Below are 57,671 nucleotides of genomic sequence, written 5' to 3' on the forward strand. Positions count from 1 at the left end.
ATGACAAAGCTGATTATTCACCTAGTTTCAGACTCTTCTGTTCAAACTGCAAAGAGTGCAGCTCATTCTGCTCTTGCTCAATTTACTTCTTTGAAACCAAAATTATATCATTGGCCAATGATTAGAAATTCAGAATTATTAAAAGAAGTATTGAGTAAGATAGAATCAAAGCATGGTATTGTATTATACACAATTGCGGATCAAGAACTAAGGAAGACTCTGACAAAATTTTGTTATGAATTAAAAATTCCTTGTATTTCGGTAATAAGTAAAATTATTAAAGAAATGTCAGTTTTTTCAGGAATTGAGATAGAAAAAGAGCAAAATTATAATTATAAATTCGATAAAACTTATTTTGATACTCTTAATGCTATTGATTATGCTATAAGACATGATGATGGACAGCTGCTTAATGAGTTACAGTTTGCAGATATTATATTAATAGGTCCATCTAGAACTTCTAAGACCCCTACTTCCGTATTTTTAGCATATAATGGGCTAAAAACGGCAAATATTCCTTACGTTTATAATTGCCCGTTCCCTGATTTTATAGAAAAAGATATAGATCAATTAGTAGTAGGGCTTGTAATTAATCCAAATAGATTAATAGAAATAAGAGAAACTAGGCTGAATTTGCTACAAATTAATGAAAATAGAAATTATACAGATTTTAATATAGTACAAAAAGAATGTTTAGAAGTTAAGAAAATTTGTGAATTAAGAAATTGGCCAGTAATAGATGTATCGACAAAATCAATAGAAGAAACAGCTGCTTTAATAATGCGGATATATTATAATAAAAAAAATAAGTATAAAAAATAAAAATTTTCATTATTTACAAGTATAGTTTGGTAATTTATAATTTTACTTGTAAAAAATATAGAGGACATATGGCAAGTAATGTAACAGATAAATCTTTTGAAGAGGAAGTACTAAAATCAGATTTACCTGTATTAGTAGATTTTTGGGCTGAGTGGTGCAGTCCATGCAGAATGTTAACACCAATAATAGAAGAAATAAGTAAAGATTTAGAAAGTAAAGTGAAAGTACTTAAAATGAATATTGATGAAAATCCAGAAATTCCTTCAAAATATGGCATTCGTAGTATCCCAACAGTAATGTTATTTAAAAATGGTGAACAGAAAGATACTAAAGTAGGATTGCATCAGAAAAATTCGCTTATAGAATGGATTAACAATAATATATAAGTATTAATTTTATGTCTTTTAATCATTCTAAAGTATTTATAGAGATAAAAAACGCTTACGTTGAAGGTATAGATACCCACAAAAGAGCACAAGGATTAAAGCATTTCTTTCTTAACAGAGGGACTTCTTTTTCGCCAAATATACCTATATTAAAAAAAATTAACTTTTCTTGTTATGAAGGGGAAAAAGTAGCTTTTGTAGGTAGTAATGGTTCAGGAAAAAGTTCACTTTTAAAAATGATAGCAGGAATTTATCCGCCAATAAAAGGGACAATAAACGTTTGTGGCGAGATTGCACCAATAATAGATATGGGTGTTGGTTTTGAACAAGAACAAACAGGTCGCGATAACATCAAAATGTTGATGCTTTATAACAATATGTTAGACAAGTATAATAAAGAAACAGAACAGGAAATTATAGATTTTTCGGAATTAGGTAAAAAAATTGATTTGCCTATAAAAAATTATAGTTCAGGAATGCTAGCACGACTTGCCTTTTCTACATCAATATTTCAAAACCCTCAGATACTTTTACTTGATGAAGTTTTTGCTACAGGAGATAATTATTTTGTAGAAAAATCTTTAAATTTAATGAAAAATAAGTTTAGAAACACACCTATTTCAATAATAGTAACTCATCAAGAAAATATAGTAAAAGAAAATTGTACTAGATGTATTTTATTGAGAGATGGTAATATTGTTGGAGATGGTAAACCTTCAGAAATATTCAAAATTTATACGAGAAGAAAAAGAAAATGATAAAGTATTTTTTGTCTAAAAAATATTGGGAATCAGTAATATTATTAGTCAAAGCATCTATAATAAGACAAAATAAAGATTCTTTTTTAGGTTCTTTATGGAGTCTAATTCAGCCATTTGTTAATATATTAGTAATTTCATATTTTTTTGGTTTTTTACTACATCAACCAAGAGAATTTTTGATAATGAATCTAGTTGGAGGAATGCCTTTATGGACTTTTATAGTAAGTAGTTTAACAATTTCTTCAAATTCTTTAGTGACACGCGACCAAGTAATAAAAAAAGTTAGAATTTCTAAGACTTTTTTCCCAGTTGCAGATAGCTTAGCACAGCTATATAACTTGTTTTGTTCATTTTTGGCAATGTATTGTGCTTTTATTTTGTTATTTCCAGAAAAGTTTACATGGCAAATAATATTTATGCCAATATTAATTTTACCGCTAATAGTTTGTATAATTAGTGGATCTATTGTGATGGCTTTTCTAACACCTTATATTCGTGATATTCCACAAATATTAAATGTTGTTTTAGGAGTCATTTATTGGAGCATACCGATAATTTATCCATATTCTTTAATTCCTGAGTCTAAAAGAAAATTCTTTGAGCTTAACCCGTTCTTTATAATTATAAGACCTGCACAATCATTGGTAATTAATGGGGCATTACCGGACTTAATATCAATAGGTAAATCTGTATTAGTAGCGTTTATCACTGTTTGTATAAGCTACTTAGTATATAAACGCTTTTCAAAAAGAGTTATTTATTACCTATGAAGCTTGGTTTTAATCTAGATTTTAAAAAATTAGATTTAACCGGTCTTAAAAAATTAGATCAAATATTTTTAGATTATCTCTTTAAAGCCAACAAATCGCTTTATGATAGTATATTATTATTTAGATCTAATCCTTATTCTATTCTCTCTCAAGATTATTCCGAATTTTTATTAAATATATCTCCTTACTTGGATGATTTTCTAGCAGAATTATTTTGTATTTCAAACGAAATTACAAGTTTGAGATTACAGCATAAAGATTTTGATATTATTTATGAGTGCAAAAGAAAATTTGTCCAGCGTTATGCCATCAAGAAATATTCACAAGAAAAAATAAAAGATATAGATTTTGAGGATATATACTTAAAATTAGTTGATTTAATAGGTAAAAATTTTACTTCTAGAGATTTCGCTAAACAAGTAATTATATGGCAACAAGCAGAAGAGAGTTTTGTAAAAGAATTAGATATAGCCGCACAATATGCTGCTTATAGGGTGTCATCTCGTGGCTTTATTGATGGTGTCATCCCGTGGTCCCGCCACGGGATCCAGAAAAAACAAATAGATTCCGCAATCAAGTTGCGGAATGACATCTTGTTTGACCTCCCACAAAAGCTAGACAAAGAAAACCTAATAGATGATAAAAAAATATCTAAATATCAAAAAAATGAAAGGTTAAATTTTGATTATACAGATTCCTTTTTAAATCTGGATGAAGCTTTAAACCACTCTCATTATTGTATTTATTGCCATAAGCAAGATAAAGATAGTTGTTCTAAGGGTCAAAATGTCATTCCTACAGAAGCTTTTTCATACAGCTCAAATCTGTCATCCCGTGGCTTGGGAACTAGATCCAGTAATAAAAAATACAACTGTAAAAAGCTCGATTTCTCTCGCTTTATACTGGATCTAGTTCCCAAGCCACGGGATGACACCGAACGCATTTTTCGATCCATACAACAACTCCAATCAAGCCAGGGGATGAAAGGTTGCCCCCTAAAACAAAAAATTTCCGAGATGAATTACGTTAAAGCTCAAGGCTTTAATTTAAGTGCTCTTGCGATTATTGTTATAGATAACCCAATGGTTGCGGCTACCGGTCATAGGATTTGTAATGATTGCTCAAAAGCCTGTATTTATCAAAAGCAAGATCCGGTAAATATACCGCTAATAGAGTCAAATATTTTAGAAGAAACGCTTAAGTTACCTTATGGTTTAGAGATATATCTACTTTTAACTCGTTGGAATCCGCTTAATATTTATAACCCGCTGCCAAAAGAATCTACTAACTATAATATTCTGGTTACAGGGCTTGGTCCGGGAGGTTTCAGTCTTAGTTATTATTTATTACGATCTGGTCATAACGTCACGGCTATTGATGGTTTGAAAATTACACCTTTGCCTTTTGATATTCATAAGCCAATAAAATTTTGGCATGAATATAAAAATAAATTATCTGAAAGAGTACCGAAAGGATTTGGTGGAGTAGCGGAATATGGTATTACTGTTCGCTGGGATAAAAACAACCTTGATATATTACGGCTAATACTCGAGAGAAATAGCCAGTTTAAATATTATGATGGGGTGGCTTTAGATTTTAACATAACGAAAGAGCAAGCCTTTGATTTAGGTTTTGATCATATAGCTTTCTGCATTGGAGCTGGTAAGCCAAAAATTTTGGATATAGAGAATTTTGATGTTAAAGGTGTTAAAACAGCTTCAGACTTTTTAATGACTTTGCAAAGCGGTGGAGCGTTTTTAGAAAACTCTAATACTAATATGCTTATTAGGATGCCGATTGCGGTAATTGGTGGCGGTCTTACCTCTCTAGATGCAGCAACGGAAAGCTTATATTATTATAAAAAGCAGGTAAAGAGTTTTGTTAAAGATTACGAGTTTGTTGTTGCCAAATACGGCAAAGATTATACTGAAGAAGATAAGGAAATAGCCGAGGAATTTATTGCTCATGCAAAATTATTTGAGAAAGCTAAGAATAATGAAGAGCTAAAAGAGGTTTTTAAGAAACTGGGCGGAGCTACTATTTATTATCGTGGGAAGCTGCAAGATTCGCCGGCATATAAATTAAATCATGAGGAGCTAATATATGCATTAGCATTAGGAGTTAATTTTGAAGAAAATATGCAGCCTTTGAGAATTAATAATGATAAATATGGGCATGTAGAGTCCGTGGAGTTCAGGAATCAAACCTATTTGATGTCATCCCGTGGCTTGACCACGGGATCCAGTAAATCAACAAACTGTAATGCTGTAGCAGACTTTCTGGATCCCGTGGTCAAGCCACGGATTGACATCATTGTTAAAGCCAAAACCGTGATCATGGCAATTGGTATAGAAAACAATACCGAATTTGATGAAGATAAATATAGCTACTTTGGAGACTGCAACCCTAAATATTCAGGTAGTGTAGTTAAGGCTCTTGCTAATAGTAAAGATGGCTATGAGGCTATTAATAAGAAGTTAGCAAATAATAACCCGAATTTTAAAGGTGATTATAAAAACTTTGTAAAACAGCTAGATGATTTGTTAATTAGCAAGGTTCACAAAATAAACATCTTAGGCGATAAAATTTTTGAGTTAGTAATTCACTCACCGCTTGCTGCTAGGAATTTTAAGCCAGGGCAGTTTTTCCGTTTACAAAATTATTCTAATGATATAACTAAATTAATAGAACCTATAGCCCTAAGCGTTGCGGATATTGATATAGAAAGCGGCTTGATTAGTTTTATAATATATGATATCGGCAAATCAACTAGTTTATGTAAATTATTTTCTGAAGATGAAAAAGTAGTTTTAATGGGACCAAGCGGGATGCCCTTAGAGATACCAAGTAATAAAAGAATAGTAGTTATTGACACTGAACCGAATAATATTTTAATTAAAGCTCTAAAAGATAACAATAACGAAGTTATGTTTTTTACCTATCCTGAAATAAAAACACAAAAGCTAACTTCAGTAGATAGAGTAATAATTAATGCATCACCTGAAATAGCAGAAGAGTTACAAAGCTTAAAAATATTCGGTGAAAGTGCAGAGATAATTGTTAGCGTTAATTCATCTATGCAATGCATGATGAAAGGAATTTGTGGGCAGTGTATACAAAAAGTTGAAGATGAAAGAAAATATATTTTTGCTTGTAGCTGCCAAAATCAAAAAGCAGAAATAGTTGATTTTGAAAGCTTAAAAACCCGCTTGCGTCAGAATTCTTTACAAGAGAAGATGAAGAAATTATAACTTGAATCTTCCTTTAGAAAAATTAAAACTGTTGGATTACGCTTGTGACGACTCCCCAGATATACGTACCATTTTCAATTTTGGTAGGTGGGAAATCTTTATTTTCAGGCATTAAGTAAGCTTCGTCGTTGATAAATTTTAAGCGTTTTACAGTAAATTCATTATTAATAACTGCAATTACTATTTTATTATTGGTAGGGGGTAGAGATTTATCAACTATCAATAAATCATTTTCTCTAATACCGGCATCTATCATAGAATCACCGGTTACTTGAACAAAAAAAGTTGATTTAGGATGCTTAATTAAATGGCTATTCAAATCAAGGCTATTACTCATATATCCGTCAGCAGGCGACGGGTAACCTGCCTGTACTTTCGTGTCAAATAACGGTAACTCACAAGCTTTTTCTACAGAACAAGAAAAAATTTCTTTAATTTGCATGTTAGAATATTCTATATAAATAAACTGAATTTTAACTTTTCTTTATAAGCAAGGCAAGCAAAAACTTTAGTAGTTATATTTTGCCATTAAACATCGTCTAAAAAATCTATTAATTGGTTCAGAATAAAATCTTGAAATCAAATATGAAATTAGCACAGAACAGAATAAAAACATGCTCAGCAATCCGATAGCAGGTAATCCAGAAAGATTTTTTGGCACAATAATGCCTCGTATTAATCCAAGTATGATGATATGAAAAAGGTATAGTTCATAACTAATTTTACCTAAAAAAGAAAGAAGCTTAGAAACAACATTTGACTTAAAAGTTTGGCTGTAAGATGAAATAATAATTAGCCCTGTGCCAAGAGATACTAAAGAAAAGCCAATTGCTTCAAAGCCGTGAATTCCTAGTATAAAATAAACAAATCCTATCAACGAAAATCCAAAGACCCTAATTAGATTCTTTTGAGGAAAATATTTTATATTGCTTTTTAGTAGAGCTGATAATATACCAATGGATATTGCATCAGAACAGGCAAGATAACTATACATAAAAATTATTTCATCATTCCTATTCATGTATCTATATATAGGGGATATAGCAATTATAGAGATTAGTATAAAAATTATAAGTTTCCTATTTCTAAGTATTACACAAGCTAAAGGAAATATTAAATAAAAGAACTCCTCTACAGATAAAGACCAGTAGATATTTATTGCATAATTAAAATATCCATAATAATCCATCATAACATTATGCCAAAAAGTTAGCACTGAAAATATTGTTAAGCCTAATGAAGGATTATTTACACCATCTTTATATACTAAATTTATAAATGATTTCAAATCTAAAGCATAAAACAAACTAATAATTATTAATGCAAAAAATAGTGGTGGTAATATTCTTGCACATCGTAGCAAATAAAAATGCTTGATATCAATAGAGGCTAAATCACCATATCTTTTTAACGCATTTGTACTAATTAAATATCCAGATATTACAAAGAATATTGTAACTCCATAATTTCCATGCATTAAGAAATTAAAATTCCAACTCTCTATTGTATAACTAAGGTGAAAATGTAGTATCAAAACTAAAATAATTGCTATACCACGTAGTACGTCAATTAGTTCATCTCGTTTTTGAACGTGTAATAGAACCAATTTTTGCATGATTTACCTGATTAAAAATGGTATATAACATTAGAAATCTTTAGCAAGCTCTGCTTCTAATTCTTCAATAGTTGGAAGTTCTCCCTTTATCTCTTTAGGTAAATTTTCAGTTATTTTATACTCAGCAAGTCCGATTGGTTTACTCATATCACGCAATGCATACTCTGCTAATACATTATTTTTAGACTTGCATAGAATTAATCCGATAGAAAGGTTGTCATTCGGATGTTTTAAAAGATCATCTATAACTGATAAATAAAAGTTCATTTTACCGGCATATTCTGGCTTAAAATCTTTATCCTTAAGCTCAATTACTACAAAACAACGAAGCTTTAAATGATAAAATAATAAATCAATGTAAAAATCTTGTTCACCTATTTCTAAGTGATATTGTCTGCCAACAAAAGCAAAGCCTGCCCCAAGCTCAAGTAAAAATTTCTCTATGTGCTTAGTTAATTCTTTTTCTACTTCCCTTTCATGTGCTTCTTTACCTACACTTAAAAAATCAAAAATATACGGATCTTTAAGTGTATAATGTGCTAGATCAGATTGGGAAGAAGTTAGTTTATTTTGAAAGTTTGTTATTGCTTGCCCTTGTCTTTTATGTAATTCAAGTTCGATTTGTCTAATTAGTGTGCTACGTGACCAACCATTTTCAATTGTTTTCTTTATGTAAAAAATTCTATGTTGATTGTCTTTTACTTTGTCTAATAGAACTACTATATGAAACCAAGGTAATTGTGCAGCAACCTGCTGCACAAATTCTGTATCCCTATATTCTTCAGCAAAACGCTTCATATATTTAAGGTTTCTGCTACCAAATCCTTTCATTTCAGGGAATGCAGAATGTAGATCACGGCTTAAATTATCTATTACTTTAGCACCCCAACCATACCTTTCTTGTCTATTAAGAATTTCACTGCATATATAATGATAGAGTCTTATTAGTTCACTATTTACTGACCTTGCAGCTTGATAGCGACTTTGAGATACACGAATTTTTAGTTGTTCTAAAAATTCTAAATATTCTGAATTAACAATATTAGTACTCATAAAAATTTTCATTGATTATATTATAAATTAAGTTAGTGCTATACTCTAGCTTGATTATAATACACAGAAAAACAACTTTTGATACTAATAATTTTAATATTTTGGCTAGCAATCCGCAGGATGACGCTCATAAATCTGTTCTATCACGCCGTCAAGACCCATTAAGAAAGTATAAACTTTTAGTTGTGGAAATTTTTCTTTGATTATCTTACGGGCTTTATTTAAAATTTCCGTATGTGCTTCGGTTTCTTTTTCTTTAGTGCTTAAACGTTCTTCGGCTATGAGCTTTTTATATGCCCCACATTCACGATGATCAAGGAAAATGATTTGTTTGATGTTATGTAAGTCTTGTAAAATTTCTATAGTATCTTCTATAGTCTTTCCCCAATGGGTGTATTTCTCATTAACAAGAGCAAGAGAAGCACCAGGAAGTGATACCTTATCGAAATCATCTTCTAAACCTAGTTGTTTCATTAACTTATCTGTTTCATCTATCAATCTAAAATCTACGCAACTTATTAAAAGAGTTGAAGCTTCATTTAGAGTTTTTAAATGTTCTTTACTTACTTCTACTTTTACAATCTTTTTGTCGGCAAGCATATTTAATGAACCTAAAAATTAAAAATATTTCTTACATGCTTTAAAGTAAGAATAACCAGTTATGATTGTTAAAAAAGCTGCAATCCATAAAATTATTTCTCCAACTAAATCAAGATAGATAATATTAGAACCTTTTGAGCCTAATACTAATATTGATAAAGCAAACATCTGTAAAAAGGTTTTAGTTTTTGCAAGTGTTGAGACAGGAACACTAACTTTAACTAATGCTAAAAATTCTCGAAGACCGCTAACTAAAAACTCTCTTGCCAATATCAATAAACAAGGAATTTCATCTACATCACTTTTCTTCAATAACATTATAATAACACAGCCGACTAATAATTTATCCGCAATTGGGTCGAGCATTTTACCAAAACTTGTAACCAAGTTATATTTTCTTGCAATATAACCATCAAAAAAATCCGTAATGCTGGCTAGTACAAATAGTAACGCTCCAAGCATGCGGGCAAGAGGGCTATTAATATAAAATGTTAGTATAATAACTGGAATTGCAGCTATTCGGGCAATGGTCAAATAGTTAGGTAAATTTTCATCAATTTTCATCAATTATATTATAAACACTCCATTTATTTATCTAGCTTATTAATATAATATTGTTGGATTATGGATAAAATGTTGTTCCAAGACCAATATATTAAAAGACCTGCTGGAAAACTACTAAACATTACCAGGAAAACTAAAGGCATAAATTTCATTACTTGAGCTTGTACTGGATCAGCAGGCTCAGGACTCATTCTTTGTTGCAAGAACATAGTAATAGCCATTAAGATAGGCCATGCACCAATCATTAAGAATGAAGGTAGAGAAAAATGCAACAACCCAAATAAGTTAAAGATACTAGTAGGATCAGGAGCGGATAAGTCTTTAATCCAGCCGTAAAATGGTGCTTGACGCATTTCAATAGTAACATAAAGCACTTTATAGATAGAGAAAAATACCGGTATTTGAACAAGTATAGGCAGACAACCAGCTACGGGATTGACCTTTTCCTTTTTATATAAAGCCATAATTTCTTGATTTAGACGAGCTTTATCATCACCATATAGATTTTTTATCCTATTGATTTCAGGCTGTAAATTCTTCATTCTTTTCATTGAACGATAGGATTTATTAGCCAAAGTAAACATCAGTAATTTAATAATAACAGTAACTATTAAGATACTAATACCGAAATTACCGACATATTTATAAAAGAAGTTCATCGCATAGAAAACCGGCTTAGTAATTATATAAAACCAACCGAAATCTATAGCTCTATCAAATAATTTAATGTCATATTGCTTTTCGTATTTGTCTAGCAAATCTACTTTCTTTGCTCCCGCAAAAAGTCTTCCTTTAATAGAAAAATTCTCACCTGGCTTTACTATTTGTACAGGTGAAATAAAATCTACTTGATATCGCTCTACTTCTTGTTTAACTGCATAATTAAAGTTTGAACTATAATTACTTGATTTATCAGGAATTAAAGAAGTAAGCCAATATTTATCAGTAATTCCTATCCAATCAACTTTACTTGCGGAAAATTTCTCACTTTTTTTGTCCTTAATATCATCATATGAATACTCTTTTAGGTTTTCATCTATACATCCAATAGGACCTTGATGTAGTATATTTACGGCTTTTTCTACAGCAGTATATTTACGATTAATCAAGCCGTAAGATTGCACAGGAAGTTCTTGATTGCTATTATTGACGATGGTTTGTTCTATAGTAAATAAATAATTTTCATCTACTGTAATAGCTACTAAAAATTTAACCCCATCCTCATTAACCCAAAATAAATTAACTGGTTTTTCAGGAGTTAATATTTCACTATCACTATTCCATATAGTTTCGTTATTAGGTAGCTTTACACTAGATAAGTTACTCACCCAACCTATTTCTGCAAAATACGCATCTTTAGTATCAGATGGTGAAAATAATACCACTTCAGGGCTATTTTCAGATAAATCTTGCTTATATTTTTTCAAAATTAAATCATCAAATCTAAGTCCTTTTAACGAAATAGAACCAGAAAGTGCATTTGAGTCTATTTTAATACGTGGTGCTTGACTTGCTTCTTGAACAATAACAGGTGTAGCCTCTAATTGTGCAGATTCTTTTTTCTTTAAATCCTTTGCTTTTTGCAACGCTATTTGTTGTTGTTGCTTTTGCTGTTGCGGCTTTACAATAAAATATTGCCAACCAAAAATTATACCTAAAGATAGTACAATGGCTGCTACAAGATTAACTATATTATTATTCATTAGTAAGTACTTAATTTTTTATATTTTAGAGCTTTAAATTTTATAGGATTTAAATAAAATAATCAAGGATATACTCGTTTAATTTGAAAAATTGGCTACGTCGTCCTACAAGTACTGCGGTACTCACGTATTAAGTAACTGCTTCCGTTCCTCGTCTTGTGGACCGATTACTCTTTTCCAAATTAAACTTCGTCTATCTACACTTACTATTAGATTATTTTTTTGGGTATTGTGGTCAAGTCATGGGATGACATCGAGGACGTTTTTCAATCCATGCAACAACCTAACATGCCCTACACTATACCGACATTTTGGAAGATTTTTAATTTAAATTCAGGCAACACAGAAATTATATGTTCAAAAATATCAGCTTGAACTTTTTCGTATCCTATTAAACTTGTTTCTTTAACGAAAATATATATTTCGATAGGTAAGCCATTAACAGTTGGCTGAAGTTGTCTAACTAAAAAAGTAAACCCTTCAGTATAAATAGCAGGATTATTTTTTAGATATTCTTGAACATATAATTTAAATATTTTGATATTTGTTAGATCTTTTTCATCTTTATCAAGAGTGATTTTATTGATTACATCTTTTGATAGATAAGGAGATTTTTTGAGATTTGTTAAAATAGTAGAATCACAAAAATTAATAGTTGCCATATTTATATTAAATTCTCTTTTTACTCTTCTTGCTCCTGTTTCATCAACTCCTTTATAATTTATGACATTAGAACTTAAAACACTAGAAGTAGGAATAGTTGAAATAGATTGATCAAAATTTCTAATTGTCACTACAGAGATAGTAATTTTTTCGACTGTTCCTTCGACTTCACCAATACGCACCCAGTCACCTATTATTGATAATATCTTGACTAGTCAGTTGAAGACTTGCAATTAACCCAAGCATAGTGTCTTTAAAGATGAATGTTAAAAGAGCAGCGGCAGCACCTAAACTTGTTAAAAAGGCACTAAGAGAAATATTTAGCAAATAAGAAATAGTTATCATAGCCGAAATGATCATGACAAATATTTTTAATATTTGAAAATATAAGCTTAGAGGAGCTTTTTTAGCAAAAGTTTTAATTCTATTATGATAAAGGTCAGCACCAGCATCTATAAGGGTTAGCAATAGCATAGTGAAAGATAAACTGACATATAATATGACTATAGTATCTTTAATCCCAAGTAATATATGTGCTTTAAAAGAACTTGGATGAAAGATATTTCCCCAGGATATGAAATAAATCCCTAATAGAGAGTGTAGTAAATAACGAAATATCGGATATTTCTTCAACACTCTTTCATAATCTTCATAATGATGTCTTGTTAAGTAATTTTTTACTGAAAAATTAGTTTTTTAATTAAAAATACTAAAGGTATAATAGATACCAGCATAACAAATAACATTATTATTTCAGTACTTGATGTACGATATAAATCCATTAAATATTGCATATTTTACTTACCATATTATTATGTATAATTATAAATAAATTTAACTAAAAAGAACAAAATAACTTTTTAACTATGACATTCCCGAATATTAATCCTATTATTTTCTCTGTAGGACCACTAGCCGTATCTTGGTACTCTCTTTCATATGTAGTTGGAATTTTGTTTGGCTGGTTTTATGCAAGTAAAATTATAGAAAAATTTCCTACACAAATCACTAAGAAAAATTTAGAAGAGTTTGTTACATACGCTATTATTGGGATAATAGTTGGAGGCAGACTTGGCTATATTTTATTATATAATCCTTATAAATATTTTTCAAATCCAATAGAGATTTTAAAAACATATGAGGGCGGAATGTCCTTTCACGGCGGTGCTATAGGAGTTATTATTGCTGCTTATATATTTTGCAAACGACATAAACTTAATTTCTTAAGTCTTACCGATATTATTGCTCCAGTAGTCCCAATTGGCTTATTTTTCGGCAGAATTGCCAATTTTATTAATGGTGAGTTATATGGGCGTGTTACAAATTCATCTATCGGTGTAATTTTTCCAGATAGCGATTTAAACTTGCGTCATCCTAGTCAATTATATGAAGCTTTCTTTGAAGGATTAGTGTTATTTTGTATTTTGGCTTATGCTGTATTTAAACGTAATACAATTAAAAAGCAAGGTTTAAACTCAGGTCTGTTTTTAATGTTTTATTCTCTTTTTAGAATAATTATTGAGATATTTAGAGAGCCGGATGTGCAAATTGGCTTTATTTTTGATAGTTTAACTATGGGGCAAATTTTATCGATGCCGCTGTTACTTTTAGGTATTTATTTAATAATAAAAACAGAATGTCGATCGATCACAAAATAAGGGAAATAATTGAGCAAAGTGGCTATATCACTTGTGATCGTCTTATGCAGGAAGTTTTACATGTAAGCCCGACTTCTTATTATAGGCAAACGAAATCCTTAGCAGAAGAAGGGGATTTTACTACTGCTCCTGAAGTTTCGCAGCTATTTGGTGAAATTATAGGCTTATGGTGTATAAAAGAATGGCAAAGAATTGGTAGTCCTAAAAATCTTAGCATAGTCGAGCTTGGTCCTGGCAGAGGGTTATTAATGCGGGACTTATTACGCACAGCAAAATTAGTTCCAGAATTTTATAACGCTTTATCAATCAACTTAATTGATATCAATGAAAATTTTATTGTTCAGCAAAAATCTAATCTACAAAACTTTGATTTACCAATTAATTGGTACGCATCTATAGAAGATATCCCCAAAAAACCCGCTCTAATAATAGCTAATGAGTTCTTTGATGCTATGCCGATAAAGCAATATATCAAAGTAAAAGAATCATGGTATGAAAGAATATTTGTAGTGCAGCCGGTAGATGGGAAAATCAAGTATGATAAAATAGCTGTTAGTAAACAATTACAAGAATATTTACAGAAGACACATTTAGATGCGAAAGACGGAGCAGTGCTTGAAGAGTCCTATAAATCTATAGAGATTATGAAATTTATATCCGAGCATATAAAAGAATTGGGCGGAAGCGGTCTTATAATAGATTACGGTTATGATATAAACCCGAATATTAGGACTAGATATCAATATAACTCAACCTTGCAAGCTATAAAAAATCATAAATACTGCCCGATAATTGAGAATTTAGGGGAGGAAGATTTATCAGCCCATGTAGATTTTTATGTGCTCAAAACAGTAGCTCAAAATAGCAAAATAAATGTAATAGATACAATCTCACAACGTGATTTCTTAATAGAAAATGGGATTTTACTACGCAAGCAAACGCTGCAAAACAAACTTAATCCCGAGCAAGCAGAGCTAATAGAGAGACAAGTAAATAGGCTGATATCTCTCAAAGAAATGGGCGGGTTATTTAAGGTATTGCAGGTGATGAAAACACCACCTACTGTGTCACCCCCGTGATCAGCAGGCATTATTGCGTAAATCGAAAATTACTCTCAATGTCATCCCGTGGCTTGTCCACGGGATCCAGAAAATAATAAAAAATACTAATTTTATTAGTATTTTTAACTGGCTCTAGTTCCCAAGCCACGGGGTGGCAGGGGGAAATGATCCACGCTGGCAATGCCGCCACGGGATGACATCGATTTTATAAAATCAAGCCTACCTCTAATATGCAAAGAGCGTTCGGGTAATTCGGTCTTCATTTAATACCTATCTTTATCATCATACACCCCCCAGAGGTCTTTTTTAAGTACCCAGCCAGTGTAATTTTTGCAGGTAATTTGGCAAAACTGTTCTTTGCATTTTTTTAAGCCACAGCGAACTTTAGGCATTAATTTTGCTATTACTCTACTCTCTATATTTGCATATTTAAGTAATTCGATCTCTTGATCAGCAATAATAATTACTGATCTTCTACCTGATAAGACGCTTGAATGTATCCAACCACTTTCGCCATGAATATCACGTACTTGCCGCCACTGTTCATATTCGGCAATTATTTCTACTGGTTCACCTTTTTTAACAAAAACCCACTCTATTGCTGCTTTCGTAGTCGGACCGCTTCGTGCATTAACTTCATTAGATTTTATTGAAACAAATCTCGGAATAGGTAACTTTTTATTATCGGCATTAATTGTTGTTGATAGTATTATTGCAATTAAAGCAAAGAGAATCTTAATCATTATACTCTACTTCCGATAAACTATCCTCTTTCTTTGCTACTATATAATTACCAAGCCTAAATTGTACTTTTATTCTATTGATTTCTTGCTCGCTAATGCCTATGAATTTTAAAACAGTACCGCCAATTTGAAGACCTGTTTCATAACTTTCAGGGATAATAGTTGTTGCTCCTAAATCATAGAACTCTCTGGAATTTTTAAGGCTTTTTAACTTCACGATAACTTGCATATCAGGATAGTTAGCGGTAACTGTTTTAAGCGATTTCTTTATAGTTACTTGATTATTCATAGTAAGTATGATAGCAAGAGCCCTATCTGTACCAAGGGCTTTTAGAGTATCTGCCTGTGATACATCACCTTTAAAAACTGGAAAACCGTCTGTTAAACCTTCCTTAACTCTATCTTCGTCTAAATCTAATATTACATAGCTTGTCCCTTCAGCTTCTAGAACTCTTGCGACCATTTTACCGATATTACCAAGCCCCGCAATAATAATATGATTTGTCAAATCTCTTGCACCAAGCTCTATAATTTGGGTTGGGGTTTTGCCGAGACCTTTATCGACTTTTTCAGCAATTTTTCGTCCTAATGCTGCAAGTAGCGGGGTAAGTGCCATAGTAAAGGTAACAACAAGCAATAATATGTTAGCACTACTTTCTTCTAAAACACCACTTTCTTTACCTAAGCTAAATAATATGAAAGCAAATTCTCCGCCCTGCGATAATAAAAGCCCTGAATAAAAAGCAACACCTTTATTAAACCCAAATAAAATACAAAAAGCTGTTATTATCAAGGTTTTGATACCTATTAAAGCAATAGATAAAGTAAGGATATGAGATAGTTTTTCATACATTTCAAGTGCGTCGATATTCATACCGACAGTCATGAAGAATAGCCCTAAGAACAGACTCTTGAAAGGGTAAATACTCTCTTCTGCTTGTAGTCTAAATTCAGTTTCAGCAACTAATACTCCAGCAACAAAAGCTCCAAGTGCTAGCGATAAGCCGAAAGTTTCAGTAGCCCAAGCAGCAGAAAGCACTATTAACAAAGTCATTGAAATAGGTAGCTCATTAGCACTATTACTTTCGGAAGATATAAATGAAAATATTGGACGAAGCAAAACACGACCAGCAACAAATATAGTAAGTAAAGCAACAATGGCTTTTAAAAATGCAATACCAAGTGCTGTCGCAAGAGAAGCCTGACTATTACCGCTAAGCAGTGGTACTATTACAAGTAAAGGTACTACAGCCAAATCTTGGAGCAGAAGAATTGCTAAAGAAATTCTACCGATTTGTGTTGATTGGCTACGGTTTTCCTCAATGACCTGCATAACAAGGGCTGTAGATGAAAGTGCAAGTCCGCCTCCGGTAATAATAGCAGCACTACTATTGCCGTCTATAAGCACCATCACACCGGCAATTATTATGGCGGTTGTTAGAACTTGTAAAGTACCAAGCCCGAAAACATACCGCCTCATAGCTTTTAATCGTTCGAAAGATAGCTCAAGTCCTATCGCAAATAATAGAAATACTACACCAAGTTCGCCGAGTAACTTAGTCTGGTCATATGTTACAATTTTTAGACCATGATCACCAATTGCAGCTCCAGCAATTAGATAGCCAAGTACCGGACTTAACTTAAATCGCTTAAGTATAGCCACGATAAAGACTGCAGTGCCAAGTAAAACTATAACATTAATAAGTATGTGATCGTTCATTTAAAAATATTTATTTTTTCCAAATTTCTTCAAGTTTAAAATGTGTTCTTGCTTCAGGATAAAAAATATTAACCAAAATAGTACCTGCGTCTATTAGTACCCATTCTGATTTACCAAGCCCCTCTATATTAGTGCTTATACCGGCTTTATTTTTTAGCTCTAATGCCACATATTCAGCTATTGCTCCAACGTTCTTAGTTGACCTACCATTAGCAAATATAATATAATCAGCTATCTTATTTTTACCACTCAAGTCAATTACATCTATATCTTCTGCTTTCTTTTCATTTAGACATTCTAAAATAAATAATTTTAGTTCTTCACTTTCTTTTTTCATATTACTGTAATATATTATTTTAATATTAATTATATTCGCAAGAATCATTATTATCAATAGAACTCTATAGATAATGATATAATTAATAACGTATACATTATATAGGAATTAATAAAATAATGGCAATATCTGTAGAAGAATTAGAAAAAATACTTAAAAAATCTTTTCCAAACGGCGTAATTAAAATTACCGATTTAGTAGGTGATCAAGACCATTATGCACTAGAATTATCAGATATACAGTTTAGAGGACTTACTTTAATTAATCAACATAAACTAGTAAAAAATGCTCTATCTGAGGTATTAAATAAAAAACTTCATGCAATTACGATAAAAACCATTGTGATTTAATAATCAGTACCAAGAGGATTTTGTGGTGCTACTAGGGGGAATTGAACCCCCGACCTCTTCATTACCAATGAAGTGCTCTACCCCTGAGCTATAGTAGCTTAAGCTTTATAAATCTTTTTAAAAATGTTTATAGAGCTTAGAATTTTATTCCAAACTCTTTTTGCCACATATTTATTATTAAATCAAGAAAAATTTTGGAATTTGTTATATTATTCCTCTACTATCCAAAGGCTTTACCACACATATCAACCTCTTTAAAAATATAGAATTCTTCAAAGTGAATAGCAGCATCTTCTGAATTTTTACTGTCAAGATAGGTTTGTAAAAGATTATTTAGCCAATTTTTCAAATAAAACGAGTATATTTATGTACGGTTTTTGTAAAAGAATAATGCTATCAATGCAAGAATACAGCTTAAAATAATATAATAAACTGCAGAGGTAACTTGACCTGTTTTTTGTACTAGATACTCGAAAACAAGTGGAGTAGTGCCGCCAAATATAGTTGTAGCAGTGTTATATGAAAGCGAGAGTGCAGTGTTACGTATTTCAGTAGGATAAAATTCTGCCTGCAAAGCTGGCTCAGGACCAATATAGCTAGCAGCAAGCACTGCGAGTATAAATTGTGAAATAATTACGCCGGTGAAATTACCTGTTTCAAAATTATTAAGTAAAAACGGAGTTGCTATAATAATTACTACAAGATTAATTACAAAAATTTTCCTGCGACCTATAACATCGGATAAATAACCGCTAAGTAATGTTACAGCTATCATAATCACATAACATATGCTGGCTAGGCTGTTTACTTCATTTTCGGTAAAGTTACGACTGATTTTTAAAAATGACACTAAATAAATTGCATGCAAATAGAATATTATCGAACCTGGAGCATTAATAAAAATCGAAATTAATATATCAAACCAATGCTTAGTAATAACTTTTTTTAGCGGCGAATTCTGTATCTTTTTCTGTTCTTTTAAATTTTTAAAATTTGGTGTTTCATGTGTATGGTTCTTAATGTAAAACGCTGCAAAAAGAATAAAGAAACCGAGTAAAAAAGGTATCCTCCAGCCGAAACTATCAAACTGTTCAGCGTTTAAGATATTCTTGACGATATAAGAAACAAAAGAGCCAAGCAATAAACCAGCACATATACTAGACATTGAAATACTGCCAGTAAAGCCTCGATGCTTTGGATGAGTATGCTCAATAACAAATGAGATAGAACCGGTTAAAGCTCCGCCCATTGACAGCCCTTGTAAGATTCTAACAACAATCATTGATATAGTGGCAGTAATACCGATAGTATGGTAGGTCGGTAATATTCCGATTAATACAGTTGGGGCAGACATACAGAATAGAGCACCAGTTAAGGCTGCTTTTCTACCGAATTTATCACCGATAACACCGAAAAATATGCCTCCTAGTGGTCTTGCCAAATACCCTATAGCAAAGACTAAAAAAGCCTGCAATAAAGAAGTATTAGCATCGTCATTCGGGAAAAACTTAGTTCCGATTATCGGTGCAAAGTAACCGAATAGTACATAATCATACCATTCAAAAGTGTTGGCTATGCCGCTTGAAAATACTATTTTTTTTCGATTCATATTTTTTTGCTCATGGCTTTTTTTTCGGAATATATTATAAATAAAGTTGCCGGAATTATTATTACTGCCCCGTGCAATGTACTTTTGTCTGGAAACTCGTTAAATATGAAATATGCTGCTATTGCCGAAATCACAAGCTCTAAATATCTATAAGGAGCGGTGGCGGTAGCATCTACCATAGAAAAAGCTTTAAGTAGCAAGAATAATATTAAACTCCCGCTACTGCCTAAGATAAATAACAACGCTAATTCAAAAAGAGTTGGAGTAAGCCAGTAGTTAGCTGCAGCAGGTATCGATACCACAGCAGTTACTATTGCTGAATAAAATAGCATACTAATCATTGACTCTTTTACCACAAATTTTTTGTTTATAATATCAAGCATGGCAAATGAAATAGCTGCTAAAACAAAATAAAGCATTTCGGGGTTAAAATCCTCAGCATGAGGTTTAAGCGTAATTACTAACCCAACGAATCCTACTATTGTCACTACCCATCTTTGCCAAATGATATTTTCATTAAGAAAAAATACGGCAAGTATTAAAGTAAATAGAGGGATAGAAAAACTTATAACAGTCGCAGTAGTAACAGGTGCAATACTTAAGCCGTAAGTCCATGAAGTCATACCGAAAAACAATAATAATCCTCTTAAAATATGAACAAAAGGACGACTTGTTTTTAAGGTATTTTTACCATAATAAACAACGAAAGGTAATAAAACTATACTACTGAAGAAAAAACGGAAAAAAGCTACTTCAAAGCTATGCAACCTAGTTCCTAAATATTTAGACATTACATCGTTAGCACTACTACTTACTAAACTAAGTAAGAACCAACCTATACCTATTGAATATGTTTTTAATGCATCATTCATTAATATACTCCAGTAATTTCTATAATTTTATTTAAATTTCTTGACTTTTGATATGAAAGAATCTTATCTTCTAAAAAATATAAATACATAACGATGAAAAGCTTATATTATAATATAATAATGAATTTTAAGCAAGTAAAGGATTGTAACTATGATAAGAATGTCTAAAAGGTTAGGAGTAATTTTGTTTGTATCATGCATAAGCATTAATAGCTTTGCTAAAAGCATGGAAGCTGATGTAAATGCTGTACCGGAATATAATTATGATAATATTCCATATTATGAAAATGAAGGAAGTTTACTCGTTAAAATGCGTCTAAACGGAGTTTTTGCACATGCTAAGCAAAAAAACTTACCTGCTCCTACAGTTCCTCAACCTCTTCCAGTAGGTGAGTTTGTAAAAAATGGTTATGGTGGTGATATATCTACTACTATATTCTTCAACAATTATTTTGCTACTGAATTATCTTTAGGTTTTAATGTTTTACGTACTAAAAATTCAGTGCTTAGTAATGTATCTTATAACTATGGCGTTGGAGCAACACCTGGTAAAAGTAAGCCTCTTTATATGATTCCGGCAACAATTACAGGACAATTTCATGTAGCACCTTTCGGTGGTATTAGACCTTATGTAGGGTTAGGTTATCATGGTTCATATATGATCACTCAATCTAGCGGTATTAAGATAAGAAACGGAAATGGTTTTGTAGGACAAATAGGTCTGGATTTCTATGCTAAAGATGATACAGTAATAAATTTAGACATAAAACAATATTATTTAAATCCTAAAATTGTATATAAGCCAAGTTTAGTAGGAAATCAAAATATTACCTCTAGAACTAAGCTTAATCCTTTAGTAGTTTCTATAGGTATAGGATTTAGTTTTTAATTTTAAGTGTCATACTGCGACGATTTTGTTATGTGAGCTGGGAAACATCCTAGGTGTCATCCCGTGGCTTGCTAACTAGATAAAGAAAATAATAAAAAATACAAATACGATAAGTTTTTAAAAATAAAAGCTCGATTTATCTCGCTTTATGCTGGATCTAGTTAGCAAGCCACGGTATTGTAAGAAAAGAAAGTGATATAATATAAGTTATAAATGTAATATAAACATTTATAAGAGAGTGTTAATACCCTATATAATGATATAGGGTATTAAGCGGGCATAAGCGACCGTCACGGTATAGTAGGTTTTATACGACCGGAGTCATCAAGGTACTATAGCCCGACTCTCGAGAAGTTTGAATAGTTGGAAGGGATGCGATAAGCACGCCCGATTACAATCCTAAACAATATAAAATCTCGAGGTACATATGATAAAATATCACAAACATATAGGAATTGATATAGGAAAATATAATTTTGTAGTAGGAATAGAGGGCATAAAAGATACAAAAGAATATGAGAATACAAGTTTCGGTATATTTGAATTTATTAATGATAATAAGGATATTTTAGCAAACTCTCTAACTGTAGTTGAAACAACAGGCGGATATGAACTAGAGTTATTGTATAGCTTATGTGAAAGAGGTTATGTAGTACATAGAGCAGATGCAAGAAAGGTAAAGAATTTTATCAGATCATATGGTAATAGTGCAAAAACAGATAAGTTAGATGCTAAAGCATTAGGATTATATGGTAAGGAGCGAGCAGATAAGCTTGAAGTATTTAAGCCTGAATCAAAACAAAATATACAATTATTTCGGTTAGTACAAAGACGGAATGATTTAAAGCAAATGTTAGTTGCCGAAAAGAATAGATTACAACAAGCAAATACAGATAAGTTTGTTAAAAATAGCTGTATAAATATGATAGATGTTTTAAGTAATCAAATTACAGAGATTACTAATCAGGTAGAAGTGATTATATCATCAGATCAGCTGTTAAAAGCAAAGCATGAGATATTGAAAGAGATAAATGGCATTGGTAATATAGTTGCTTTTGAGTTATTAATATTATTACCGGAGTTAGGGAAGTTAACAAGACGGCAGATTGCTTCTCTTGCAGGGCTTGCTCCAAAAGCTAATGATAGTGGTAAATATCAAGGATATAGAAAGGTAGGACATGGTAGAGCAGGAGTCAAGCCTATACTATTCCTTGCTGCTATGTCAGCCCGTAATAGCAAGACTTCTGGTTTAAGACTCTTTTATGAGCGACTCATTAACAATGGTAAAAAGAAAATGGTCGCTCTTACCGCTTTAATGCGTAAAATTATTGTCATCGCTAATGCTAAATTAAAATCTCTTCTTTTTAATTTAAAACATAGTTGATGACTACCTTAGGGCGTTTTCTGATCCATGCAACAATGCTGCCACGGGATGACAGAAGATATAATTCACGCAAACATATAAATAAAACATATTAACTTATGTCCTTACAGATTATCCAATTATTATATCTCGTAGATGCTATTTGCTTTATTCTATCGCTCAAGTTTTTGTCATCACAGAAGCAAGCACGTTTAGGCAATACTATAGGTATTTTAGGGATGACAATAGCAGTCGGTGTTACTTTCTTTCTGCCTGATTTTGCCCATAAATTACCCATTATAGCTACTATATTAGTTGGGGGCATAATAGGCGGGGTAATTGCTCTTAAAATTTCTATGACGGCAATGCCGCAATTAGTTGCAGGCTTTCACTCTTTTGTTGGTCTTGCTGCGGTATTTGTATCTTATGCTACTGTACTTACACCTGAAAATTTTGCTATAGGTATTGCAGGAAGCTTGCCTATCAGTTCTTTGATAGAGATATCACTAGGTGTATCTATAGGTGCTTTAACTTTTAGCGGTTCAATTATTGCTTTTTTAAAGCTACAAGGCTTAATGAAAAGCAGCCCATTAAAATTTTATGGTCAGCAATATGTATGTTTACTGACAACAATATTATTAGTCGCATTAATAGTGTTATTTATTCGCTCAGAAAATATATTTCTATTTAATCTAATAATATTACTATCCTTACTAATTGGGGTATTGTTAATAATACCGGTAGGTGGTGCTGATATGCCAGTTATAGTATCGATGCTAAATTCTTATTCAGGTTTTGCAGCAGCAGGTATAGGTTTTACCCTTAGTAATAGCTTGTTGATTATTACCGGAGCTTTAGTTGGTAGTAGCGGTGCTATACTTAGCTATATAATGTGTAAGGCAATGAATCGCTCCTTAATCAAAGTTATTTTTGGTGCATTTTTACCAGCTCCTAGCGGTGCTAGTAAAAATATAGATGATGATAAGATAGCAAAAGCAAGCTGCCCTGAAGATGCAGCAAATTTATTGCGTAATGCATCATCTGTTATAATTGTTCCTGGTTATGGTATGGCAGTAGCTCAGTCTCAGCATATTATAAAAGAAATGGTTGATATATTAGAAGGGTTAGATGTTAACGTACGTTTTGCTGTACATCCTGTAGCAGGTAGAATGCCTGGACATATGAATGTGCTACTTGCCGAAGCTAATATTGACTATGAGAAAGTTTTAGAGCTTGAAGAGATTAACAGAGATTTCGCTACTACCGATATAGTTTTAGTTATTGGAGCAAATGATGTAACTAATCCAGCTGCCAAAAATGATCCAGATAGCCCGATTTATGGTATGCCCGTTTTAGATGTCGAAAAAGCTCGTAGCGTTTTGTTTATTAAACGTTCTATGGCTTCAGGATATGCTGGTATAGAAAATGAGTTATTTTATCACGACAATACCTTTATGTTATTTGGTGATGCTAAGAAAGTAGTTGAAGAGATTGTCAAGTTTCTAAATGAAGATTGACTTAAATAACACCATTTGTTATAATCTTTCTTATTAAGCTAAAAAACAAATACCATGAATTCCCAAAAAATATTACCGCTACTTCCAAAAGCTACGGCTATGTGGTTAATTGAAAACACCTCATTAACTTTTAAGCAGATTGCTGATTTTTGTGGTATTCATGAACTTGAAATAAAAGGTATGGCAGATGGTGAAGTAGCACAATCTATTAAAGGTCTTGATCCGATTGCAAATGGTCAGCTAACTCTGGAGGAAATTGATCGTTGTAGCAAAGACCCTAAAAATGTCCTACAAATTTCTCATAGCCCTGCCTATGAATTAATGAAGAATCAGAAAAAACAGCGTGCTAAATATACACCAATTGCAAGACGTCAAGATAAACCTGATGCTATATACTGGTTACTACGTAATTATCCAGATATTCAAGATAATCAAGTAGTTAAGCTTATTGGTACTACTAAAACTACCATCGATGCTATTAGAACCCGCAGCCATTGGAATATGAAATCTATTCACCCACGTGACCCTGTATTGCTTGGACTTTGTAGCCAAGTCGAACTAAATAAGGTAGTAGCAGTGCTAGAATCCGCATCAAGCCACAACAAAGAAACTAAAGAGTCTTAAGACAAAAAACATCATTGTGAGAAGAAACTGAAAGTTCGACTAATTAATCTCAGGAATTCTACTTTATGAGATTGCCATGTCGATTCTACGAATCTCCTCTGACGACTCTCGATCCACACGAGAAATGCCATCACACGACATCGAGCGTTTTTTCTAATCATCCACATCGGAAAATGCATCATTATCATTAAGCTCATCATCTAATTCTTGAGAAGATTGGTTATTTTCATCATTAGATTTGAAGTTACCTAAGTCTTTACTGTTTAAGGTTTTAACTGATTTTAAAGTTTCAACAGGGATAATAACTATTATGTTTTTATTTAATTCGTCAAAATATTCTGTAGTTAAAGAATCTTTAAGCACTCCCGAATATTTATTGCTTTTGCTGCTTGCTATGAAATCCTCTAAAGATTTACTTTTATAATAATTTTCAGATGTAAAAATCATTGTTATAAAAAATATCACGGCTGAAATAGCAGCTCCTACTGCAAAACCGGCTAATAATCCCAAAAATCGATCAATAAAACCATTCCTCATAAATGAAATTATTGCTAGGAATTTATAGACGATAAAAATGCATAAGATTAAAGAAATAATATAGGATATAACCCCGCTACTTATTACTCTTACAACCTCATTATGTACGTATTTGCTTATTATTTGCGAAATATGTGGATATAAGAAATATGTTAACATTATCGAGGTAATAAAACCAAGTATTCTTGTCGAAAAACCTATTATCCCTTGATATAGTCCAAAAAACGAAAAAAGTGTGATGATAGAAAAAATAGTAATATCAAAAAATGTGATCATTATTGTTAACTTCTATTGAATAATTGAATTTAAATCTTATATACTTAATAAATAACTATTATAATACTAGTTTTATTATGAATGATAAGATCTTTTATAACCTATCCGGTAAAACACTAGTTTCAACACCTTATGTAATTACAAAAGGTATCTACCATAAATCCTTGATTTATATGTTATCACATACAGAAGAAGGTGCAATAGGATTAATGTTTAATCGTTTAGTAAATCATATAGATTTAAAATCATTTTTTAAAATAAAAAATGATGAAATAGTAAATCCTGTTATGGTGCCTATATATCTTGGCGGACCTGTAGAGCATGAAAAGGGATTCTTTTTGCATTCCACAGATTATAATAAAAACTTATTATTAGATTTTCATAATGATTTAGCAGTAAGCTCTAATTTAGAAATTTCAGAAGATATAGCTTTCGGTAAAGGACCTAAAAACAGCTTATTAATTGTAGGATATACTGGGTGGAAAGCAGGGCAGCTTGAAAAAGAGCTAGAAGAAAATCTATGGCTGGTTATGGATTGTGATAAAGAATTTATTTTTGCTGATAACCCTGAAAATAAATGGCATAATGCGTTGAAGCATTTAGGCATTGATGAAGCACATTTCTCTTCTCAAGTAGGGAGTGCTTAAGTCGGCGTTATTGCGTGGATCGAAAAGCATTCTCGGTGTCATCTAGTTGCTTGTCTACGGGATCTAGAAAAATAATAAAAAATACAAATACAGTAAGTTTTTAAAACTAAAAGCGTAGGTTATCTCGCTTTAGCTTGGATTCCCGCCGTTGCTGGGAATGACATCGATGGTGCTTTTCGATCTACCTAGGCAATGCCGTTATGGGATAATAACACCGACAATACTTTTCGATCCATATAAAAAAAGTTAAAGGATCACAAATCATAATTATAACAACGCATTTTAGAATAAACATAAACAAAAAATGATTTCGATATTTAGCAAATTAAAGCAAGGTTTATCTAAGACCTCAGGTAAAATATCAGCAGGTATTGATAAGATATTTTATAAGAAAAAACTAGATGCAGAAACATTAGAGGAATTGGAAGAGCTATTAATTTCGACTGATATGGGAAGTTTGGTAGCAGCTAAAATTATCGAAGATTTTAAATCGCTCAAATTCGATAAAGAAGTTGAAACTACCGAAATAAAAGAAACTCTTGCAAATCTTATTGAACAGCAATTATTAGAATCAGAAATTCCTTTTACTTTAAATGAAAATAAACTAAACGTGGTTTTAGTATGCGGTGTTAATGGTGCAGGTAAAACAACCACTATCGGTAAGCTTGCTGCAATGTATGGAATGCAGGGTAAAAAAGTAGCAGTTGCCGCATGTGATACGTTCAGAGCCGCCGCCGTAAATCAGTTAGATAGTTGGGTAACCAGAGCAAAAGCTTTGCTTATTACCGGCGAAGAGGCAGCAGATCCTGCAAGCGTTGCTTATAGAGCGGTGGAGGAATCGATTAAGCAAGACATCGATATACTTTTTATTGACACGGCAGGCAGACTTCACAATAAAAAGAACTTGATGGATGAGCTTACTAAGATTGTGAAAGTCATCAAAAAAGTAGATGAAAACCTCCCTACTCATAGCGTTTTAGTGATAGATGCTATTACCGGACAAAATACCTATAACCAAGTGGAGCATTTTAACGATGCTACTAATTTAACTGGTCTTATTGTAACCAAGCTTGACGGAAGTGCTAAAGCCGGTGTGATTGTCGGGGTGGTACAGAGATTTAATTTACCGATATATTTTATTGGTATAGGCGAACAGATAGAAGATTTGAAAATATTTAACCGACACGATTTTGCAAAAAGCTTAGTGGGGTTATAGTAAACTGATTTGAACTTTGTGCTTCGTTGTTCGTCGTCTCGCCTATTATTATAGGCGTCGCTCCTCACGCCTGTCACAAAATTCAACTGAGTTTACTCTCGGTATCATCCCGTGGGCAAGCTACGGGACGAAAAAACTGATCCATGCGGGGCAAGCCTCCTCGCAATGACGAAAACCTTTACCTATCATTTTTAGGTAAGCCTAAGCAATAATGTTTAAGAAACTTTCCATCGCTACTAATTAAATATACAAAATTAGAGTGTTTTAGTTCATATTTACCGGTTTCTGTATCAAATGTTTTTGGCTCATAAAATACTTTGAATTCATTAGCAACCTGTGTAATATCATCTATTGTACCGGTTAAACCTATGAAATTATTATCTATATTTTCAAGATATTTTTTGAGTACTTCACTTGTATCATTTATTGGGTCCAGAGTAATAAATACTGTCTGCACTACGATATTTTCTTTTTGTAAAATCTTTATAATATCCTCTATTTTTTTTAATGCATTCTCATCATCTAACGAGTAAGTAACGCCAAAGTAAATTAGGCTTAGATGTCCTTTTAAATCTTTATCATTAAAAACTTTCCCTTTTTGATCCTTAAGAGCGAATTTGATGGCTTGAGAATTATTTTTATCACTAACTTTCGTATTAATATAAATTTGAGATGGTTCAAACGAAGAGTAAAATAAATATAGATATATTATGCCAGTGATTACAGCTAAGGCTATGAAGATTTTTATTAGGTACATTTGGTTTTTGTGTTTTTTCATACCCTGCCGAAATTAGTTAACAAAAATATATTATTAAAATAATTAGAAATAACTACAATTATAAAGCTTGTTAGTCTAGTAAATAAAGTAAAAATAATCATACATGCGTATAAATATTACAATATTTACTTAGTGTTATTTTTATCACATCAAATCTTTTTAGTTAAGATTTATTAATTAATTTATCTAAATTATTAAGCTAATCTAAAAGTTTAGATTTAATTAGAAAAAACAACTAAGTAATAGGTTGATTATGATCAATCATCCTAAACACCCTAAACATCCTAGATATATTAGAGAGAAACAAATAAGCTCTACAAATAGCTCATCCCAAGAGTCAATTACCAGTAATAAAAATGAAACTCAAACAAAACAAGTAGAAGAAAGTACCAAAACTGTAGCGAAACTAGGCATAGAAAAAGAAATAGAAAATATATTCGAGAGTGAAAATTTTATTAACTTAGTTAATAAATATAGTGATGAATCTATTTTTAGTAAAAATAAGAAAGTCCTAATTATACTAGGGCAAGAACAAGAAGATCTAAATATTATAGTTAATTTTTTTAAAGATAATAAATTAAGTTTGGAACGTAATACACACAAAGATTGGTATTTTTCAAAAAAAAATCCTGTAGATAATCCAGAAATTTTAGACAGTTTTAGAGGCTATGTAACATATAAAAGTCCTTATTTAAATAGCAAAGCCTCAACACAAGAACTTACCTTAGATAAATTCTTGTTGCCAAAAATTTTGAGTACTGCTCCTACTAAATTTATATTGGCAGTAAAAAATATTGATACAACAAAAAATGCAGAAGAGGGTATAAAAAACATCGCTCAGATATTTAAAAAATTTACTCAATTACTTGGCAATGTTGATATAAATGAAGGGAATGTAGCTATAGTGGTAACTGACAGTAAGCCAGACGATGATAAAGAACGTATTTCTAATATTTTCCATGATGCTATTGAGCTTTGTAATTTTAATGATAAACAAAAATCTTTTATTAACAAGATACAAGACTCTATCTATTTATTGCCCCAAGTTAGTGAACAAGCAAAGGATTATAAAGCTTTACCAAGTTTTAAATCTGGCAATTATATAACTCAAAATGAAAATAATAAAATAACCATTGATGAAAAACTCATTCCATATTTTATAATACAGACCGTTAAGAACAATATAACAAATGAGGTCAGCAAATTTAAAGAATTAGTATATGCAAAATGGGAGAAAGAAAAGAGTTTAGTCTTTAAATTTAAAGTTTCTAATAATACTGATAAGTTGCAAAAATTAGTAGAAACCATAAAAAATTATAAAGCTACAGATAATAGTAATAAAACTATAGGAAGTTTTTTAGAAGTTGTTAAGGAGTTAAATCAGATTTTAGAAACTCCAAACTCTAAATTGGAAAGCTTCTTAAATTATTTAAAACATTTTTCTGATACTAAATTAAGTGATCAACATGATTTAGACATAATTGATGTTAAAGATTGGTTTAGCACTTTATTTGCTCCTTTTAATAAAATAAATTTAGAAGCGGAATTAATAGAGTCTTTTAAAACTGTATTAAAAAGTGATGAGTTTTCATTTGTTGGTAAGCTAAATGATGCTATTAAAGACTTTTATCAAGATATAAAAAATAGTAAGATTTTAGATATAAATCAAATAAATAACATAGAAAATCTAAAAGCTTTTTTAAAATCTATTAAAGATGCTAAGATTCAAAATTTAAAGGATATTACAGATACATTAACAAACAATATTCATTGTATATCTTTTAAATCTTTAGATATGTCTAAGATCATACTTGATAGTATAAGTAACTTTAAAAAATTAGTAAGTTCGATTAGTGAGCAAGAAGCTAAATCTCTTTGGAGTTGTATTACAGCATTTAAATCTATTGATGAAAAAAGTTTTACTGAAGTAATATATAGTAAGCTACTACATAGCCAAATAGCACCTATGCAAGGACAGAGTGCTTATAATTCGTTAGGGGAGTTATTAATAGCAACGCATGGATCTATCGCTTTTCATAATAAACAAGATGAATTGTACAAAAATCAATTAGCTGAAATTTATTGTCAGCATGCACAAGTTGTAAATACACCTTCTGCAATAGATTTATATAAAAAAGCTGCTGCTCTAGATTCTGTTAAAGCAAATATAAAACTAGGTAACATATATTTACAGCAAAGAGAATATGCAAAAGCATTAGAATATTTAAGAAAAACTAAATGTATTGATGACGAAAAGAAAGCATTTAAAGGATTAATCGATGAGATGAAGCATAATCCTGAGATAAATGATAGGAATTTAGCAGACGAGTATTTATTGCAGGCAGGATATTATGAAAAACACAGTAGAATAGATGATGCAACAAAAGCTTATCTTATTGCTATAGGTAAAATGGAAGGAATAGTTGAGCCTAAGGATTATTTAAAATTATCTAAGATATATACAAATCTAGCAAAAATAGTTTTACCGAGTAATAATAATAAAACAGAATATTTTATGCAAGCTACAGGATATAAGGTATTAGCAGAAAAATTTGATATTCCTCAAAAAATAGAACAAGATACATCTGTAGATTTATCACGCCCTATTTACGATCCTAAGGATGTTTTATTAAGTGGTGACAATAGTTCTAATGATTCTGATTATTACTCAGACTCAGGTAATTAAAATATCTTAATATAATTTTTATAGACAAGTAAAAATGAGGTGATAGTATAAAATAAATATATTTAATTACAAATTAGATATGACTCAAGATTATCCAGCTGATGATACAAAAAAAATTGCTGAGCAAATAAAAGATGCTTTAATGGGTATTAGTGACTCGCTTGTACTTGAAAGCACAGAAGTAGAAGAGCTTTTTGAGGAGTTGAGCCAAAGTGAAGATTTTGAATATGAGATAGAGCAGATACTTGCTATCTTAAATGAACAAACTATGGATTTAACTCAACTCCAATCGCAAATTATTTTATTGATCCGTAAATATTTAGGTAAAACTAAAAATCTAAAGCTTAAAATGCTGAAGATGGATGAAAAACTTATCAGTAAAAATATTTCCGAAGTCAGTAACTATTTAATGCATCAACATTCCAAAATTGTTAGAGATGCTAATAAAAACCTTGCAAACCAGAAAGATAAATTACAAGGCTTAACTAAGCAGGCAAGAATAGACCTAAAGCGTTTGATAAAAAGTTTTGCTGTTTATCAGATTTATATGTTTATGAATCCAAAAAGGATAGCCGGTGAGACAAAATTAATGAATTTTGCCTATAATTTTATTAGAGGTGGAATGAAATTAGCCCAAAAATATGAGGGTGGAAAGCCAAGAGATATCAAATCATATTCCCCTAAACTTATTAAAAAGCTTGAAAGAGCTCGTGCTGGTTTTAAAAAAAGCGGCGGCATTTCAATTTAAATATTGTCTTCTTCTACAAAAGCCTTATAGTTTAATAAAATTAATTCAATTATTATGGAGAAAGCACTTTCAACTTAAATCATTCATGCGAACTTAATATTGAAAAATTAATAACTTGGATACATCTTGGTTGCAGCTCCGAAGAAAAACACCATGCTCAAGCTGTAGAAATTAATATAAATTTAATTTTCCCAACTCCTCCACTAGCTACTCAAACTGATAATATCGATGATACCATTTGCTATGCAGAAACTGTAAGACTGATACAAAAGATTTGTCAGGAGAATCGCTTTAATCTTATCGAATATTTAGCAGCCCGAATATATGATATTATTTATCATGATCTTATCAAAACTAAATCAGAAAAAGTTTTTTTAAAGGTAACTGTTACTAAATTAAAATCACCAGTTTCAGGAGTACATGGCGGAATTTCTTTTTCTTACTCAGGGAAAGATAGTATATGATTTATATTTCTATAGGCAGTAATTTAGGCAACAGGTTTTTAAATATTAGAAGAGCTCTAAATTTACTCAAAAGCCATGGTTTTGTACTACTTAGGCAATCTATTATTTTTGAGACGCAAGCTATTCTACCACCTAACGCAGATAGTAGTTGGGATAGACCATATTATAACATGGTGGTACAAGGTACTACTGCTTTATTGCCCAATGCACTGCTAACTGTGCTTAAAAAGATTGAACAGCAAATAGGCAGAAAAGAGAATTATGATAAATGGTGTCCACGAGTTATTGATCTAGATATTTTACTTTGGGATAGTTATCATATAGATTTACCAGATTTAAAAATACCTCATTCCCAATTATTAAATAGACCGTTTCTTATTCATCTTATTGCAAGCTTGAGCATAGAATGCCGTTATATTTGCCCTGATAATAACCTCTATAACGATAAAGCTTTTGCAGAAATAGCCCATTTAATTGAAAATCAAGGGGTTATACGCTCACTTGTTTTAAATCCTCAATTTGTTGGTATTTTAAATATTACTCCTGATTCTTTTTCTGATGGAGGTTTGAGTTTTCATAAGGAAGATGCCGTTAAGAATTTTGTACATTTAATGGATGCAGGATCTAGTATGATCGATCTTGGTGCTCAGTCAACACGTCCCTCTGCTTTTATGATTAGTGAGGATGAAGAATATACTGGGCTTGATAGTGTTCTTGAAGAGCTAAAAGGAGTTATAGAAAAAACAGAAGCCCTTATTAGTATCGATAGTTTTTCGCCTGAAGTGATTAAACGAATTCTAAAAAAATATCCCGTTCATTGTATTAACTTAGTTAAAACTAATTTAGATAATGATACATTACGATTAATTGCAGATTATAATTGTAAAATTGTTATTATGCATTCGCTAACCGTTCCGCCACAAAAACAGCAATGTCTTGATTTTGATAAATCTCTGATTATTAGCTTAAATATATGGGCAGAGCAAGAAATAGCAAAATTAGAAAAATGTGGATTTGATAGAAAAGATATAATTTTTGATCCGGGTATAGGTTTTGGAAAGTCTGTTTATCAAAATTTACATATATTACAAAATATTCAAGAATTTAAAAAATTAGGATGTGAGATATTAGTTGGTCACTCAAGAAAATCTTATATTTCTACTTTCTATAATTCTATCGCAAAAGAAAGAGATTTAGAAACAATAGCAATATCAAAATATTTAGCTGAAAATGGGGTCAACTATTTACGAGTGCATAATGTTGAAGATCATCAAAGATTCTTTGTAACACAGGCATATACTCTTAATAAATAAAATATATTATGAAAAATAGAAAAATTACCGGCATAATGGCATGCGATCCTAAAGGAGTGATAGGGCTTAAAGGGCGGATGCCTTGGTCTTACCCTGAGGAGTTTGAGTATTTTTATCAAATAGTGAAAAATAATATTATAGTCATGGGGCATAAAACCTTTGACTCACTACCTCCTAAAATCTTACAAAACTGCATTTGCATTGTCTTTTCAAGAAATACGCCCACTTCCGATAATGATGTATTTTTTGTAGAGTCTTTAGATGAATTTTGGCAGGTAATAGAAATCTTTGCTGATAAGAAAATTTTTATGGTCGGAGGTGCAGAAATAGCTACTTTTTTTCTAAAGCAAAATCTTCTCGATGAATTTTTGCTTACAAGGATAAATAACGACTATGAAGGGGATGCTTTTTTCCCTCTTGATCTTTTAAAAGGTTGGGATTCAATGATGATTTATAAAACAAATAATTATCAAATTTACAAATTCACCAAAAATGCGATAATGAACATTTAATCATTATCTTTCGTTAAATGAAAAATATTTTCTTACATTCCTTAATAGTTGAGAATTACCGTAATTTCAAAAATCTCGAGCTAAAAACCGATAACATTCCAATAACTATTATTGGTGAAAATGGCAGTGGTAAAACTAATATCTTAGAAGCAATATCGCTTTTTTATCCAGGTAGAGGTTTAAGATCAGCAAGACTTGCTGATATATGTAGAGAGTCAGAAGATCATTGCTCTGTTAGAGCTTTATTGCAAAGTAAGCTTGGGCTTGCAGAGTTTAGCACACAAATCAAACGCATATCCAATAGAAGAACAACCGAATATAATAATTCCAAAATCGCCAATAATGAATTAAGTAAATTTACCAGTATGGTATGGCTTACCCCTCAAATGGAAGGGATTTTTACGAGCGGTACTAGTGATAGAAGAAAATTTTTTGACCGAATAGTTTATAATTTTGATCCAAAACATGCAGAATTAGTTAGTAAATATGAACATTATATGCAGGAGCGGAATAAAATTCTAGCTGAAGATATGTGGGATAATAATTGGCTTAAAACTATTGAAGAAAAAATGGCTGACACTTCAATCTACATTGCTAATAATCGCCTCAAAACTTTAGAGTTTATGCAGCAAGCAATTGATGATCTTGAAAACGAATTCCCAAAAGCTGAGCTATCAATTGATGGCATGGTAGAGCAGAAAATATTAAACGGCGAAGAAGATGTTGTTGGTTTTATTGCGGCAGAGCTTCATAAAACAAGAGATAAAGACAAGTTACTTGGTCGCACCAGCTTTGGAGTCCATAAAAGCGACTTTTTAGTTAAACATAAACACAAGAATATCTTAGCAAAATTTTGTTCTACCGGTGAGCAGAAAGCTATTTTAATTGCAATAATACTTGCCGAGATGAATTATGCTATAAAGTTAACTAAAACAGCTCCTATTTTGCTTTTAGATGAAGTATTTGTTCATTTAGATGATAGAAGACGAAACTATTTAACCGAATTTTTTATAAGTATCAATCTACAATTATGGGTCACAGCCACCGATTTAAAAGGAATAGAAGAGTTTGGAAATAAATCTCAGTTGATTAAATTATAGGCGTTGCTTGCGTGGATCGAAAAGCACTTGCAGTGTCATCCCGTGGTCAAGCCTATAGTACCGGACAGTTTTAAAAAAGTGTTATATTTTATTCAGGTGTAGGTGACCTTATATGTCATTCCCGCGTAGGCGGGAATCCAGTATAAAGCGAGAGAAATCGAGCTTTTAGCTTTAAAAATTTACTGTATTTAGGCTTTTTTTCCTGGATTCCCGCCTATGCGGGAATGACATAGAATAAAAATTGTCCGGTACTATAGGTCAAGCCACGAGATAACACCGAGTAGAGTAAATTATATAGCAACTTCAGCAAAACGTTGTTAATTAATATCATGATGATCTTGCATATTAGTGTCTTCACCCATAGGTGGTACAAATTCAGTAAGATCTGAAGTAGTAGTTTGATTAGTTTCGTTTATTTCTGAACTTAGTGAGCTATTAAGTTCTCCTAATTGTTTAGTCATAAATTCTAATTCTTTGTCAATATAATTATCCGAAGCTGGTTTATTTAGTTTTAATAATACTCGCCGAGTAAAGTCTTGTATGAAACTTTCTCTTTTTGTTAATAAGTCGTCTATATTTATTTCACTAAACTGCCGTTCAATAATTTGACTATTAAACTGTGTAAATGCTTGTAAAAATATTTGTATATTTTGATGTTTAGCATTAGCCTCAGCATTATTAAAACATTCATTTGCATCAAATTCTTGCTGTAATTTAACTAAAGAACAACCTTTATGAAAATTATATAAGGCGATATTGTCAGCTTCATTAGCATCTTTTAAAGCTTCATCAAAAAAAGCTATAGCTTTCTCATGATCATTTGTCTCTTCTGAATGATATAAGGCAAGAGCTTTACAGTAATTAGCCTCGCCTATTTTATTTAAATTAATTAAAGCTTCTGCTTTTTCCCAATAGGCGTCTTTTAAACTAATTTTCTTTGGAGTTAAATATCCCTTGTCAGAAGTAATAAATTTATCAAAATTTACAATAGCTTCTTCGTTTTTACTCATTATTTTTAAAAGTTGTGCCTTATATAATGATAAGTTTCAGTGACAACTCTATCGTTATCGCTCATATTTCCTTTGTGGGTCATCAATTCATCATAAACTGCTATTGCTTTATCAAACTGTCCTGCTTCTTTTAAAATGTTTGCTTTTTCCCAATAAGCTATACATGAAAACTTATTATATTTTATGGCTTCATCAAGATTTTGCAAAGCTTCATCAATTGCTTTCAATTTTTCTAATAATAGAGCTTTATAACAATAAGCTTTTGCAAGAGATTTATTATAATAATCAAGTTGATTTTCAAACATCACTGTTGTACTTTCTGAAATTTGAAAATTATCTTTTTGTTTTATGGCTTTATTATAGAATGCCATTGCTTTATCATATTGCTCTTCAATTTCAAAAACACTTCCTATAGCTAAAAATGGCTCAACATCAAAATTAAGCTCAAAATGTGTTTTTCCACTCTCATACTTTACGTTTCCACATTCGAAAGCTTTCTTATAGGCAAACATTGCTGTTTGATAATCACCCTGATTAAATAGTTTATGACCTGCATCAAGATAGTACCGCCCCTTAATTGCATTTTCTTTAAATTCCCGAGCATAAGGTTGCATATATTCATTTATTATGCTCAACATAGTTGCTACTACTTCACTATCATATGTATTTTCTAAACTTACTGATTCTTCCTTAATAATAGTTGCTTCTTGTGCTTCCATGATATTTTTTAATCTATCAACTTCTTCGTTAGTTAATTTCTTTTTCATAATTTTATCTAATTTTAATATATTGTGAGTGATAAAAATCTATTACTAACTATCGCAAGAAAAAGCAAGAAATTTTTCTAATAATTCCTCACTTCCCTATACAGAAATTCTTAAATATCTCGCCGAGGATTTCTTCAACATCAATAATGCCTGTAATAGCACCTATTCTACGCATAGTCATTCTGATATCTTCAGTTGCTAGAACTAAATCATTATCGAGGTTAAAATCTTTTAGATAGACGAGAGCTTGTTTAAGGTGATGGCGGTGGCGTTCATTTGTTATATAAGGCGTTTCAGTAAAACCTGCCATATTTTCAGCAATTTCTTCAATATTTTTTAATATACTCGGTAAAGCTATATTGTTTTTAATTGAAACCTTTAAGCATCTATATTTATTTTCTATATTAAATATTCTATTTTCGGGAATAAGGTCAATTTTATTAATTATTACAATAGTATTCTCATCAATCAAACCTGTTATATCTTCATTGACTGCGGAGTCTAAAGTCTCAGCATCGAACATCACAATTTTAATATCAGCTTTTTTTGCTGAATCTATTGCCCTCTTTATCCCCTCTTGTTCTATAACATCATTGCTTTCGCCTCTTATACCTGCTGTATCTTGCAAAATAATAGGGTATCCGCCTATATCCAAATGTCCCTCTATTATATCTCTAGTAGTACCTGCTATATTTGAGACAATTGCAATATCTCTTCGCATCAGGAAATTAAGTAGGCTAGACTTGCCAGCATTCGGTGGTCCTATAATTGCAAGCTTTAACCCACTTCTAAGCAATTCCCCTTTTCTGTTATCATTAAGATATTCGGATATTGTGTTTATAAGTGTTTTATGAGTATTTGTAACGTCTTTTAATACACTTTCCGGTATATCTTCGTCAGGAAAATCTATATAAGCCTCAAGTAAAGATATAATCCGCAGCAACTGACTTCGCCAGCTATTATATAGCTCTTCAAGTGCTCCCCCTGCTTGCCTAATTGCCTGTTTATGTTGCATAATTGTTTCAGCATTAATTAAATCGGCAATGCCCTCTGCTGCCGTTAAATCGAATTTATTATTTAGAAAAGCTCTTTTGGTGAATTCCCCTGCTTCTGCTAAACGAACGCCTGGTATATTTAGTAAAGCATTCGTAAGCATTATAGAGATGGCTTTACTACCGTGCGTATGAATTTCCACCACATCTTCGCCGGTAAAGCTATTAGGTGCTTTGAAATAAACAACCATAGCATTATCGATTAAGTCATTGCTTTCTGGGGAAGTAAGTTTTTGGTAATACATAAAGCGTGGTTTAAAATTAGATTTACCAGTTAGTAACTTTAAAACCTCTAAACTTTTAGTCCCAGAAACTCTAAAAACTGCTACCCCTGCCTTACCAAAGCTAGAGCTTTGTGCAAATATCGTTTCCATTTTTTTGATACTCCTAATATAAAACGATGTCATCCTGCGGCGGCTTTGTTTGCGTGGATCGAAAAGCACCCTGGGTGTCATACCGTGGCTTGTCCACGGTATGACAGGAGGAAATGATCCACGCAAACAAAGCCGCCACGGGGTGACATCGAATATACTAATAACTCTTCTACAAAGCTTTAAAGCAGAAGAGTATTGTTTATTAAATAATATATAATATAATAACAAATTAAATAAGCTATATTTACTTGAGAAAATCATGACGCCAAAAACACCTCTTTTAGATTCCGGTCGGTTAAACTGTCAAATACCAAACCATAAAGCTAAAATTTTAGAACTTAGCAAAAAACAGGAGTCAAATTCTTTATATGTCGAATTTATTGAAAAATTTTTGAGTTATATTCCTATTGATTATGATTTTGAGAATAAACAAAAACTATTTTTTGATTTTGCCGATGAAGCTTTTAACTTTTTTAAGTATAGAGAAAAAGGCGAGAGAAAAATATCAATAACAAATACTGTTATTGAAAACGATCCAGCAATAAATGTGTTAATATTGCTTGATAATAAACCTCATATTGTTGATTTTATCGTATGTCTTCTTAAGAATAAAGCACTGCAAACTAAATTTTTGCTGCATCCGGTAATAAAATGTACTCGTGATAGTAAAGGCAACCTAGAAAAAATATTAGAAAATTCAGCTGCAGAAGAAAAATCAGAATCTATATTACATTTAACAATCCTCGGAAATTTTGATGATAGTGCAGCTAATTTACTAATAAAAACTATAAATGATAGGCTAGATGAGCTTGAGGAAAGCCATAATGCCTTGCCAAATATGCAGGCAAAGCTCCAAGATTTATCTAAAAATATAATCGATAATGAGAAACTGAATTCCATAGAGGCTAAAGAATTTTTAAGTTGGTTACAAAATGATAATTTAATTTTATTAGGTATTATTGATTTTGAAGTAAATTCTACAAAATTAAGTAACAAGATTGGGACAACAAAAATATGGCAAGAAGTAAAAGATGAAATTGAAGATATTGTAAAATGTTCTGCTAGCCCATTATATCAAAACCAGCTAATAATACTTGGTAAAATAAATAGTGCCTCGCTTATTCATACAGATAATTTAATTGATTATATTTTAGTAAAGAAATTTGACTCTTCTGGTGAATGTATTTCAGGAAGTATAATTTTTGGTATATATAACTCAAATATGTATTACCATTCAATAAGTAATATCCCAATTCTTAGGCAGAAATTTAACTTCGTAATAGGGAAAGCTGGTTTTGCATTATCTGGTTATAATGCTGATAAGTTAAAAATTTTGATGGAGTCCTTACCTCGTGAGGCTTTAATTCAAATTGATCAAGGTGATTTATATTGCATGTGTTTGCATATGCTTTCTAGTATGATGAGTAAGAAGCTTAAATTATTCATTCAATATGATTGGTCGAGTTCTTTTCTAAATATTATAATTTTCTTACCTAGAGAGCGTCTAACTTCTGAAATACATAACATGATAGATTGTTATTTAGCTGAGAAATTCGGCAGTAAAATCCTATCTAACTATATCACTGAAGTAGTAGGCAGCTTTTCTTATCTTTTTGTCACCCTTGAAGCACAAGATAAGCATAAAATAAATTTTGAAGCGGAAAAAATTCAGCAAGATTTAGATCGTATTTCTAGATGTTGGAGTGAAGATTTTTATCTGAAACTTTCTAAAAAATTTGGTGAATATCAAGCAGGAATTAATTTTAAATTATTTGATAATATTTTTCCTGCTGATTATAGGCAAAAATTTTCTCCTGAAATAGCTTTAACAGATATTGAATATTTAACTGAAGCAAGTAGGAATCAAAGACGCATGTTTAATTTGATTGCTACAGGTGAATCAGAATTTTATCTAAAAATATATAGCCCGGGAGTTAGTCTTGCTCTTTCTAACATATTGCCACCAATAGAAAATTTAGGATTTAGTGCAATCGACGAACAGAGCTTTGTAATTAAAGAAGTCGGTGAGATTAAAGAAAGCTGGATATATAATTTTATTTTAACTTCTGTAGTACCGGTAAAAGACAATGTTCATGAGCTAAAAATAAATGTTGAAGAAGCCTTAGATAAAATGGTTCTTGGCATGCTTGCTAATGACTATTTAAGTAAATTAATAGTACTTGCCGGTTTTAACTGGAAGCAAGTTAAACTAGTCAAAGCTCTAACAAGATATTTACATCAAACAGGCTTTAGTTATGGCAAGGGTTATGTGCAATTGACACTTCTTAAACATCCTGAATATACGAAAAAATTAGTAAATCTATTTGATATAAAATTTAATCCTAAACATCTCGATCACGACTTCAAAGATATCAAAAAACAATTAAATGATTATTTATTAAAAGTTGAAGTAAGTAGTGAGGATAAAGTACTTCGTAGCATGCTTGGTGTTCTTGAGGCTGTTACTAGAACAAATTACTATCAACCTAACAAACATTATTTTTCATTTAAGTTCGATTCCTCTAAAGTCCCCCATTTACCTCAGCCAATCCCATTTGCTGAAATATTTGTTTATTCAAGAAGTTTTGAAGGAGTGCATTTAAGAGGCGGTCCTGTATCACGTGGAGGACTTAGATGGTCAGATAGAGCAGAAGATTATAGATATGAAGTACTTGGGCTTATGAAAGCACAAATGACTAAAAATTCTGTTATAGTACCTGTTGGTTCTAAGGGCGGTTTTTATCTTCACTTTACTGATGAGGGATTGAGTCGTGATAAATATATGGAAAAGGTCGTTGAGTGTTATAAGAATTTCCTTAGAGGCTTACTAGATATAACCGATAACATAGTTGATGGCAAAGTAGTACATCCTCAAGATATTATTATTTACGATAAGGAAGATCCATATCTTGTAGTTGCTGCTGATAAAGGAACAGCTTCATTTTCAGATTATGCTAATAGCGTTTCCAGAGAATACAATTATTGGCTTGATGACGCTTTTGCTTCAGGTGGTTCTGCTGGTTATGACCATAAGAAAATGGCTATTACCTCTAAAGGTGCTTGGATTTCTGTAACTAATCATTTCAAGACTTTAGGTATAGATGTACAGAAAGACCCTATCACTGTGACAGGGATAGGCGATATGTCAGGTGACGTATTCGGTAATGGAATGCTTCGCTCAAAAGCTATTAAGCTAGTTGCTGCTTTTAACCATAAGCACATATTTATTGATCCTGAACCTGATCCTTTAACAAGCTTTAATGAGCGTTTACGTCTATTTAATTTAAAAGGTTCTAACTGGTCTGATTATGATAGTAAGCTGATTTCTAAAGGCGGCGGGATATTTGAGCGTAGTAGTAAATCGGTAAAATTATCGCCAGAAATTAAAAAATTACTTGATGTAAATGATAGTGAAATATCACCTGAAGAGCTAATTAAAGCTATTTTAAAAGCTGAAGTTGATTTGCTATGGAATGGCGGAATAGGCACTTATATTAAAGCAAAAACAGAAAATCATCTAGAGATCGGCGATAAAGCGAATGATAATTTAAGATGTAATGGTGAAGAAATTAGAGCAAAGGTTATTGCGGAAGGCGGAAATGTTGGTGTATCGCAACGAGGCAGAGTTGAGTATGCCAAAAAAGGCGGACGTATCAATACCGACTTTATTGATAACTCAGCAGGTGTTGATTGTTCTGACCATGAAGTAAATATTAAAGTTGCTTTTAGTAATTCTGTTGCTTCCGGTAAGGTTACTTTAGATGAGCGTAACAAGCTGTTAATTGATATGACAAAGCAAGTTGAAGAATTGGTTTTAGAGGATAATTATAAGCAAACCGAAGCAATAACGATTATGCAATTATCGCCTACCTTAACAGTCAGTATATTCAGTCAGTTTATTGATATTTTAGAAGAAGAAAAAATATTAGTACGTGAGAATGAATTTTTACCAACTTCCGAAGAATTAAACAGAAGAGCCATAAACGGGGAAGTATTAACTCGTCCTGAACTTTGCTTATTACTTTCATATAGTAAAAGATCGGCTTCTCATGAATTACGTAACTCAACCTTTTCTCATGATAAATATTTTGATTCTTATCTTGTAAATTATTTTCCTAAAATAATGCAAGAGAAGTTTCGGGAGGAAATTTTATCTCATCCTCTTAAGCATGAAATTATTAAAACTGTTGTAATAAATAAAATAGTTAATCAGCTTGGTGGACCACTTATTAGCATAACAAGACGTGAAACTGGTGCTCCTCTTTGCGATATAATAAGATCATATACTATTATTTGTGAAATTTTTGAACTTGATGATATATGGGAAAAGGTAAGTAATCTAGCTACTAATATCGATTATAACATTAAGATTGATATGTTTACTGAGATAACAAAATTAATGCGTCGTGGTATTTCTTGGTTTATCAAAAATTTAAAACATCCAATTAATATTAGTAAAACTATAGAAGAGTTTAAAAAACCTGCACAGAATCTAAGAGAAGTAGTAGGTAATTTACTAGCCGGAGAAGCAAAAATAAAGTTTGAAGAAAAGTTAAACTATTATGTAAGTAACGGAATAGACAAATCATTTGCTAAAGATATTCTTACCTTTTGATAGTTTGATTTCGGTATTTGATATAATACATGTAACGAAACAAGTATCAGGTAATGATGAAGAAATGGCAAAAGCTTATTTTACAATCGGTAATATGTTTAGTTTATACTGGTTACGTAAAACTTGTGATAGACAATTAAACGATTCATATTGGCGTCGTTTGGGTTTACAATCCTTAAAAGATGACTTATATGACAAACAACGTAGATTATTAATAAAAATTATTAATAAATCTCAAACAACTATTGATTTAGATTTATGGATTGATAATAATAAAAGTTTAGTTAAGAATTTTCTTGATTTTATTAAAGAAATTAAATCTCAGGAAGTTATAGACTTAAATGTAATAATTTTAGTAAATAAAAAATTTGAAATATTTTTACAAAAACTTGAATAATTATGTCATCAATGCTTAAGCGGACCAGATTAGATTTGGGTAAAACCTTAAACCAAGTATCTCTAGATTTAAAAATTAGAAAAAAATATTTAATAGCTTTAGAAGAAGGGAAATTAGATGTTTTACCAGGGGAAGTATATGTAAAAGGTTATCTAAAATTATATTTAGATTACCTTAACATAAGATATCGTAATGCTGAGCAGTTAGAAACTAAAAAAAATAATGAACAAGAAAAATTATTAAGCAGAAATAAAAATAAAGCCTTAGTAAATTATAGACACAAAAAACAGTTGATATTTATGTCTATTGTAATGTTATCTATTATTATAATAATTTATCCATTTATAGAGTTAGCTTAAAAAATGAATAATGAAATATTAATGAGCTTAATGCAACAAGTAGAGTATAGGCTTGATAATCTATTAAATGTGCTTGCAAATAATCAATATGAGATCCATAGGTTACAAAATGAAAATAATCAACTAAGAAATGATTATGTAAGAATATTAGATCAAATTAACATTTATGTTAATGAACTTGAAGAAATAAAAAAATTACAAAAATAATTATGGCAATTGTTACGATAACGTTAAATAATAAAAACTTTCAATTATATTGTAATAGTGGTGAAGAGGAAAAATTATTATTTTTAGCAAATAAATTAAATGAAAAAATAAGCGAAATCAAAGCAGTAAATCCGGCTGCATCATTTGATTTGTTGCTTGTTATAGCCCTACTTAATGCTCAATCCGAAATAACACATCTTGCTAATAAGATTGAGACCAATAGTCTTCAAAAAAATTCCCAAGACGAAGAAAAATTTGCAGAAACTTTATCCACTATAGCAGGTTATCTAGAAAACCTTGCACGCAAAATGGAAAAGTGATATATTAACGTTTGGCTGCTTGGTTCGTGAGCTTAATATTAGCCTAGGACTACCACTAACTTTAGGACATCGTCCCTGTCTAATACTCATTTAAGTTTAGATATATGAAGTCCACCTTTACATAAAGGTCTTTGAAGGATTTTAAGTAACGACTAAAGCGGTCATTTGTCATCCCGTGGCTTGACCACGGGATCCAGCATAAAGCGAGATAAATCGAGCTTTTAATATTCGTATTTTTTTACTAGAACCCGTGAATAAATCACGGGATGACACTGAAAATAACATTACACCTCTAAAATGAAGAAAAAAAAATCTGCTAATAAAGTGCTTGGTGCATTTTTAGGTACCATCATTGAATATTACGACTATAGCCTATACGGATTTTCTGCTGCAATTATTGCTGAAAAATTCTTTTCCCCTGCTACGGATCAATTAACAAAACTTGTAAATGTTTTTGCTGTATATGCTATTGCATATCTGTCAAAGCCTCTTGGAGCTTATATATTTGGACGTATAGGTGATAAATATGGCAGAAAAAAAGCTCTTAGTTTTACGATTATCGGTATTATAATTCCTACCTTAATAATAGGGTTATTACCTGACTACTCTACCCTTGGAGTTTGGAGTACGATAATCCTTGTTTTATGCCGTTTTATGCAAGGCATATTTATTGCAGGTGAGTATGATGGTGCTGCAATTTACGTTATTGAACATTTAGGTCCGAAATACCAATTTACCGCTTCAGCTATCACTAGATGTACGGGAGTTATTGGATTATTATCGGGAATTGGGGTAACTAACTTCTTTAATGCACATATTTTTCCTGATTGGAGTTGGCGTATTCCATTTTTATTGAGCGTACCATTAGGGCTTGTAACTCTTTATTATCGTCAGAAATTCGATGAGACTCCTGAATTTAAAAAGGCTGGTAGTAATAATTCTATTCAAAAATTTAATGTTTTGATTAGAAAGCAATGGAAGAATATTTTGCCTCTCATATTTTTAGCAGGAGGCTTTGGAGCAACATATCAAATTGCAATCATTTTCATGAAGCAATATTTACCGCTTGTGCTACCTGCAACCGGCGTTATAATGAGTTCTTTTTCGGTATTGGTAGTATTATGCTTTGCTGTTTTTATGCCAATCGCCGGATTTATTGCCGATCGTATTCGTGTTAATATAGTATTAAAAACTGCCCTCATATCTACCATTATAGCAAGTATAATTTTTACGATAGCGGTAGAGTATCAAATGACCAATTTAGGGCTTTTTGCTAGCTTAATGCTAGCTGCTTCAGTTGCTCCGTTTAATGCTCTTGCTCATAGCGTGGTTATTAAATCTTTTGCAGTTAGAGAGCGTTATCGCGTCATAAGTTTTGGGCATACTATAGGCTCGATGCTAATGTCTGGTACTGCTAATTATATATGTCTATTAGTAATAAAAAAATATAATTTTACCCTATTCCCTATTTTATATATTTGCATTTTCAGCGTACTAGCTTACTCTATGACGTTATTATATGATAGAGATAATCAAGTAAGTAATAATTAAAATGAAAAATATTGTGTATCTGTACTTATTAATGTGTATTTTAGCTATTTCGCAATTTACATAAACCCAGGGAGGTAAAGGTGTTTATCCTATATATCAAGAAATGAAAAAAATAGGGTATAACGTTAAGGTAGTAGCTATTCCTTTATATAACGGTTGGTATCATTTACCTATAGATAAAGAATTTATGGAAAATTTTGACAAAGAGGATGTTATATACCCTTGTGGAATAGATGAACCATATACCAAATGTTTAGGTATAGAATCATATAAACCTGATTACATTTTTGTACAAAATCCTTATAATGCTTATAGTAATTCAATTTTAGATCCTTATTTTGTAAATACAACTCTCAAAAAGATTGCAAAAAAAATAGTATATATACCTTATGGTCCCCATATTTTTCATCAAGAATTTATAAATGATAAAGAATTACCAAATTTTGTAGATTTAGTATTTGTTGATTCAGAAAGTACACAAAATATTTATATTGAAAAATACGGATTTAAAAAAGACAATGTCATTGTTTCAGGATATTACACTTATAAAGAAATACGAGATATTATGAATAATAATATTAAAGTAGATCGACCTGAAACTATATTATGGTTACCGAGATGGACTTTAAATTTTAAACATCGTGATCTATTTGAAAGTGGCTCTACTTTCTTAAATTATCATTATTTTTTCTATAATTATGCATTAAAAAATCCAAATATACATTTTATTATAAGACCACATCCATCGTTGTTGTTTGTAATCAGTAATCAAAACCTTTTAACTCAAGAAGAATTAGATCAAATTTTTGAAAAATTTAGAAGCTTACTAAATGTTACCGTATCTGATAGTACCTATGTACCTTTGGTAAACGATATAATGAAATCGGATGTTATAATAAGTGATGGTACTTCTGCACTTGCAGAAGTAGTAGTAGCTGACAAGCCTATTATATATTTAAGTGATGGCTGGAATAATGAATTTAATAGTAATAAATTATCAAAAGAATTAAAAAAATATGTTTATTTAGCTTATAGTCATACTGAGATTATAGATTACATAGGAAAAATAAGGCAAAATAATTATACCCTTTCGGGTAATAGAGAAGAATTTAAAAAAATACTTGATCCTGTGGAAAATCCTGCAAAATTTATTGCTGAATATTTACTGAATAACTAAATATAATTAAGACTTCTTTTTAAACATCTCTAGCATTCTTTTTGTGACTATGAATCCGCCAAAGATATTGATAGATGCAAGCAGTGTTGCAAAAATCCCTAGCAAGCCAGAAAAACCAAAAGCACTACTACTTGCTGCTATCATAGAGCTTAGCACTATAATACCTGAAATAGCGTTAGTGATCGACATAAGAGGAGTATGTAATGCTGGAGTTACTTTCCATACTACATAATAGCCTACAAAAGAAGCTAGTACAAAAACTGTTATAGCAAACACTAAAGGATCAATAGTAGAAGCTGCAACTTGCGAGCTGCCATCTATCACTAAATCTTTTAATTTATCTGATAGTTCTTGGGTATTTTGAGCAATTTCACTAGCTTGCTTAGCTATTATTGGTAATTGATTCATATTTTTTCTTTTGGTTGTGTTATGTATTAAGTATGTGGTGAGATATACGAAGATCAACTTGGAAAAGAGCAAGGAGTCTATAAGTCGAGGAGCGGAGCGTACACTTTAGTACGTGAGCACCACAGATCTTATAAGACGACGTAGCCAATTTTTCAAGTTCATCGAGTATACTTCTCGTTCACAATTTTGCCATCCTTAGTAACCAACATAGACTGCACTAACTCATCATCCATATTAAGTTTGTCGTCTTGGAGTGCGTAATTTAAAAAATTATATAAATTCTTAGAATATAATTTTGAGCTATCAGTTGCAATTTTAGCAGCAAGGTTTGATAAACCTATTATAGTAACACCGTGTTTAGTAATGATTTTATCAAGTTCCGAGCCTTCAACATTTCCGCCCGTTGCGGTTGCTATATCAACAATAATCGATCCGTGTCTCATTGATTTTAGCATTTTGTCTGTAACAAGCAAAGGTGCTTTTTTTCCAGGAATTTGTGCAGTAGTAATAACTATATCATAGTTTTTAATGATTTTTGCTAAAAATTCCTCTTGTTTAGCTTTATAGCTTTCAGAGCTTTCCCCAGCATAGCCTGATTTATCTTGTAGATCCTCTTGCAGTTCTGGCGAAACAAATTTAGCCCCTAAACTCTCTACCTGTTCTTTTGTTGCCGATCTTACATCGTATCCTGCAACGACGCTACCAAGTCTTTTTGCTGTTGCAATTGCTTGTAGCCCTGCAACACCGATACCAAGTATTAGAGTTTTACAAGGTGAAACAGTGCCTGCTGCCGTCATCATCATTGGAAAAGCTTTGGTATAATGATAGCTCGCTTCAATTACTGCCCTATATCCTACTAAATTACTTTGCGAAGATAGAGCATCCATATTTTGAGCTTTAGTAATTCTTGGCACTAGCTCCATTGCAAAGCTAGTTAGATTTTTTTTAGCTGCTGCTTTAATATATTCGTGATTCAAATAAGGCGATAGAAGCCCGATAATAACAGCCCCTTTTTTAGCAAATTCAAGTTCACTATATTTATCGCTAACAGGGGATGGTTGAACCTTTAATATAATATCAGCATCAGAAATAATTTCGAGTGGTACAGCCGATATTTTAGCACCTACTGCTATATATTCTTCATCAAGAAAGCCGGCATGAACTCCTATATCTTTCTCGACAGTAACAGCAAAGCCTTTTTTAACCAAAAGGCTAGCTACTTCAGGTGTTATAGCAACTCGTGTTTCGTGCTTTACTTTTTCTCTTAAGGCAACAATTTTCATAAATACTATTTGTTTTAAGTATATAACTAAGGTATTTTAAACATAATTTACAATATAAAACAATGAAAATGAAAAAGATATTTTTTTTAATTATCGTTTGTATTTTTACAAATTCGATTGCGGCATTTGGATCAGATGATAAAGCAGCTATTTTAGAGCTAAAAACATATCTGCGTACGATGAAATCAATTGCAGTAGATTTTACACAAGAAGATTCTAAAGGTAATATAGTTCAAGGAAAATTGTTGATCAGCAAACCCTATAATTTCAGATGTAATTATTACCCTCCTTTCCCTATAATTATAGTAGGTACTAAAAATTTTGTATCAATGTATGATTATGATATGGAGCAAGTAAGCCGTATTGCTAGGGATGAAAATATATTTAATTTTTTACTTGAGGATAATGAAAATTTCGACAAAGATTTTGTGGTTGAATCAGTTGTTAATGAAAAAGAGTTCTCAAGGATTAATATCTATCACAAAGTAACAGAACGACATAGTGAAATTACTTTAAACAAGGCTAATAAACAAATTGAGTTGCTTAAAATATTTGAGGATACTAATGTAGTAACCATTAAATTTGATAATATAGTCAAGGTACAAAAATTTGATGAAGATTTATTTAAGTTAAAAAATCCTGAGATATATGGTGTACCCGAAAGGTTAACAAAATCAGAAATAGAAAAAAAATATGTTGTTTCTTCTAGCTAAAAAGGTTATGTTAATTATGCTAGTAGTGGGCATCGTGCTTATTTAGTTGGTCAGGTCCGAGAGGAAGCAGCCAGAGTAGGATTCGCTGGGTCACTACTAGTAACAGTTTTCCGTCATTGCGAGAAAATTACGAAGTAATTGACGAAGCAATCTCGTAAAGCAGGAGTATAAAATTCCTGAGATTGCCACGCTCCTTGCAGTCGCTCGCAATGATGATAATTTCTAAAATTTAAATCGTGACCGATATAAATTCAAATAATCAATATATCCCTTTTGCTAGGAAATATCGTCCAAGTAGTTTCGCTGAACTGCATGGGCAAGAGGTACTTGTAAAGGTCTTAAGTTACACTATCCTGAATAATCGCCTAGCTGGTGGGTATCTTTTAACAGGTATTAGGGGAGTTGGTAAAACTACGTCCGCTCGTATTATTGCTAAAGCGGTAAACTGCTCTGCTTTAATTACTGAAGATAATAATATTAAGACATGTGAGCAGTGTGTAAATTGCGTTAGTTTCAACAACCATAACCACTCTGACATAATTGAAATCGATGCGGCAAGTAAAACTAGCGTTGATGATATACGCAGAATTATAGAGTCAGCTGAGTATAAGCCTCTGCAAGGAAAGTATAAAATATTTATTATTGATGAAGTGCATATGCTTTCTAAAGGTGCTTTTAATGCACTTCTTAAGACTTTAGAAGAGCCGCCACCACATGTGATATTTATTTTTGCAACAACCGAAGTACAGAAAATCCCAGCAACGATTATTTCAAGATGTCAAAGATATGATTTAAAACGTCTTAGCTTTGAAGAAATTTTTAAGCTACTTGAGTATATAGTTAAAGAAGAAAATCTAAAAACAGATATAGAAGCTTTAAGAGTAATAGCTTATAAATCGGATGGTTCGGCTCGGGATGCAGTATCTATTCTAGATCAGGCAGCTAGTTTATCCGCTAAATCTGATAGTATGATTACAAGACAAGCAATTAATCAGATGCTTGGGCTTGTCGACAATAATGTTATACTAGAATTTAGTGAGTATATAGTTAATAGAGATATCGCAAATAGTATTTCTCTAATAAATAAGCTTTATTCTTCTTCAGTTAATCTTGAGATATTTATAGAATCAGTATCAGAATTTATAGCTTATCTTAATAAGGTGAAGATGTTGCCTAGCTATAGCATGCCGTTATACGAGTCGTTTAATGATAGAATTAAAAATATTTTGAGTAAAATTAGCTTCCCGCATTTATCAATTTTATGGCAAATATATAGTAAAGGGGTAGCGGAAATCAAAATTTCTTATAATCAACTTATTGAAACTGAAATGTTGATTATAAAATCAATATATTCAGCCTCGTTGCCATTGGATGATTCACCGAGTGATAATAGAGATTTAAAACAGCCATCTACTGAAGAAATAAAAAAAAAATTTGAAATTGTAGATTTTCTTAAGTATCTTTATGAAAATAATGAGATAGAAATATATTATTTTTTATTGAACAGTATAGAACTTAAAAATTTTTATGATAATAAATTAGAAATTGTGAGTTCTGAGATAACAAGCAAAATAAAGAAACAAATAGAAAATTTATTGTTTGCTTTTAGTAATGAAAAAATCGAAATTATAATATCGAAAGAGCAGCAACAAACGACTCTAAAAAGTCAATTAACAGATAAAATTGAGTCAGGTGATGGTTTTAGTTTAATAAAAAAACACTTTCCTGATGCAAAAATTATGGATATTCTACTTAAAAATTAAAGGATAAAATTATGGTAAACTTTAATCAATTTTTAAAACAAGCTCAAACAATGCAGAAAAAAATGCAAGAAGCACAAGAGCAAATGGCAAATACTAGATATACTGGTAAAGCAGGAGGTGGGCTTGTAGAAATTATAGCAACAGGCAAAGGTGAAGTTGAAAAGGTTTCAATAGATGCATCTCTACTAAAAGAAGAAGAAAAGGAAATGTTAGAAGATTTGATTAAAGTCGCCTTTAATGATGCAAAACAGAAATGTGATGCAGATTCACAAAATTCTATGTCAGGTGCTTTAAGCGGTATGAGTTTGCCACCAGGCTTTAAGATGCCTTTTTAATGTAAATTACTGGACGCCGTGGTCGAGCCACGGCATAACATTTGATATCTAATTAATTATTTTAGCTTTTCAATCTCTTCTTTAGGTAACTTCGTTATTTTTATAATCGCTTCTAAAGCAATACCTTCTTTTTTCATCTTTTTAGCTAGAGTAATTTTCTCTGTTTTTCTGCCTTGTGCTATACCTTTCTCAATACCTTCTTGTAACCAGTGATGTGCTATGCTTCCCATAATTTCCTCTTCTGTTTTAGGGTTTAAGCTTGTTTTAAGCATATTTTCCAACTCTATTTTATCAGTTTGCTCTATATTTTAGTCAAAGAGTAACTTAAAGCACTCTTTATGTACTCAATGCCGCTACTAGAAGCAGCAATTGTTGCTAAACAACCAGATATCTCTTGCCATTTATCAAACACATTAGGTTTGTGTATATATTTCATCAAAATTTGTAATGGAGCAAGCCAAGGATTTTCTTTTAATTTGTCATCGGATATATCACGCAAGCTTATGAGTTGGTAGTTATTGCTCCAAGTATCTTTTACTAATTCGCTATTTTCAAATAAATCCCACAAATTTAAAGGAGCAGTATATTTTTTATGATCATTTGAATATACTAACGGATATATAAAAGGAAACTTTTTAGAATCGGGATGTGAAATCAAGTGTTTCTCAGCAATATTTAACATATATTTAAACAAACGAAATGCCATGTGAGGGTCCGAGCTACTTTGATGTTCGCACAAAATATATATATAACAATCTCTATTATTAATTCTAGCAGAATATAAAACATCCGTAATAGATTCTTTAAGGTTTGGGTCTATGAAGCTATCATTTTCTAGTGTTAAAGTAGTAGGCGAGAATAAAGCTTTTATTTCAGTAGGCAAATATTCCTCAAAAAATTCTCTTGCTACTATTGGATTTGATAAAGCCTTTTGAAAAAACTTATCATGCTTTAACAAACCTTTTACATAACTTGTTTCCAAAGGTAATTTGGGGGTCGATCCTAGCCCCTTATCCTCACGTACTAAAGTGTATGCTGCGGGGTGAGGCTTCGGGTCTCCTGCAAATTCCTCTTTATTAACTACGTTATGCGAAAGGTTTGTTTTATCAGACATAATGCTATCTTGTAACTAATAAGAAAGCATCATATAAGATTTTCTATTATAAGTATATATCTAATAAAGAGTAGATAAGCGATTTATAAACTTAATAAATAATTATTGTAGTGTTTAATTAACGTCATATAGTTTTGTTGTTTAGCAATAACAGGATATGGAGCTATATAAATATTATTATTAGAAGATGAGATGGCTGTTGTAAGGTTGTTCACTATAGAGGGTATATCGTAATTATAAGCTACTAAACGCACAGAAGTAATATTATACTTTAAAATAAAATCTGAGGCTTTCTTAATATAATCTTCTTCCGACATTATTTGATTTGGAGCAAGTATTACTTGCTGTTCTAGAACGTTATTTTCTTTTAGTAGATTTTTTAGCTGATCGGAAGTTTCAATGCCGGTAATAAATAATATAGGTGCATATCCAGCTTTTAGTAAAGCAATTCCGGTTTCAATTTTGTGTCCTCCGCCAGCGAATACTATTATTGCATTAGCAGTATTACTACTTGGTTTATAAGAGTTTACCAGATATAAATAATAAACAAAACCGCTAGCCCAAATAGCAAATATTGTTAAAATTGTAAGGGCAATTTTTCGTATCATTTGAATATTTTAATAAATTCAACTTCAAGAATTTTATCAAATTCAGTCATTTCAATATAAACTCCTAGTTGATTTAGAGATGTTACTAAAGAATTTTCAAGACCACAAGGAATAATTCCGTTGAACTTACTTAAGTCTGTTGAAATATTTATGGCTATGCCATGATATGTAACCCATTTCCGTACTCTGACTCCTATCGCAGCAATTTTCGATGGAATATCATCATTTGTTTTTACCCAAATACCTACTTTATTTTTTATAATATATGCTTTTATTCCAAAAATATCTAGACTATTTATAATCCATTCTTCAAGCATTCTTACATATAGCTTTAAGTCTTTGGTACGATTCGGTAAGGCTAAATTAAGGATAGGGTAAATAACACGCTGTCCAGCTCCGTGAAAGGTAAATTTACCGCCACGACCAGTATAAATAACAGGAATATTATTATGGTTTAATAATTCTTCCTGCTTATAATTAGTGCCGGCAGTATATACATCTAAATGCTCAACTAGATAGACTGCTTCCGGTGCTTCACCATCAATAACTTTGTTAACATAATCTTCCATTAACATTAAGCTATCTTGATAGTCTATAGGTGTTGGTATAGTAATGAATTGCACCATATATAATAAAATCTGAAACAATTAAAATACTAATTCTTCATATTTTATTGTTACAACTTCATATGACTTAACGCCGCCAGGGGTCATAACTTCCACAATATCACCTACTGATTTGCCAATTAAGGCTTTCGCTATAGGAGATGCAATAGAAACTCTTTTCTTAGTTATATCAGCTTCATATTCACCAACGATATGATACATAACTTCTTCTTCGGTTTCGTCATCTATTAACACGACAGTAGCACCGAATTTTATGCTATCACCTGACAATTTAGCAACATTTATAATTTCTGCTCTTGCTGTTATATCTTCCAAATGTTTAATACGAGCTTCTACAAATGCTTGTTTTTCACGTGCAGCTTCATATTCAGCATTCTCGGATAAATCGCCATGTGCTCGTGCTTCTGCTATATCTTCGCTAACTTTTTTACGCTCTACATGTTTTAAATGCTTAAGCTCATGTTCTAATTTTTCAAAGCCTTGGTCAGTGATAGGAAATTTTGCCATCATATTGTTATTGTGTAAAATTGGTAATTTTAGTATGATATTATATCATCTTTATTATCTTTCGTATACCTAAAAATAAATTATTAACCTCATGAACATTGAAGATTTTGATTTTGAAAAAAAGCGTAAAGCTTTTCATTTATCTGCTATAATACTACCTTTAATATATATATTTATCTCAAGAACCTCTATTACTCTAATGTTATTTATAGTAACTGCTGCAACTTTGTATTTAGATATATCACGTCATAGTAGCATTAAAATTAGTGAGTTTGTAACTAAATTTTTTACAAAAATTATGAGAGCAGACGAAAGTAACGGCTCTTTTGCCTTAAGTGGCTCTAGCTTCATGATGCTTGGTTTTTTCTTAACAGCTCTTCTTTTTCCTAAAAATTTGGCAATTTGTTCTTGGTTAATTTTAATTATTTCTGACTGTTTAGCTGCCCTTGTTGGTACAAAAATAGGGAATAGTTTAAATAATGGTAAGTCGTTTGCAGGTTCTACAGCATTCTTACTATCCGCAATTTTTATAAGTATATTAGTGTATTTTTACTTAGGATTTAATACTAGTTTTATTATTATTATTATAAGTTCTATAGCAACTACAGCAATTGAATTTTATTCAAAGGATTTGAAAGTTAATGATAATTTATCAATTCCGCTTACTTATTGTTTTTCTACAGCTATCCTTTCTTATATTATTTAAAACATGAAGCTTGCACCAGAATTTTATGAAGTTTTAAGAAATCGTATTAACATATCTGATGTAGTGCGTCAAAAGGTAGTTTTAACTAGAAAATCCGGTAATTATGTAGGTTTATGTCCTTTCCATCAAGAGAAAACCCCATCTTTTACAGTTAGTGATAGTAAAAGATTTTTTTATTGTTTTGGCTGTAAGGCAGCAGGGGACGTTATAAAATTTACCTCCAATATTAGCGGTTTATCTTATAATGATTCTGCTATAAAACTAGCTACCGATTATGGTGTAGAGATACCAAAATTAACTCAGAAGCAAAAAGAATTTTATGAAGAATCAGACGAAATTTTAAATATTCTTGAACTTGCCAATAAGTTTTTTAAATCACAATTAACACCTGAAATATTAAACTATCTAAATGAAAGAAATATTACTAATGAGACAATAAAAGAATTTTCAATCGGTTTTGCACCTAGAGGTAACAAATTTGAGAAATTTTTTCATGATAAAAATATAACAAATGTGCAACTTGGAAAAGCAGGTCTTATAGGAAAAAGAGAAGATGGCGAAATATATAGCTTATTTTCAAATCGTATAACTATTCCTATCAGAAATATTTACAATAAAATAGTAGGCTTTGGGGGTAGAGTAATTGGGCAAGGTCTACCTAAATATTTGAATTCGCCGGAAACTGTAGTATTCCAAAAAAGCGAAACTCTTTATGGTGAGCATAAAGCCATAAGTAGTAGCTATAAAAAAAATTACTCGATTTTAGTAGAAGGTTATTTCGATGTTATTTCCCTACATCAAGCAGGATTTAGTGAAGTAGTAGCAAGCCTTGGCACTAGTGTTACTGAAAATCATTTACATAAATTATGGCGAGCAGGAGATGAAATTATATTATGTCTTGATGGGGATAGTGCTGGAATAAAAGCAAGCGTTAGGACAATTAATTTAGCTTTGCCGCTTATTAATAGTGAAAAGAAAATTTCTTTTATTAGGCTACCTACTGGGCTAGACCCTGATGATGCAGTAAATAAAAATGGTGTAGATTTTTTTACAAAGCTTATAGATACAAGAATAAGCTTATCGGAAATGATTTGGCAAATAGAATATGCTGGTAAAAATTTTAAAACAGCGGAAGATAAGGCTAATTTAGAAAAGAATTTAAAAGATTATTGCAGTAAAATATCTGATAGTAATTTAAGAGCTAGCTATTATAGATTTTTTAAAGATCAAATATGGCAAAATTTAGTTACAAAACAGCAAAAGACTGTAGCTAAAAATGTAAACTTGCTTCCTCTGAGTAGCGGTTATTCAGAGCTTGAAATATTAGAGCATGCTTTTTGTGCTTTATTAATAAAATTCCCGCAAATATTACAAGAATTCGAAATTAAAGAATTTATATTAAATTTAAATTTTAGTAATAAACTACTTGAAGAATTTCGTAATTGGTACTTAAGTGAAGTTATTGATAACGCTGTAGAGGCAGGTGAAATTGCCGCAATTGTGGAAAAAACTAGCTTTTTTGATATTTTTTTATTATTATCAGAAGCAGACAACTTATTCTTAGATATAGCATTTAATAAAGATAATGTTCGCTTAGATTTATTATGGCAATGGTTATATAAAAGATATTATCTATTAAATTTACAGCAAGAATATGCACATATTACAAAAGAATATGTTATAACTAACATTGATGATTATGAGAAAGTCTTGTTTTATAAAAAAGAAATCTTAAAGATTGCAAGTGAATTACAAGACTTAAATGAATCTTTTATTAATCATATTATTGATAATAGCAAATAACAAACTGTAGAAATCGTGATTTATGGCGGTTTCACAATAAAATATTATTATAACTTAATCAGCTTAATTCCATAGGTATTTAATGACAAATACAGATAATAATAATCTAAATAAAATAGATAGTTTACTAAAAAAAGCTAAATCTAAAAAAGGTTCGGTTACTTATAATGATATAAATAGAGCTCTTCCTGATGGGACATCTGTGGAAGAGATAGATAAGGTTATGTTTAGATTTTCCGAGGCGGAAGTAGATATTTTAGATACTAACGAGGATGACGCAATTAAGATTGATGACATGGAAATGGAGGAAGGTTTTAAAATATCCACCAATATTGATCATGAACCTGAAGATGAAACAGAGGAAGAAAATATAGGTACTACTGATGATCCGGTAAGGCTTTACCTCAAGGATATGGGAGGGGTTGATCTACTTACTCGTGAAAATGAAGTCGAAATAGCAAAAAGAATTGAAGAAGGTCGCAAAACATTGATCGCTGCATTATGTAGAAGTCCTATTGCTATGGATAAGTTTAGAAAGTGGTATGCGGATTTAGTTAATGAGAATAATATGTTACTGCGTGATCTCATAGATCTAGAATCTAATATGATGCATGATGATGAGACTTCGGAAAGTGAAGACGATCATAATAGTGATCATGAAGAAGAAGAGCAGGATCATGACCACGACCATGAAGAAAATATCTTATCAATGTCTAAAGTGGAAACGCAGATATTGCCTAATATTATAGAGCGAATGAAAAAGATCGC

General features: G+C 31.3%; 54 protein-coding genes, 1 tRNA gene, 1 other RNA gene and 3 pseudogenes (1 of these 59 running past the window's edge). 33 read left to right on the plus strand and 26 right to left on the minus strand.

Features of this window, described 5'->3' with window-relative positions:
* The 5 genes from RBE_RS00020 (at window position 1) to RBE_RS00040 (ending at window position 5,990) form a co-directional block, all read left to right on the plus strand.
* A complete protein-coding gene (locus RBE_RS00020) occupies window positions 1-822 on the plus strand; it encodes a pyruvate, water dikinase regulatory protein (protein WP_011476697.1) in 822 nt (273 codons plus the stop codon).
* Window positions 823-890: 68 nt separating this feature from the next.
* Complete coding sequence (trxA, locus tag RBE_RS00025; RefSeq protein ID WP_041804577.1) at window positions 891-1,208, plus strand: thioredoxin; 318 nt, start codon at window positions 891-893, stop codon at window positions 1,206-1,208.
* 11 nt (window positions 1,209-1,219) lie between these two features.
* Window positions 1,220-1,966 (plus strand): ABC transporter ATP-binding protein, encoded by a 747-nt coding sequence (locus tag RBE_RS00030; protein ID WP_011476699.1) that lies wholly within the window; start codon window positions 1,220-1,222, stop codon window positions 1,964-1,966.
* Window positions 1,963-2,739, plus strand: coding sequence for an ABC transporter permease (locus RBE_RS00035; RefSeq protein ID WP_011476700.1), 777 nt, complete (start codon window positions 1,963-1,965; stop codon window positions 2,737-2,739). Before RBE_RS00030 ends, RBE_RS00035 begins: the two co-directional genes overlap by 4 nt.
* Window positions 2,736-5,990 (plus strand): palindromic element RPE4 domain-containing protein, encoded by a 3,255-nt coding sequence (locus RBE_RS00040; RefSeq protein WP_011476701.1) that lies wholly within the window; start codon window positions 2,736-2,738, stop codon window positions 5,988-5,990. The genes RBE_RS00035 and RBE_RS00040 overlap by 4 nt, the downstream gene beginning before the upstream one ends.
* A gap of 22 nt (window positions 5,991-6,012) precedes the next feature.
* Here RBE_RS00040 and RBE_RS00045 read toward each other — a convergent pair whose 3' ends face one another.
* From RBE_RS00045 to RBE_RS00075, 7 genes and pseudogenes are all read right to left on the minus strand, one after another.
* On the minus strand, window positions 6,013-6,432 hold the full coding sequence (locus RBE_RS00045) for a LexA family protein (RefSeq protein ID WP_011476702.1): 420 nt from the start codon (window positions 6,430-6,432) through the stop codon (window positions 6,013-6,015).
* 66 nt (window positions 6,433-6,498) lie between these two features.
* Window positions 6,499-7,605: an acyltransferase family protein gene (locus RBE_RS00050; RefSeq protein ID WP_011476703.1), complete on the minus strand. Its 1,107-nt coding sequence runs from the start codon at window positions 7,603-7,605 to the stop codon at window positions 6,499-6,501.
* A 30-nt stretch (window positions 7,606-7,635) separates the two neighbouring features.
* Window positions 7,636-8,658, minus strand: coding sequence for a PDDEXK nuclease domain-containing protein (locus RBE_RS00055; protein WP_041804745.1), 1,023 nt, complete (start codon window positions 8,656-8,658; stop codon window positions 7,636-7,638).
* 105 nt (window positions 8,659-8,763) lie between these two features.
* Window positions 8,764-9,261, minus strand: a pseudogene (locus RBE_RS00060) (carbonic anhydrase); the annotation flags it as partial.
* A gap of 15 nt (window positions 9,262-9,276) precedes the next feature.
* Window positions 9,277-9,822, minus strand: coding sequence for a CDP-diacylglycerol--glycerol-3-phosphate 3-phosphatidyltransferase (gene pgsA / locus RBE_RS00065; protein ID WP_011476706.1), 546 nt, complete (start codon window positions 9,820-9,822; stop codon window positions 9,277-9,279).
* 23 nt (window positions 9,823-9,845) lie between these two features.
* Window positions 9,846-11,525, minus strand: coding sequence for a membrane protein insertase YidC (gene yidC, locus RBE_RS00070; protein WP_011476707.1), 1,680 nt, complete (start codon window positions 11,523-11,525; stop codon window positions 9,846-9,848).
* A 293-nt stretch (window positions 11,526-11,818) separates the two neighbouring features.
* Window positions 11,819-12,982 (minus strand): annotated as a pseudogene (locus RBE_RS00075) (mechanosensitive ion channel family protein).
* Between the two features lie 72 nt (window positions 12,983-13,054).
* Between RBE_RS00075 and lgt the strand changes: the two are divergent.
* Entirely contained in the window at window positions 13,055-13,846 is a 792-nt protein-coding gene (gene lgt / locus RBE_RS00080; protein WP_011476710.1) for a prolipoprotein diacylglyceryl transferase, read from the plus strand.
* Window positions 13,825-14,925: a class I SAM-dependent methyltransferase gene (locus tag RBE_RS00085; protein ID WP_011476711.1), complete on the plus strand. Its 1,101-nt coding sequence runs from the start codon at window positions 13,825-13,827 to the stop codon at window positions 14,923-14,925. Before lgt ends, RBE_RS00085 begins: the two co-directional genes overlap by 22 nt.
* Window positions 14,926-15,170: 245 nt before the next feature.
* Here the strand turns inward: RBE_RS00085 and RBE_RS00090 are convergent, their stop codons facing one another.
* From RBE_RS00090 to rsfS, 3 genes are read right to left on the minus strand one after another with little or no spacing between them, the layout of a single operon-like run.
* Window positions 15,171-15,650 carry an SH3 domain-containing protein gene (locus tag RBE_RS00090; protein ID WP_011476712.1) on the minus strand — a complete coding sequence of 160 codons (480 nt, stop codon included), beginning with the start codon at window positions 15,648-15,650 and terminating at the stop codon, window positions 15,171-15,173.
* Window positions 15,643-17,370 (minus strand): monovalent cation:proton antiporter-2 (CPA2) family protein, encoded by a 1,728-nt coding sequence (locus tag RBE_RS00095; RefSeq protein ID WP_011476713.1) that lies wholly within the window; start codon window positions 17,368-17,370, stop codon window positions 15,643-15,645. Before RBE_RS00095 ends, RBE_RS00090 begins: the two co-directional genes overlap by 8 nt.
* A 10-nt stretch (window positions 17,371-17,380) precedes the next feature.
* Window positions 17,381-17,707, minus strand: coding sequence for a ribosome silencing factor (rsfS, locus tag RBE_RS00100; protein WP_011476714.1), 327 nt, complete (start codon window positions 17,705-17,707; stop codon window positions 17,381-17,383).
* 119 nt (window positions 17,708-17,826) lie between these two features.
* Here rsfS and RBE_RS00105 point away from each other — a divergent pair, with 119 nt between their 5' ends.
* Window positions 17,827-18,057: a BolA/IbaG family iron-sulfur metabolism protein gene (locus RBE_RS00105; protein WP_011476715.1), complete on the plus strand. Its 231-nt coding sequence runs from the start codon at window positions 17,827-17,829 to the stop codon at window positions 18,055-18,057.
* Between the two features lie 23 nt (window positions 18,058-18,080).
* Here RBE_RS00105 and RBE_RS00110 read toward each other — a convergent pair.
* The 4 genes from RBE_RS00110 to RBE_RS00120 form a co-directional block, all read right to left on the minus strand.
* A tRNA-Thr gene (locus RBE_RS00110) sits at window positions 18,081-18,155 on the minus strand.
* 122 nt (window positions 18,156-18,277) lie between these two features.
* Entirely contained in the window at window positions 18,278-18,406 is a 129-nt protein-coding gene (locus RBE_RS09420; RefSeq protein WP_012151485.1) for a hypothetical protein, read from the minus strand.
* 15 nt (window positions 18,407-18,421) lie between these two features.
* Window positions 18,422-19,666: an MFS transporter gene (locus RBE_RS00115; RefSeq protein WP_011476716.1), complete on the minus strand. Its 1,245-nt coding sequence runs from the start codon at window positions 19,664-19,666 to the stop codon at window positions 18,422-18,424.
* Window positions 19,663-20,538: a DMT family transporter gene (locus tag RBE_RS00120; RefSeq protein WP_011476717.1), complete on the minus strand. Its 876-nt coding sequence runs from the start codon at window positions 20,536-20,538 to the stop codon at window positions 19,663-19,665. Before RBE_RS00120 ends, RBE_RS00115 begins: the two co-directional genes overlap by 4 nt.
* 151 nt (window positions 20,539-20,689) lie before the next feature.
* Here RBE_RS00120 and RBE_RS00125 point away from each other — a divergent pair, with 151 nt between their 5' ends.
* The 4 genes from RBE_RS00125 to RBE_RS00140 all read left to right on the plus strand — a co-directional run bounded on the left by RBE_RS00125 (window position 20,690) and on the right by RBE_RS00140 (window position 24,931).
* Window positions 20,690-21,427, plus strand: a complete 738-nt coding sequence (locus RBE_RS00125; RefSeq protein ID WP_011476718.1) for an OmpW family outer membrane protein — start codon at window positions 20,690-20,692, stop codon at window positions 21,425-21,427.
* Between the two features lie 427 nt (window positions 21,428-21,854).
* Window positions 21,855-22,811 carry an IS110 family transposase gene (locus RBE_RS00130; protein ID WP_011476719.1) on the plus strand — a complete coding sequence of 319 codons (957 nt, stop codon included), beginning with the start codon at window positions 21,855-21,857 and terminating at the stop codon, window positions 22,809-22,811.
* 98 nt (window positions 22,812-22,909) lie between these two features.
* Window positions 22,910-24,307, plus strand: a complete 1,398-nt coding sequence (locus RBE_RS00135; RefSeq protein ID WP_011476720.1) for an NAD(P)(+) transhydrogenase (Re/Si-specific) subunit beta — start codon at window positions 22,910-22,912, stop codon at window positions 24,305-24,307.
* Between the two features lie 54 nt (window positions 24,308-24,361).
* Window positions 24,362-24,931: a cell cycle transcriptional regulator TrcR gene (locus RBE_RS00140; protein ID WP_011476721.1), complete on the plus strand. Its 570-nt coding sequence runs from the start codon at window positions 24,362-24,364 to the stop codon at window positions 24,929-24,931.
* Window positions 24,932-25,084: 153 nt separating this feature from the next.
* On the opposite strand, the gene RBE_RS00145 is transcribed toward RBE_RS00140, so the two are convergent.
* The gene (locus RBE_RS00145) at window positions 25,085-25,744 is read right to left on the minus strand and encodes a CvpA family protein (protein ID WP_011476722.1); all 660 of its coding nucleotides are present in this window, start codon (window positions 25,742-25,744) and stop codon (window positions 25,085-25,087) included.
* 77 nt (window positions 25,745-25,821) lie between these two features.
* Here RBE_RS00145 and RBE_RS00150 point away from each other — a divergent pair, with 77 nt between their 5' ends.
* Both RBE_RS00150 and ftsY read left to right on the plus strand, forming a co-directional pair.
* Window positions 25,822-26,391 (plus strand): YqgE/AlgH family protein, encoded by a 570-nt coding sequence (locus RBE_RS00150; RefSeq protein WP_011476723.1) that lies wholly within the window; start codon window positions 25,822-25,824, stop codon window positions 26,389-26,391.
* A gap of 304 nt (window positions 26,392-26,695) precedes the next feature.
* Window positions 26,696-27,607: a signal recognition particle-docking protein FtsY gene (ftsY, locus tag RBE_RS00155; protein ID WP_011476724.1), complete on the plus strand. Its 912-nt coding sequence runs from the start codon at window positions 26,696-26,698 to the stop codon at window positions 27,605-27,607.
* 178 nt (window positions 27,608-27,785) lie between these two features.
* Here ftsY and RBE_RS00160 read toward each other — a convergent pair whose 3' ends face one another.
* Window positions 27,786-28,385: an SCO family protein gene (locus RBE_RS00160; protein ID WP_011476725.1), complete on the minus strand. Its 600-nt coding sequence runs from the start codon at window positions 28,383-28,385 to the stop codon at window positions 27,786-27,788.
* Between the two features lie 253 nt (window positions 28,386-28,638).
* On the opposite strand from RBE_RS00160, the gene RBE_RS00165 reads away from it, so the two are divergent.
* The 6 genes from RBE_RS00165 (at window position 28,639) to recF (ending at window position 35,208) form a co-directional block, all read left to right on the plus strand.
* Entirely contained in the window at window positions 28,639-31,071 is a 2,433-nt protein-coding gene (locus RBE_RS00165; protein WP_011476726.1) for a tetratricopeptide repeat protein, read from the plus strand.
* Between the two features lie 79 nt (window positions 31,072-31,150).
* Entirely contained in the window at window positions 31,151-31,819 is a 669-nt protein-coding gene (locus tag RBE_RS00170; protein ID WP_011476727.1) for a DUF5394 family protein, read from the plus strand.
* 119 nt (window positions 31,820-31,938) lie between these two features.
* A complete protein-coding gene (locus RBE_RS07645; protein ID WP_231278390.1) occupies window positions 31,939-32,283 on the plus strand; it encodes a dihydroneopterin aldolase in 345 nt (114 codons plus the stop codon).
* On the plus strand, window positions 32,280-33,596 hold the full coding sequence (gene folP, locus RBE_RS00175; protein WP_011476728.1) for a dihydropteroate synthase: 1,317 nt from the start codon (window positions 32,280-32,282) through the stop codon (window positions 33,594-33,596). The genes RBE_RS07645 and folP overlap by 4 nt, the downstream gene beginning before the upstream one ends.
* Window positions 33,597-33,604: 8 nt before the next feature.
* On the plus strand, window positions 33,605-34,108 hold the full coding sequence (locus RBE_RS00180) for a dihydrofolate reductase (protein ID WP_011476729.1): 504 nt from the start codon (window positions 33,605-33,607) through the stop codon (window positions 34,106-34,108).
* Window positions 34,109-34,125: 17 nt separating this feature from the next.
* Window positions 34,126-35,208 (plus strand): DNA replication/repair protein RecF, encoded by a 1,083-nt coding sequence (gene recF, locus RBE_RS00185; RefSeq protein ID WP_011476730.1) that lies wholly within the window; start codon window positions 34,126-34,128, stop codon window positions 35,206-35,208.
* Between the two features lie 317 nt (window positions 35,209-35,525).
* Here the strand turns inward: recF and RBE_RS00190 are convergent, their stop codons facing one another.
* The 3 genes from RBE_RS00190 to mnmE form a co-directional block, all read right to left on the minus strand.
* On the minus strand, window positions 35,526-36,218 hold the full coding sequence (locus RBE_RS00190) for a hypothetical protein (RefSeq protein ID WP_011476731.1): 693 nt from the start codon (window positions 36,216-36,218) through the stop codon (window positions 35,526-35,528).
* 5 nt (window positions 36,219-36,223) lie between these two features.
* The gene (locus RBE_RS00195) at window positions 36,224-36,985 is read right to left on the minus strand and encodes a tetratricopeptide repeat protein (protein WP_011476732.1); all 762 of its coding nucleotides are present in this window, start codon (window positions 36,983-36,985) and stop codon (window positions 36,224-36,226) included.
* 88 nt (window positions 36,986-37,073) lie between these two features.
* A complete protein-coding gene (gene mnmE, locus RBE_RS00200; protein ID WP_011476733.1) occupies window positions 37,074-38,411 on the minus strand; it encodes a tRNA uridine-5-carboxymethylaminomethyl(34) synthesis GTPase MnmE in 1,338 nt (445 codons plus the stop codon).
* Between the two features lie 259 nt (window positions 38,412-38,670).
* Between mnmE and RBE_RS00205 the strand changes: the two are divergent.
* The 6 genes and pseudogenes from RBE_RS00205 to RBE_RS00230 all read left to right on the plus strand — a co-directional run bounded on the left by RBE_RS00205 (window position 38,671) and on the right by RBE_RS00230 (window position 47,037).
* A pseudogene (locus RBE_RS00205) lies at window positions 38,671-43,423 on the plus strand (NAD-glutamate dehydrogenase).
* Between the two features lie 2 nt (window positions 43,424-43,425).
* Window positions 43,426-43,782: a helix-turn-helix domain-containing protein gene (locus RBE_RS00210; RefSeq protein WP_011476736.1), complete on the plus strand. Its 357-nt coding sequence runs from the start codon at window positions 43,426-43,428 to the stop codon at window positions 43,780-43,782.
* A 3-nt stretch (window positions 43,783-43,785) separates the two neighbouring features.
* Window positions 43,786-43,989, plus strand: coding sequence for a hypothetical protein (locus RBE_RS00215; RefSeq protein WP_012151542.1), 204 nt, complete (start codon window positions 43,786-43,788; stop codon window positions 43,987-43,989).
* 2 nt (window positions 43,990-43,991) lie between these two features.
* Complete coding sequence (locus RBE_RS00220) at window positions 43,992-44,309, plus strand: cell division protein ZapA (RefSeq protein WP_011476737.1); 318 nt, start codon at window positions 43,992-43,994, stop codon at window positions 44,307-44,309.
* A gap of 297 nt (window positions 44,310-44,606) precedes the next feature.
* On the plus strand, window positions 44,607-45,860 hold the full coding sequence (locus tag RBE_RS00225) for an MFS transporter (RefSeq protein ID WP_011476738.1): 1,254 nt from the start codon (window positions 44,607-44,609) through the stop codon (window positions 45,858-45,860).
* 103 nt (window positions 45,861-45,963) lie between these two features.
* Window positions 45,964-47,037, plus strand: a complete 1,074-nt coding sequence (locus RBE_RS00230; RefSeq protein ID WP_011476739.1) for a hypothetical protein — start codon at window positions 45,964-45,966, stop codon at window positions 47,035-47,037.
* A 6-nt stretch (window positions 47,038-47,043) separates the two neighbouring features.
* Here the strand turns inward: RBE_RS00230 and RBE_RS00235 are convergent, their stop codons facing one another.
* On the minus strand, window positions 47,044-47,445 hold the full coding sequence (locus RBE_RS00235; RefSeq protein ID WP_011476740.1) for an NAD(P) transhydrogenase subunit alpha: 402 nt from the start codon (window positions 47,443-47,445) through the stop codon (window positions 47,044-47,046).
* 158 nt (window positions 47,446-47,603) lie between these two features.
* Entirely contained in the window at window positions 47,604-48,728 is a 1,125-nt protein-coding gene (locus RBE_RS00240) for an NAD(P) transhydrogenase subunit alpha (RefSeq protein ID WP_011476741.1), read from the minus strand.
* A 68-nt stretch (window positions 48,729-48,796) separates the two neighbouring features.
* Between RBE_RS00240 and RBE_RS00245 the strand changes: the two genes are divergently transcribed.
* The 4 genes from RBE_RS00245 (at window position 48,797) to RBE_RS00255 (ending at window position 51,539) form a co-directional block, all read left to right on the plus strand.
* Window positions 48,797-49,441 (plus strand): outer-membrane lipoprotein carrier protein LolA, encoded by a 645-nt coding sequence (locus RBE_RS00245; protein ID WP_011476742.1) that lies wholly within the window; start codon window positions 48,797-48,799, stop codon window positions 49,439-49,441.
* Window positions 49,442-49,455: 14 nt separating this feature from the next.
* Window positions 49,456-49,549: signal recognition particle sRNA small type (ffs, locus tag RBE_RS07625), an RNA gene on the plus strand.
* A gap of 128 nt (window positions 49,550-49,677) precedes the next feature.
* The gene (gene dnaX, locus RBE_RS00250; protein WP_011476743.1) at window positions 49,678-51,204 is read left to right on the plus strand and encodes a DNA polymerase III subunit gamma/tau; all 1,527 of its coding nucleotides are present in this window, start codon (window positions 49,678-49,680) and stop codon (window positions 51,202-51,204) included.
* Between the two features lie 11 nt (window positions 51,205-51,215).
* Window positions 51,216-51,539 carry a YbaB/EbfC family nucleoid-associated protein gene (locus tag RBE_RS00255; protein WP_011476744.1) on the plus strand — a complete coding sequence of 108 codons (324 nt, stop codon included), beginning with the start codon at window positions 51,216-51,218 and terminating at the stop codon, window positions 51,537-51,539.
* Between the two features lie 56 nt (window positions 51,540-51,595).
* Here the strand turns inward: RBE_RS00255 and RBE_RS08995 are convergent, their stop codons facing one another.
* The 5 genes from RBE_RS08995 to greA all read right to left on the minus strand — a co-directional run bounded on the left by RBE_RS08995 (window position 51,596) and on the right by greA (window position 54,397).
* Complete coding sequence (locus RBE_RS08995; RefSeq protein ID WP_045799849.1) at window positions 51,596-51,811, minus strand: hypothetical protein; 216 nt, start codon at window positions 51,809-51,811, stop codon at window positions 51,596-51,598.
* Between the two features lie 29 nt (window positions 51,812-51,840).
* A complete protein-coding gene (locus RBE_RS00265; protein ID WP_011476746.1) occupies window positions 51,841-52,653 on the minus strand; it encodes an Rpn family recombination-promoting nuclease/putative transposase in 813 nt (270 codons plus the stop codon).
* Between the two features lie 83 nt (window positions 52,654-52,736).
* Window positions 52,737-53,261 (minus strand): YdcF family protein, encoded by a 525-nt coding sequence (locus tag RBE_RS00270; protein ID WP_011476747.1) that lies wholly within the window; start codon window positions 53,259-53,261, stop codon window positions 52,737-52,739.
* A complete protein-coding gene (lipB, locus tag RBE_RS00275; protein WP_011476748.1) occupies window positions 53,258-53,887 on the minus strand; it encodes a lipoyl(octanoyl) transferase LipB in 630 nt (209 codons plus the stop codon). The genes RBE_RS00270 and lipB overlap by 4 nt, the downstream gene beginning before the upstream one ends.
* 21 nt (window positions 53,888-53,908) lie before the next feature.
* Window positions 53,909-54,397 carry a transcription elongation factor GreA gene (gene greA, locus RBE_RS00280; protein WP_011476749.1) on the minus strand — a complete coding sequence of 163 codons (489 nt, stop codon included), beginning with the start codon at window positions 54,395-54,397 and terminating at the stop codon, window positions 53,909-53,911.
* Between the two features lie 88 nt (window positions 54,398-54,485).
* On the opposite strand from greA, the gene RBE_RS00285 reads away from it, so the two are divergent.
* From RBE_RS00285 to rpoD, 3 genes are all read left to right on the plus strand, one after another.
* Window positions 54,486-55,100, plus strand: coding sequence for a diacylglycerol/polyprenol kinase family protein (locus RBE_RS00285; protein ID WP_011476750.1), 615 nt, complete (start codon window positions 54,486-54,488; stop codon window positions 55,098-55,100).
* Window positions 55,101-55,103: 3 nt separating this feature from the next.
* Complete coding sequence (gene dnaG / locus RBE_RS00290; RefSeq protein ID WP_011476751.1) at window positions 55,104-56,903, plus strand: DNA primase; 1,800 nt, start codon at window positions 55,104-55,106, stop codon at window positions 56,901-56,903.
* A gap of 82 nt (window positions 56,904-56,985) precedes the next feature.
* On the plus strand, window positions 56,986-57,671 hold the 5' end (the start) of the coding sequence (gene rpoD, locus RBE_RS00295) for an RNA polymerase sigma factor RpoD (protein WP_011476752.1). The gene runs 1,240 nt beyond the window's last position; 686 of the gene's 1,926 nt are visible here — the first part of the coding sequence; the start codon lies at window positions 56,986-56,988; its stop codon lies beyond the right edge, outside the window.

The organism is Rickettsia bellii RML369-C (genome assembly GCF_000012385.1).
GTDB lineage: Bacteria > Pseudomonadota > Alphaproteobacteria > Rickettsiales > Rickettsiaceae > Rickettsia > Rickettsia bellii.

Excerpts from the sequence above, each read along its gene's own strand:
- RBE_RS00220 (WP_011476737.1), top strand. The coding sequence starts at position 43,992 with ATGGCAATTGTTACGATAACGTTAAATAATAAAAACTTTCAATTATAT.
- RBE_RS00120 (WP_011476717.1), bottom strand. The coding sequence starts at position 20,538 with ATGAATGATGCATTAAAAACATATTCAATAGGTATAGGTTGGTTCTTA.
- RBE_RS00125 (WP_011476718.1), top strand. The coding sequence starts at position 20,690 with ATGATAAGAATGTCTAAAAGGTTAGGAGTAATTTTGTTTGTATCATGC.
- dnaG (WP_011476751.1), top strand. The coding sequence starts at position 55,104 with ATGAAGCTTGCACCAGAATTTTATGAAGTTTTAAGAAATCGTATTAAC.
- RBE_RS00105 (WP_011476715.1), top strand. The coding sequence starts at position 17,827 with ATGGCAATATCTGTAGAAGAATTAGAAAAAATACTTAAAAAATCTTTT.
- RBE_RS00055 (WP_041804745.1), bottom strand. The coding sequence starts at position 8,658 with ATGAGTACTAATATTGTTAATTCAGAATATTTAGAATTTTTAGAACAA.
- RBE_RS00050 (WP_011476703.1), bottom strand. The coding sequence starts at position 7,605 with ATGCAAAAATTGGTTCTATTACACGTTCAAAAACGAGATGAACTAATT.
- lipB (WP_011476748.1), bottom strand. The coding sequence starts at position 53,887 with ATGGTGCAATTCATTACTATACCAACACCTATAGACTATCAAGATAGC.
- RBE_RS00235 (WP_011476740.1), bottom strand. The coding sequence starts at position 47,445 with ATGAATCAATTACCAATAATAGCTAAGCAAGCTAGTGAAATTGCTCAA.
- RBE_RS00095 (WP_011476713.1), bottom strand. The coding sequence starts at position 17,370 with ATGAACGATCACATACTTATTAATGTTATAGTTTTACTTGGCACTGCA.
- RBE_RS00145 (WP_011476722.1), bottom strand. The coding sequence starts at position 25,744 with ATGATCACATTTTTTGATATTACTATTTTTTCTATCATCACACTTTTT.
- mnmE (WP_011476733.1), bottom strand. The coding sequence starts at position 38,411 with ATGGAAACGATATTTGCACAAAGCTCTAGCTTTGGTAAGGCAGGGGTA.
- RBE_RS00190 (WP_011476731.1), bottom strand. The coding sequence starts at position 36,218 with ATGAGTAAAAACGAAGAAGCTATTGTAAATTTTGATAAATTTATTACT.
- RBE_RS00135 (WP_011476720.1), top strand. The coding sequence starts at position 22,910 with ATGTCCTTACAGATTATCCAATTATTATATCTCGTAGATGCTATTTGC.
- RBE_RS00150 (WP_011476723.1), top strand. The coding sequence starts at position 25,822 with ATGAATGATAAGATCTTTTATAACCTATCCGGTAAAACACTAGTTTCA.
- RBE_RS00230 (WP_011476739.1), top strand. The coding sequence starts at position 45,964 with ATGAAAAAAATAGGGTATAACGTTAAGGTAGTAGCTATTCCTTTATAT.
- RBE_RS00085 (WP_011476711.1), top strand. The coding sequence starts at position 13,825 with ATGTCGATCGATCACAAAATAAGGGAAATAATTGAGCAAAGTGGCTAT.
- lgt (WP_011476710.1), top strand. The coding sequence starts at position 13,055 with ATGACATTCCCGAATATTAATCCTATTATTTTCTCTGTAGGACCACTA.
- RBE_RS00195 (WP_011476732.1), bottom strand. The coding sequence starts at position 36,985 with ATGAAAAAGAAATTAACTAACGAAGAAGTTGATAGATTAAAAAATATC.
- RBE_RS00210 (WP_011476736.1), top strand. The coding sequence starts at position 43,426 with ATGTCATCAATGCTTAAGCGGACCAGATTAGATTTGGGTAAAACCTTA.
- RBE_RS00090 (WP_011476712.1), bottom strand. The coding sequence starts at position 15,650 with ATGATTAAGATTCTCTTTGCTTTAATTGCAATAATACTATCAACAACA.
- RBE_RS00160 (WP_011476725.1), bottom strand. The coding sequence starts at position 28,385 with ATGAAAAAACACAAAAACCAAATGTACCTAATAAAAATCTTCATAGCC.
- RBE_RS00265 (WP_011476746.1), bottom strand. The coding sequence starts at position 52,653 with ATGTCTGATAAAACAAACCTTTCGCATAACGTAGTTAATAAAGAGGAA.
- rsfS (WP_011476714.1), bottom strand. The coding sequence starts at position 17,707 with ATGAAAAAAGAAAGTGAAGAACTAAAATTATTTATTTTAGAATGTCTA.
- RBE_RS00215 (WP_012151542.1), top strand. The coding sequence starts at position 43,786 with ATGAATAATGAAATATTAATGAGCTTAATGCAACAAGTAGAGTATAGG.
- RBE_RS00225 (WP_011476738.1), top strand. The coding sequence starts at position 44,607 with ATGAAGAAAAAAAAATCTGCTAATAAAGTGCTTGGTGCATTTTTAGGT.
- RBE_RS00270 (WP_011476747.1), bottom strand. The coding sequence starts at position 53,261 with ATGATACGAAAAATTGCCCTTACAATTTTAACAATATTTGCTATTTGG.
- RBE_RS00045 (WP_011476702.1), bottom strand. The coding sequence starts at position 6,432 with ATGCAAATTAAAGAAATTTTTTCTTGTTCTGTAGAAAAAGCTTGTGAG.
- RBE_RS00170 (WP_011476727.1), top strand. The coding sequence starts at position 31,151 with ATGACTCAAGATTATCCAGCTGATGATACAAAAAAAATTGCTGAGCAA.
- greA (WP_011476749.1), bottom strand. The coding sequence starts at position 54,397 with ATGATGGCAAAATTTCCTATCACTGACCAAGGCTTTGAAAAATTAGAA.
- recF (WP_011476730.1), top strand. The coding sequence starts at position 34,126 with ATGAAAAATATTTTCTTACATTCCTTAATAGTTGAGAATTACCGTAAT.
- RBE_RS00030 (WP_011476699.1), top strand. The coding sequence starts at position 1,220 with ATGTCTTTTAATCATTCTAAAGTATTTATAGAGATAAAAAACGCTTAC.
- RBE_RS00245 (WP_011476742.1), top strand. The coding sequence starts at position 48,797 with ATGAAAAAGATATTTTTTTTAATTATCGTTTGTATTTTTACAAATTCG.
- RBE_RS00285 (WP_011476750.1), top strand. The coding sequence starts at position 54,486 with ATGAACATTGAAGATTTTGATTTTGAAAAAAAGCGTAAAGCTTTTCAT.
- RBE_RS00035 (WP_011476700.1), top strand. The coding sequence starts at position 1,963 with ATGATAAAGTATTTTTTGTCTAAAAAATATTGGGAATCAGTAATATTA.
- ftsY (WP_011476724.1), top strand. The coding sequence starts at position 26,696 with ATGATTTCGATATTTAGCAAATTAAAGCAAGGTTTATCTAAGACCTCA.
- RBE_RS00140 (WP_011476721.1), top strand. The coding sequence starts at position 24,362 with ATGAATTCCCAAAAAATATTACCGCTACTTCCAAAAGCTACGGCTATG.
- yidC (WP_011476707.1), bottom strand. The coding sequence starts at position 11,525 with ATGAATAATAATATAGTTAATCTTGTAGCAGCCATTGTACTATCTTTA.
- RBE_RS00130 (WP_011476719.1), top strand. The coding sequence starts at position 21,855 with ATGATAAAATATCACAAACATATAGGAATTGATATAGGAAAATATAAT.
- RBE_RS00180 (WP_011476729.1), top strand. The coding sequence starts at position 33,605 with ATGAAAAATAGAAAAATTACCGGCATAATGGCATGCGATCCTAAAGGA.
- RBE_RS00255 (WP_011476744.1), top strand. The coding sequence starts at position 51,216 with ATGGTAAACTTTAATCAATTTTTAAAACAAGCTCAAACAATGCAGAAA.
- RBE_RS08995 (WP_045799849.1), bottom strand. The coding sequence starts at position 51,811 with ATGCTTAAAACAAGCTTAAACCCTAAAACAGAAGAGGAAATTATGGGA.
- folP (WP_011476728.1), top strand. The coding sequence starts at position 32,280 with ATGATTTATATTTCTATAGGCAGTAATTTAGGCAACAGGTTTTTAAAT.
- trxA (WP_041804577.1), top strand. The coding sequence starts at position 891 with ATGGCAAGTAATGTAACAGATAAATCTTTTGAAGAGGAAGTACTAAAA.
- RBE_RS00020 (WP_011476697.1), top strand. The coding sequence starts at position 1 with ATGACAAAGCTGATTATTCACCTAGTTTCAGACTCTTCTGTTCAAACT.
- RBE_RS00040 (WP_011476701.1), top strand. The coding sequence starts at position 2,736 with ATGAAGCTTGGTTTTAATCTAGATTTTAAAAAATTAGATTTAACCGGT.
- RBE_RS00115 (WP_011476716.1), bottom strand. The coding sequence starts at position 19,666 with ATGAATCGAAAAAAAATAGTATTTTCAAGCGGCATAGCCAACACTTTT.
- RBE_RS00240 (WP_011476741.1), bottom strand. The coding sequence starts at position 48,728 with ATGAAAATTGTTGCCTTAAGAGAAAAAGTAAAGCACGAAACACGAGTT.
- RBE_RS00165 (WP_011476726.1), top strand. The coding sequence starts at position 28,639 with ATGATCAATCATCCTAAACACCCTAAACATCCTAGATATATTAGAGAG.
- pgsA (WP_011476706.1), bottom strand. The coding sequence starts at position 9,822 with ATGAAAATTGATGAAAATTTACCTAACTATTTGACCATTGCCCGAATA.